36 protein-coding genes, 3 tRNA genes and 1 other RNA gene are annotated in these 43183 nt (G+C 61.7%); 23 read left to right on the top strand and 17 right to left on the bottom strand.

Going from position 1 to position 43183, the window contains the following annotated elements:
- Nucleotides 1–147 precede the first annotated feature (147 nt).
- From MHK05_RS03620 to tgt, 3 genes are all read left to right on the top strand, one after another.
- A tRNA-Ser gene (locus MHK05_RS03620) sits at nt 148–235 on the top strand.
- A 203-nt stretch (nt 236–438) separates the two neighbouring features.
- A complete protein-coding gene (locus MHK05_RS03615) occupies nt 439–3000 on the top strand; it encodes an MMPL family transporter (protein WP_034660249.1) in 2562 nt (853 codons plus the stop codon).
- A 2-nt stretch (nt 3001–3002) separates the two neighbouring features.
- Nucleotides 3003–4247: a tRNA guanosine(34) transglycosylase Tgt gene (gene tgt, locus MHK05_RS03610; protein ID WP_239204875.1), complete on the top strand. Its 1245-nt coding sequence runs from the start codon at nt 3003–3005 to the stop codon at nt 4245–4247.
- On the opposite strand, the gene MHK05_RS03605 is transcribed toward tgt, so the two are convergent.
- On the bottom strand, nt 4232–4906 hold the full coding sequence (locus MHK05_RS03605; protein WP_369707467.1) for a queuosine precursor transporter: 675 nt from the start codon (nt 4904–4906) through the stop codon (nt 4232–4234). The genes tgt and MHK05_RS03605 overlap by 16 nt on opposite strands.
- A gap of 33 nt (nt 4907–4939) precedes the next feature.
- Here MHK05_RS03605 and gluQRS point away from each other — a divergent pair, with 33 nt between their 5' ends.
- The 3 genes from gluQRS to MHK05_RS03590 are packed head-to-tail and all read left to right on the top strand — an operon-like array spanning nt 4940 to nt 7771.
- On the top strand, nt 4940–5833 hold the full coding sequence (gene gluQRS / locus MHK05_RS03600; RefSeq protein ID WP_239204873.1) for a tRNA glutamyl-Q(34) synthetase GluQRS: 894 nt from the start codon (nt 4940–4942) through the stop codon (nt 5831–5833).
- 11 nt (nt 5834–5844) lie between these two features.
- Nucleotides 5845–7425: a cation:proton antiporter gene (locus MHK05_RS03595; RefSeq protein WP_239204871.1), complete on the top strand. Its 1581-nt coding sequence runs from the start codon at nt 5845–5847 to the stop codon at nt 7423–7425.
- A 10-nt stretch (nt 7426–7435) separates the two neighbouring features.
- Nucleotides 7436–7771: a hypothetical protein gene (locus MHK05_RS03590; protein ID WP_023020382.1), complete on the top strand. Its 336-nt coding sequence runs from the start codon at nt 7436–7438 to the stop codon at nt 7769–7771.
- 90 nt (nt 7772–7861) lie between these two features.
- On the opposite strand, the gene MHK05_RS03585 is transcribed toward MHK05_RS03590, so the two are convergent.
- Nucleotides 7862–7950, bottom strand: a tRNA-Ser gene (locus MHK05_RS03585).
- Nucleotides 7951–8129: 179 nt separating this feature from the next.
- On the opposite strand from MHK05_RS03585, the gene ffs reads away from it, so the two are divergent.
- From ffs to recR, 6 genes are all read left to right on the top strand, one after another.
- Nucleotides 8130–8228, top strand: an RNA gene (ffs, locus tag MHK05_RS03580) — signal recognition particle sRNA small type.
- Between the two features lie 60 nt (nt 8229–8288).
- Entirely contained in the window at nt 8289–9560 is a 1272-nt protein-coding gene (locus MHK05_RS03575) for an aspartate aminotransferase type Ic (RefSeq protein ID WP_239204869.1), read from the top strand.
- The gene (locus MHK05_RS03570) at nt 9523–10104 is read left to right on the top strand and encodes a hypothetical protein (protein WP_239204867.1); all 582 of its coding nucleotides are present in this window, start codon (nt 9523–9525) and stop codon (nt 10102–10104) included. The genes MHK05_RS03575 and MHK05_RS03570 overlap by 38 nt, the downstream gene beginning before the upstream one ends.
- A gap of 18 nt (nt 10105–10122) precedes the next feature.
- Entirely contained in the window at nt 10123–12402 is a 2280-nt protein-coding gene (locus MHK05_RS03565) for a DNA polymerase III subunit gamma and tau (RefSeq protein ID WP_239204865.1), read from the top strand.
- A 62-nt stretch (nt 12403–12464) separates the two neighbouring features.
- Entirely contained in the window at nt 12465–12833 is a 369-nt protein-coding gene (locus MHK05_RS03560; protein WP_023020386.1) for a YbaB/EbfC family nucleoid-associated protein, read from the top strand.
- Nucleotides 12834–12904: 71 nt separating this feature from the next.
- On the top strand, nt 12905–13561 hold the full coding sequence (gene recR / locus MHK05_RS03555; RefSeq protein ID WP_023020387.1) for a recombination mediator RecR: 657 nt from the start codon (nt 12905–12907) through the stop codon (nt 13559–13561).
- Between the two features lie 48 nt (nt 13562–13609).
- On the opposite strand, the gene MHK05_RS03550 is transcribed toward recR, so the two are convergent.
- From MHK05_RS03550 to leuA, 7 genes are all read right to left on the bottom strand, one after another.
- Complete coding sequence (locus MHK05_RS03550) at nt 13610–14710, bottom strand: HNH endonuclease signature motif containing protein (RefSeq protein WP_239204863.1); 1101 nt, start codon at nt 14708–14710, stop codon at nt 13610–13612.
- 109 nt (nt 14711–14819) lie between these two features.
- The gene (locus MHK05_RS03545) at nt 14820–15593 is read right to left on the bottom strand and encodes a type 1 glutamine amidotransferase (protein WP_239204861.1); all 774 of its coding nucleotides are present in this window, start codon (nt 15591–15593) and stop codon (nt 14820–14822) included.
- Entirely contained in the window at nt 15586–16863 is a 1278-nt protein-coding gene (locus MHK05_RS03540; protein WP_239204859.1) for a Mur ligase family protein, read from the bottom strand. The genes MHK05_RS03545 and MHK05_RS03540 overlap by 8 nt, the downstream gene beginning before the upstream one ends.
- A gap of 27 nt (nt 16864–16890) precedes the next feature.
- Nucleotides 16891–18291, bottom strand: a complete 1401-nt coding sequence (locus MHK05_RS03535) for a DNA polymerase III subunit epsilon (RefSeq protein ID WP_239204857.1) — start codon at nt 18289–18291, stop codon at nt 16891–16893.
- 51 nt (nt 18292–18342) lie between these two features.
- On the bottom strand, nt 18343–20523 hold the full coding sequence (locus MHK05_RS03530) for a hypothetical protein (protein WP_239204855.1): 2181 nt from the start codon (nt 20521–20523) through the stop codon (nt 18343–18345).
- 108 nt (nt 20524–20631) lie between these two features.
- The gene (locus MHK05_RS03525) at nt 20632–21408 is read right to left on the bottom strand and encodes a hypothetical protein (RefSeq protein ID WP_239204853.1); all 777 of its coding nucleotides are present in this window, start codon (nt 21406–21408) and stop codon (nt 20632–20634) included.
- 44 nt (nt 21409–21452) lie between these two features.
- Nucleotides 21453–23270 (bottom strand): 2-isopropylmalate synthase, encoded by a 1818-nt coding sequence (gene leuA / locus MHK05_RS03520; protein WP_239204851.1) that lies wholly within the window; start codon nt 23268–23270, stop codon nt 21453–21455.
- 219 nt (nt 23271–23489) lie between these two features.
- Between leuA and MHK05_RS03515 the strand changes: the two genes are divergently transcribed.
- Nucleotides 23490–24617, top strand: a complete 1128-nt coding sequence (locus tag MHK05_RS03515) for a mannosyltransferase family protein (RefSeq protein WP_239204849.1) — start codon at nt 23490–23492, stop codon at nt 24615–24617.
- Here MHK05_RS03515 and MHK05_RS03510 read toward each other — a convergent pair.
- Nucleotides 24614–25492, bottom strand: coding sequence for a DMT family transporter (locus MHK05_RS03510; protein WP_239204847.1), 879 nt, complete (start codon nt 25490–25492; stop codon nt 24614–24616). The two genes, MHK05_RS03515 and MHK05_RS03510, sit on opposite strands and share 4 nt — an antisense overlap.
- A gap of 223 nt (nt 25493–25715) precedes the next feature.
- Here MHK05_RS03510 and MHK05_RS03505 point away from each other — a divergent pair, with 223 nt between their 5' ends.
- Nucleotides 25716–26981: an aspartate kinase gene (locus MHK05_RS03505; RefSeq protein ID WP_023020397.1), complete on the top strand. Its 1266-nt coding sequence runs from the start codon at nt 25716–25718 to the stop codon at nt 26979–26981.
- Nucleotides 26982–27013: 32 nt separating this feature from the next.
- The gene (locus MHK05_RS03500) at nt 27014–28045 is read left to right on the top strand and encodes an aspartate-semialdehyde dehydrogenase (RefSeq protein ID WP_086588696.1); all 1032 of its coding nucleotides are present in this window, start codon (nt 27014–27016) and stop codon (nt 28043–28045) included.
- Nucleotides 28046–28153: 108 nt separating this feature from the next.
- On the opposite strand, the gene MHK05_RS03495 is transcribed toward MHK05_RS03500, so the two are convergent.
- Both MHK05_RS03495 and MHK05_RS03490 read right to left on the bottom strand, forming a co-directional pair.
- A complete protein-coding gene (locus MHK05_RS03495; protein WP_239204845.1) occupies nt 28154–29560 on the bottom strand; it encodes a YkvI family membrane protein in 1407 nt (468 codons plus the stop codon).
- A 284-nt stretch (nt 29561–29844) separates the two neighbouring features.
- Nucleotides 29845–30387: an RNA polymerase sigma factor gene (locus MHK05_RS03490; protein WP_239204843.1), complete on the bottom strand. Its 543-nt coding sequence runs from the start codon at nt 30385–30387 to the stop codon at nt 29845–29847.
- A 105-nt stretch (nt 30388–30492) separates the two neighbouring features.
- On the opposite strand from MHK05_RS03490, the gene MHK05_RS03485 reads away from it, so the two are divergent.
- Complete coding sequence (locus MHK05_RS03485; RefSeq protein WP_200288362.1) at nt 30493–32043, top strand: catalase; 1551 nt, start codon at nt 30493–30495, stop codon at nt 32041–32043.
- A gap of 91 nt (nt 32044–32134) precedes the next feature.
- On the opposite strand, the gene MHK05_RS03480 is transcribed toward MHK05_RS03485, so the two are convergent.
- Nucleotides 32135–32722, bottom strand: a complete 588-nt coding sequence (locus tag MHK05_RS03480; protein ID WP_239204841.1) for a hypothetical protein — start codon at nt 32720–32722, stop codon at nt 32135–32137.
- A gap of 85 nt (nt 32723–32807) precedes the next feature.
- Here MHK05_RS03480 and MHK05_RS03475 point away from each other — a divergent pair, with 85 nt between their 5' ends.
- Together MHK05_RS03475 and MHK05_RS03470 are read left to right on the top strand one after the other, a co-directional pair.
- On the top strand, nt 32808–34256 hold the full coding sequence (locus MHK05_RS03475) for an ABC transporter permease (RefSeq protein WP_239204839.1): 1449 nt from the start codon (nt 32808–32810) through the stop codon (nt 34254–34256).
- Between the two features lie 457 nt (nt 34257–34713).
- Nucleotides 34714–36078, top strand: coding sequence for a CitMHS family transporter (locus MHK05_RS03470; RefSeq protein ID WP_239204837.1), 1365 nt, complete (start codon nt 34714–34716; stop codon nt 36076–36078).
- Between the two features lie 34 nt (nt 36079–36112).
- Here the strand turns inward: MHK05_RS03470 and MHK05_RS03465 are convergent.
- Nucleotides 36113–36189, bottom strand: a tRNA-Pro gene (locus MHK05_RS03465).
- Nucleotides 36190–36267: 78 nt separating this feature from the next.
- Complete coding sequence (locus MHK05_RS03460; protein ID WP_023020405.1) at nt 36268–37158, bottom strand: metallophosphoesterase; 891 nt, start codon at nt 37156–37158, stop codon at nt 36268–36270.
- 33 nt (nt 37159–37191) lie between these two features.
- On the opposite strand from MHK05_RS03460, the gene MHK05_RS03455 reads away from it, so the two are divergent.
- Nucleotides 37192–37656, top strand: coding sequence for a GatB/YqeY domain-containing protein (locus MHK05_RS03455; RefSeq protein WP_239204835.1), 465 nt, complete (start codon nt 37192–37194; stop codon nt 37654–37656).
- Nucleotides 37657–37686: 30 nt separating this feature from the next.
- Here the strand turns inward: MHK05_RS03455 and MHK05_RS03450 are convergent, their stop codons facing one another.
- Nucleotides 37687–40176 carry a transglycosylase domain-containing protein gene (locus tag MHK05_RS03450; protein ID WP_239204833.1) on the bottom strand — a complete coding sequence of 830 codons (2490 nt, stop codon included), beginning with the start codon at nt 40174–40176 and terminating at the stop codon, nt 37687–37689.
- Nucleotides 40177–40320: 144 nt separating this feature from the next.
- Between MHK05_RS03450 and MHK05_RS03445 the strand changes: the two genes are divergently transcribed.
- The 4 genes from MHK05_RS03445 to MHK05_RS03430 are packed head-to-tail and all read left to right on the top strand — an operon-like array spanning nt 40321 to nt 42141.
- Complete coding sequence (locus MHK05_RS03445) at nt 40321–40644, top strand: WhiB family transcriptional regulator (RefSeq protein ID WP_023020408.1); 324 nt, start codon at nt 40321–40323, stop codon at nt 40642–40644.
- Between the two features lie 45 nt (nt 40645–40689).
- Complete coding sequence (sp36, locus tag MHK05_RS03440) at nt 40690–40848, top strand: Sp36 family protein (protein WP_005323131.1); 159 nt, start codon at nt 40690–40692, stop codon at nt 40846–40848.
- On the top strand, nt 40849–41307 hold the full coding sequence (locus MHK05_RS03435) for a RidA family protein (RefSeq protein ID WP_023020409.1): 459 nt from the start codon (nt 40849–40851) through the stop codon (nt 41305–41307).
- 18 nt (nt 41308–41325) lie between these two features.
- Entirely contained in the window at nt 41326–42141 is an 816-nt protein-coding gene (locus tag MHK05_RS03430) for an MBL fold metallo-hydrolase (RefSeq protein WP_200288356.1), read from the top strand.
- 176 nt (nt 42142–42317) lie between these two features.
- Here MHK05_RS03430 and glxR read toward each other — a convergent pair whose 3' ends face one another.
- Nucleotides 42318–43001: a CRP-like cAMP-activated global transcriptional regulator GlxR gene (gene glxR, locus MHK05_RS03425; RefSeq protein WP_005323128.1), complete on the bottom strand. Its 684-nt coding sequence runs from the start codon at nt 42999–43001 to the stop codon at nt 42318–42320.
- Nucleotides 43002–43183: the final 182 nt, after the last annotated feature.

Below are 43183 nucleotides of genomic sequence, written 5' to 3'. Positions count from 1 at the left end.
GCCGACGGCATCAAGGACAAGGCCAACGAGGTTATCGGCGGCCTGAAGGACGACTAATCCTCATCCGTATTTCTGCATATCGCTGCGCTGGCACCCCGCTGGCGCAGCGATTTTGTCGCTCGGGCGCACTCCCGTAATCTGGAACGCGGTGGCGTGTCCGAGCGGCCGAAGGTGATCGCCTCGAAAGCGATTGTTGGGTAACCCCCAACCGCGGGTTCAAATCCCGCCGCCACCGCACCGAGATCCCGGTCTGTTTGCGCAGGCCGGGATTTTCTTTTTCCCGGCTAGGCCGCGGGGCGCGGGGGAGGGGCCCGGCTGGCCGCCAGCTGTGAAAACTGGGACGCAGGTGGCTTCGCGATAGGGGATTATAGGGTGCGGCCACTACACTAGGGCGAAGTTCACCCCGTCCCCCACGTGAATGCGAAGGTACATCTACCCGTGGCTACATTGCTTTATCGTCTTGGGCGCTGGTCTTTCCTCCATAAGTGGAAGGTCATCGTGGCATGGCTGCTGCTGCTCGCCGCCGTTGGCGGTGCCGCCGCTTTGCTGATGAAACCGATGACGAGCGAGTTCTCCATCAAGGGAACCCCATCTATCGACGCCACCTATAAGACCATGGACCTCTTCCCAGAGGGCGGCAACCCTGCCAATTCACCCTCGGTCAACGTGGTCTTCAAGGCCCCAGATGGCCAGAAGCTTTCTGATCCAGCAAACCGCGAGGCCATCGACGCCACCATCTCCTACCTCGAAGACAACCTGAAGATGGGCGATACCACGCGCTTTGGCAACCCGCTTGAGGTCTCGCCCCGTCTGCAAGATCAGGTCATCCACCAATTCACGGATATGGGGCTGCCGGAAGCATCTGCCCGCGCTGATGCGGATAACCTCGCCATGGTCAACGATGACGAGACCATTGCGTATACCACCTTCAATTTTGACGCCGAGTCGCCTTATAGCGTGGAGCAAGCAGATAAAGACACCGTCACGGAGGCGATGAATATCGCCCGCGACCGCGGCCTTACCGTCGAAGGCAATGGCGCAGGCTTTGGCGATGAGATCGCGGTCAACTCCACCTCCGAGATCATCGGGCTGGGCGTCGCTTTCCTCGTGCTCATTTTTACCTTCGGCTCGCTGGTGGCCTCGGGGATGCCATTGGTTTCCGCCGTCATTGGCGTGGGACTCGGCGCGCTGGGCATGTTTATTGCCACCCACTGGATTGAGCTCAATAATATGACCCCGGTTCTGGCCATCATGATCGGCCTGGCTGTGGGCATCGACTATGCGCTGTTTATTCTTTCGCGCTACCGCGCCGAGCGCCGCCGCATGGATGGGCCCGATGCCGCAGGCATGGCGGTGGGTACGGCCGGCTCCTCCGTGGTCTTTGCCGGCGCGACGGTCTTTACCGCGCTCTTCGCGCTCATCATTGCGCGCATTGGCTTCCTCACAGCCATGGGCTTGGCCGCCGCCGGCACCGTCGCGATCGCCGTCTTGGTCTCGCTCACGCTCATCCCTGCGATGCTGGGCTTGCTGGGCGATAAGGCCTTCCATGGCCGAATCCCCGGCGTGGCCGGCAACCCGACCCGCAAGGGCAAGCGCCGCCGCGGGCCCACCATGGGCAACCGGTGGGTGCGTTTAGTCCAGAAGGTGCCCGGCCTGGCTATGGCGCTGGTCGTGCTCTCCTTGGGGGCTATGACCGCGCCGGTACTCCAGATGGAGCTTGCCCTTCCGGCCGATACCACGTCGAACCCCGATACCACCCAGCGCAAGGCCGCCGACATCATGTCCGAGGGCTTTGGCCCCGGCGTCAACGGTCCTTTCCTCGCCGTGGTCGATGCCCACACGGTCAACGCGGAATCCGGCGCCTTGGCCCCGCTTGTCGACGCCCAGTCCCAACCCGAACCAGCCCCCGCTCCCGAGCAGGATGCGGCCGAGAATGCTGCCCCCGAAGAGGAGATGCCTGAGCAGCCGCAGGGGGACCAGCCCGCAGCCGAGCCGGAGATCGCCCCGGCCGCTGAGGTGGTAGACACCTCCGCAGATGCGGCCGACGCTGCCTCCCCAGAGGACAAGGCCGCGCTTGCGTCCTTCCTCTACACCGCGGATCAGCTCAAGGGCTTGGGCGGGGTGAAGCACGCGCAGATTGTCGGCCTGAGCCAGGACAAGCGCGCCGCACAGATCATGGTTACCCCTGAAACCGCGCCCACGGACGCTGCAACGGTGAACGTCGCGCACGCGCTGCGCTCGGCCACCGGCGAGATCGAGGACGCCACCGGTACCGACATCGGCCTGACCGGCCTGACGGCCGTGCAGCTCGATATCACCGAGCGCCTCGAGGAAGCCATGGTGCCGTACCTGGCCATCGTCGTGGGTCTGGCCATTGTGCTGCTGCTGTTGGTCTTCCGCTCCATCTTGGTGCCGCTGGTTGCGGGCTTGGGCTTCCTGCTGTCCGTCGGCGGCGCCTTCGGCCTGACCGTCCTGGTCTGGCAGGAAGGCCTGTGGAACCTGGTGCCCGCGCCGGGCCCGCTGATTTCCTTCATGCCCATCTTCCTCATCGGCGTGACCTTTGGCCTCGCGATGGACTACCAGGTCTTCCTGGTCACCCGCATGCGCGAGCACATTTCTCGCCACCCGGAGGGCACCGGCGGGCGTTATAGCGCCGTCGACGAGGCCACCATCACCGGCTTTACCCAAGGCGCCCGCGTGGTAACGGCCGCAGCCATCATTATGATTTCGGTCTTCGTGGCGTTTATTAACCAGCCGCTGCCATTTATCCAGATCTTCGGCTTTGCCTTGGCCGCCGGCGTGCTTTTCGACGCCTTCTTTATCCGCATGACCCTCGTCCCCGCCACCATGTTCCTTATGGGCCGCGCGACGTGGTGGATGCCAAAGTGGCTGGCCAAGATTCTGCCCACCCTGGACATCGAAGGCACCGCCCTGGAAGAAGAATGGGAAGCTAAACACGCCACCCCAGCCCCTATCCCTGCAGACAAGGAAGAAGAATAGAAATGGACTTGAGCTTCGACATCGGCAAGCGCCTGCCCGAAGGTCCCGGCAAGCACGGCCGCAGCGGTGTCATCCACACCCCACACGGCGATATTCAGACCCCGGCCTTCATCCCGGTGGCCACTAAAGCCACGGTAAAGACCCTGACTCCGGAGCAGATTCGCTCCACCGGCGCGCAAGCCATTTTGTCGAATGCGTACCACCTTTACCTGCAGCCAGGCCACGACATCGTGGACGAGGCCGGCGGAGTGGCCGAGTTTGAAAACTGGCACGGACCGACCTACACCGACTCCGGCGGCTTCCAGGTGATGTCGCTGGGCGTAGGTTTCAAGAAAGTCCTTGCGATGGATATCGCGGAACTTAGCGATAAGGACATCCGCGCGGCAAAGAAAGAGCGCATGGCGCAGGTGGACGAGGACGGCGTGGATTTCAAATCCGTTATCGACGGCTCCAAGCACCGCTTCACCCCCGAGAAGTCCATGCAGATCCAACACGGGCTGGGGGCAGACATCATGTTCGCCTTCGACGAGCTGACCACGCTCGTTGATACGCGTACCTACCAGGAAGAATCCGTCGCCCGCACGCACCGCTGGGCCAAGCGCTGCCTGGATGAGCACGACCGCCTCACCCGCGAGCGCACCCACCGGCCGAAGCAGTCCCTGTGGGGCGTCGTTCAGGGCGCGCAGTATGAGGACCTGCGCCGCCAGGCCACCCGTGGCCTGCTCGACCTCGACTACGCCGCCCGCGAGGAAGGCAAGCGCGGCTTTGGCGGTTTTGGCATCGGCGGTGCGCTAGAGAAGGAAAACCTGGGCACCATCGTTGGCTGGGTCTGCGATGAGCTACCCGAGGACAGGCCGCGCCACCTGCTCGGCATCTCCGAGCCGGACGATATTTTCACCGCCGTCGAGGCCGGTGCCGATACCTTCGACTGCGTGGCGCCGACCCGCTTGGCGCGTCGCGGCGGCGTTTACACCCTCGACGGCCGCATGAACCTCACCAATGCGCGCTTTAAGCGCGATTTCGCTGGGGTCGACGAGGAATTCGGCGGCTACGTATCTGAGAATTACTCCCGCGCCTACCTGCACCACTTGCTCAAGGCGAAGGAATTCCTCGCAGGCACGCTGTGCACCATCCACAACGTGGAGTTCATGATTCGCCTGGTGGATAATATCCGCGCCGCCATCGACGGCGGCTACTACGAGGCCTACCGCGATGAATTCCTCGGCCGCTACTACGCCGGCAAGTAGTCCTCGCGCTTTTTAACCCACGAGATAACCATGGCCGTCACCGGCAGCATGACGGCCTCCATCAGGGTCTTCCACACGAACCCCACGATGACGTAGTTGATGAAACCACCCACCGTATCCACGCCGATTACCGGCGCGGCGATGGCGCAAAACAGCAGCGTATCGCCGAATTCGCCCACCACGGTAGAGGCGATAAGGCGCGCGAAAAGCCCCTTTTCGCCCGAGCGCTTCTTCATCGCAGTCAGCGTCCAGGCATTGAGTAGCTGGCCCACGAGATAGCCGGCTAGCGAGGCGGCCAGAATCTGCGGCATCAGGCCAAGCGTGGCCGCGAAGGCCTCCTGGCCCTCATAGAAATCGGCCGCCGGCAGCCAAATGGCGATATAGAAGCACACGGCCGCCAAGATGGCCATCGCGAAGCCGATGTAGACCGCGCGGCGCGTGGATTTAAAGCCATAGCACTCGGAGAGCACGTCGCCGACGATATAGGCCAGCGGGAATAGAAAGAAGGCACCGTCGGTCACCAGCGGGCCGAGCTGGACGCCCTTGGTGGCGTTGATATTGGAAATCAGGAAGGTCACCACAAACACGGTGACCAGCCAAGGGTAGAGAGTAGAGCGGACGGGAATGAAGCGCACTTCAGCGCCGTTCGTTTTTTCCATGCCCGCCATTGTGCCAGCCCGTAGACTGTGGGCATGAATTCTGCGACCACCGGCGCCGGCCGCTACGCGCCGAGCCCCTCGGGGGATCTGCACTTCGGCAACCTCCGCACGGCGCTTCTGGCGTGGCTTTTTGCCCGCTCGACGGGGCGGCGCTTTGTGGTGCGCGTGGAGGACATCGATAAGCAGCGCTCCTCCCAGGAATCGGCCGAGCGCCAGCTGGCGGACCTGCGCGCGCTCGGACTGGACTGGGACGGCGAGGTCATCTACCAGCACGATCGCGACGCTGCCTATGAGCAAGCCTTGGCCCAGCTGCCCACCTACGAATGCTATTGCTCGCGTAAGGACATTCGCGAGGCCTCCCGGGCCCCGCACGCCATCCCCGGCCAGTACCCGGGCACCTGCCGCAACCTCACCGAAGACCAGCGCGCGGCCAAGCGCGCCGAGCTGGCGGCCCAGAATCGCCAGCCCGCCCTTCGCCTGCTTGCCGACGTCCCCACATTCACCATCCACGACGCCCTCCACGGAACCTATACCGGCGACGTCGATGACTTCATCCTGCGCCGCGGCGGCCAGGACACCGGTTGGGCGTATAACTTGGCCGTCGTCGTCGACGATGCCTTCCAGGGCATCGACCAGGTAGTCCGCGGCGATGACTTGCTCTCCTCGGCGCCGCGCCAGGCCTACCTCGCCTCATTGCTCGGTATCGAGCCGCCGGAATATATCCACGTCCCGCTCGTGCTCAATGAATCCGGTGAACGCCTAGCCAAGCGCGATAGTGCGGTGACCATGCGGGAAATGGGGGACGTGGGGGACGTCGTCAAGCAGCTGGCGGCCTCGCTGGGGTATGAAGCCGGCAGCGCCGCAGAGCTGCTCGCGCAATTCGCGCCCGACCGCTTAAGCCCTGATCCCTATATCTGGCGCGGGTAAAATCTGGGCCCATGGACGTTCTTCTGGTGCTCATTGGGCTCATGCTGCTGACCGTATTCGTCGTCGCCATCGGTGACAAGATTGGGCTGCCGTGGCCGGCGTTGCTGACGATCATTACTGCCTGCGCCGTCTTCGTGCCGGGGCTACCCAGGTTTGAGCCGCCCACCGAGCTCATCCTGCCGATTTTCCTGCCGCCGCTGCTGTGGGCGCTGGCCCGGCGCACCTCGTGGGGCGTTATCCGTGAACAATGGGTGACTATCTTGAGCCTATCCGTGCTTTTGGTGGTCGCCACCACGCTGGCCGTTGGCTTCACGGCCTATGCCTTCCTGCCCGGTATCAGCCTGGCTGCGGCCATCCTCATCGGTGCAGCCATCGCCCCGCCGGACCCCGTCGCCGTTGACGCCGTGGCCGAGCCCGCCGGCATCCCACGGCGCATCATCACCACCTTGCAGACCGAAGGCCTGTTTAACGATGCCGCCTCTATCGTCGCCTTCAATCTTGCCTTGACGGCCGTAACCCAAGGCGATGAGCTCTCCTTTGGCAGCGGCGTGCTGAACTTCTTCTACTCTGCATTCGTCGCGGGCGGCCTGGGGTGGATCGTCGGCCGGCTGGTGGCACTGTTTATCACCCACGTCCACGACGTCACCGCGCGCAACGCGCTGACCTGGGTGACGCCGTTTGCCGTCTACCTCATCGCGGAGGAACTCGGTGCCTCCGGCGTTATCGCCGTGGTCATCGCGGCCGTAGAACTTAATTCCCGGGCCGATATCCAGGCCGAGGACCGCCTATCCGGTCAGTCCTTCTGGGAGACCATCGAACTGCTCTTTACTGGCGTGGCCTTCGGACTCATTGGCCTGACGGTCAATACCGCCATCGGCGAAGTGGGCTCGGACCTGTGGCATTCGGTGCTCGTGGGCGTCATCTTGTCCCTCGTGGCCTTTGTTGTCCGTTTGGTGTGGATGTATGCCTATTACCGCATCAACGTCTCCCGCGGCCGCCCACGGGTTGCGCCGCTGCGCCTGCAAGAGGTACTGCTGATGACGTGGTCCGGCATGCGTGGACTTGTCACTTTGGCGCTGGTTTTGTCCATCCCGGCGGGCGTGTTTAGTTTCCACCATGAGCTCGCCGTCATCGCGTTGACGGTCTTGCTGGCCACGATGGTGGTGCCCGGCCTGCTCTTGCCGTGGTTGATGGAGCGACTCGACCTCACGGAAGCCTCCCAGATTGCCAGCGATAAGATGCGCGCTGCCGTGGTTGGCCGTGCGCGTGCGGCCAGCATCGAGGCACTGTCGAACTTCCGGCCGGATGGGCATATCGCGCCCGACGCCGAAAAGGTGGATCCGGAAATTTCCGCCAACGTTATCCAATGGCTGGAAGACCGGATTGGTGATGGCGAGGATGTTTCCGAAGACTCCCGCAAGCAACGCGCCTGGCAGTTCCGCCACGTAGCTCTGGAGGCCCGCCGGACCGCTCTGACGGCGGCACAGGAGGAGCTGCTGCGCATGCGCGGCTACCGCGCCTATAACCCGGCCATCGTGGACGAGGTGCTGGAAGAAATCGACCGCATGGTCCTAGGCACCAAGCGCCACTAGGCTGGGCGGCATGAATGCCTTCGACTATGCGCAGCTTGAGGACGCGCTGGATTACCTCTACGACTTCCTTGACCAGGACCTAGCGGACCGCGTGCGCACCGAGCGTGAATACGTTCCAGAAGGGATGGAAGGCTTGCTTGCCGACGACTCCCTCGACGACTACGTCTGGCTGTGGATCAAAGACTCAGGCCCGAACGGCTTCCGGCAGTACCTGCGCGACGGAGGCTATCCCGAGGCCGAGGTCGCCCAGGCCTTCCTCTGGGCGCGCACTGAGTGGGGCATGAACACCCCGCCGCATATTGCGTGGCTAAAAGAAGACGGCTACGAACCGCCGGTCATCGATTAGCGGCTAGCGCGGCGTCGGCTAGCGCGGCCGAGCGCAGGTATAACAAAAATCCCGGCTCCGTTGCTATGCAGCAGGAACCGGGATTTCCTGTGGCGGAGGATGTGGGATTTGAACCCACGAGGGGCGTGAACCCCGCACGCGTTCCAGGCGTGTGACATAGGCCGCTAGTCGAATCCTCCGAGAAGAAACATTAGCAGCCGTGGCAATTATTTTACCAATCGCCAGGTCAGTGCGTGTTTTCGGGGAATTTTAACCGTTGTGTGGTGGCTAGGTATCGAGAGCGGTACCCGCGAGCGGCGGAGGGCTGCGCGGCCGGAGTCCCATTTGGCTAAACCGGCGCTCGGGCGTTAAAGTATGGGGCAGGATTCCGCGTGGCGTCCATCCTCTGAACTCCCCCAGGGCAGGAATGCAGCAAGGGTCAGGAGGCTCTGACGGGTGCGCGGGGTCCCCTTTTTGTATGGCGTGCGTTACTATTGGGGGCTAAAAGTCGCCCTATACATGGAAGGTAGACATACGCATGTCGCTTCTTACTTTGGAATCGTCCGAACTAACTGAGCTCGCTGCTCAGGTCCGTAAGGACTACGAGGACCTTAAAGCTAAGGGCCTGAAACTGGATTTGACCCGCGGCAAGCCAGCGAAGGCGCAGCTAGACCTCTCCAACGATCTCCTCGCCCTGCCAGGCCAGGGCCATTACACCGACGCGGCCGGAAACGACCTGCGTAACTACGGCAACCAAAAGGGCATCAAGGAACTGCGCGACATCTGGGGCAAGCTGACCAACATGGACCCCGAGCTGCTCGTGGCCGCAGATTCTTCCTCCCTGAACATCATGTTTGACCTGATTTCTTGGGCGTTCCTCTTCGGCACCAATGATTCCGCGCAGCCGTGGAGCAAGGAAGAAAAACTCAAGTGGATCTGCCCAGTGCCGGGCTATGACCGCCACTTTGCCATCACGGAGCAATTTGGCTTCGAGCTGGTGACGGTGCCGATGGAAGAAGACGGGCCGGATGTAGAGGCCGTCGAAAAGCTGGTGGCGGACCCGACAGTCAAGGGCATGTGGGTGGTGCCGATGTTCGCCAACCCCACCGGCGCCGTGATTTCTGAGGACAAGGCCCGCCGCCTCGCCCGCATGCAGGCCGGCGCACCGGATTTCCGCATCGTGTGGGATAACGCCTACGCCGTGCATACCTTGACTGAAGAGTTCCCGGAAATTCTGCCGATTCTGGATATCGCCGCGGAAGAAGGCCACCCGAACCGCTTCTGGGCCATGTCGTCCACCTCGAAGATCACCTTCGCGGGCGCGGGAGTGGGTTTCTTCGGCACCTCGGAGGATAACCTCGAGTGGTACCTAGAGCATGCCGGCATTCGCGGCATCGGCCCGAATAAGATTAACCAGCTGGCGCACCACGAGTTCTTCGGCTCCGCAGAAGGGGTGCGCGCGGTGATGCGCCGCCACGCCGCGCTGATTAAGCCGAAGTTCGATGCGGTGCTGCGCATCCTGGAAAAGCGCCTGGGCGAGTACGAGGTGGCGCAGTGGACCAACCCGAAGGGTGGCTACTTCATCTCCCTCGACGTTGTCGACGGCACCGCCAACCGCGTCTGGGAGCTTGCGCGCGACGCCGGCATCCTGCTTACCCAGGCGGGCTCGGCCTTCCCTTATGGCCAGGACGACAATGACCGCAATATCCGCCTCGCCCCAACCCTGCCGCCGCAGGAAGAGGTCGAGACCGCGATGGACGGCGTCGCTACCTGTGTGCTGCTTGCCGCCGTGGAGAAGCTGGGGGCCTAAAATCAACGCCGACGAGTCTGCCCTGTGGCTGAGCGAGATTATCCCGGCGCCGCTGGAGTTCCGCTACGTCGATGAGCGCCGGCTAGGCCTCGCCACGCTTGCCGACGCCCAATCGCTCGCCCTCACCACCACCTTCAACAACACCGACACCGGCCTGCAGAGCCAGGACGACGGCACCGATGTGCGCTGCGAGCTGTTGACGGTGGCGCGTACCGGGCAGCCCGAGGTGGCTGCCGCCGTAAATGCCGCGGCCGATACTTTCGAGAAGGCCGACGGTCTGCTTCCGGCGCAGCCGGGCGTGATGCTGCCGTCCATCCTCGACGCGCCGGGAATTACCGTGCACCACGGACTCTTCATCGCGCCGTACCTGTGGGGCGGGCAGACCCCGCAATTTCGCGAAGAGGGCCGCCTGACCCTCATCCTGCAGCTGGTCATGCTGACGGATTCGGAATATGCGTTTGGGGTAGAAGAGGGCGTCGGCAAGCTGCAGGGGGCAGTGGCCGAGCAGGGCATTGACCTGCTGGACTGGTCGCGCGAGGGTTAGCCGGTAAACTGGCTAACCGTGGCTTTATACCGGAAATACCGTCCAGCAACGTTCGCGGAGGTCGTGGGCCAAGAGCAGGTCACTACGCCGCTATCCGCCGCCCTCGATGCAGGGCGCATCAACCACGCCTATCTCTTTTCCGGCCCGCGCGGCTGCGGCAAGACCTCCTCGGCGCGAATTATGGCCCGTTCGCTCAACTGCGAGCACGGGCCGACCTCGACGCCGTGTGGCAAGTGCGATTCCTGCGTCTCCCTGGCCCCCGGCGGCCCCGGAAACTTGGACGTGACGGAGCTTGACGCCGCCTCGCATAATGGCGTGGAAGACATGCGGGAGCTGCGCGATCGCGCCTACTACGCGCCGGCCGAATCGCGCTACCGCATCTTCATCATCGACGAGGCGCATATGATTTCGCCCTCCGGCGCTAGCGCGCTGCTCAAGGTAGTGGAGGAGCCGCCGGAGCACGTCATTTTCATCTTCGCGACCACGGAGCCGGAGAAAATTATCGGCACCATTCGCTCGCGTACCCACCACTATCCCTTCCGCTTGCTGACCCCGCCGGCCATGAAGGGCTTGCTGCAGCGCACCGTCGCGGCCGAGGGCGTGCATGTCGAGGACGCCGTATACCCCATGGTCATTGAGGCGGGCGGTGGTTCCCCGCGCGATACGTTGTCCTTGCTGGACCAGCTGCTGGCCGGTGCCGGGCCCGATGGCCTGACCTATGACCTCGCCCGGCCGCTTTTGGGTGTCACCGATGTTTCGCTGCTTGACGACGCCATCGACACCCTCGCCAACCAAGACAAACCCGGCCTCTTCGCGATGGTGGACCATGTCATCGAGGCCGGCCACGACCCGCGTCGCTTCGCTATCGATTTGCTCGACCGCCTGCGCGATCTGATGATCCTGCAGGCCGTGCCCGGCGCTATCGAGGCCGGCCTCGTCTCCGCGCCCACCGACCGCGCTTCTGTGCTTACCGCCCAGGCGCAGCGTTTTTCCGGCCCGCAGCTGACCTACTTGGCATCCACGGTCAACGACCGCATCAGCGATCTCACCGGTGCGACCTCGCCGCGCTTGCTGCTGGAAATCATGTGCGCGCACCTGCTTATCGGGTCCACCGGCCCCGCGGCCACCGGCGCCACCGTCCCCGCGGCCGCACCCGGAGCGCCCGTGCCTGCCGGCCCTGCGACCCCGGGCGGTGCCGCCGCGGCAACCTCAGCTGTCGCAGGTGCCCAAGACCCCCAGTCCGCTGCGGCCGCCATTATCGCGCGCCGTCGCGCCAAGTCCCAGGAGCAGCACTCCGCTGGCTCTGAGCCCGCCCCTCAGCCGCAAACGCAAACCCAGCCCCCGGCTAAGACCGCGCAATCGTCCACCGAGCAGCAAACCCCGCAGCAACAACAGCAGCCGCAGGTAGAGCCGCAGCCGCAGTCGGAGCCGCAAGAGTCCCAGGATCCGTGGCAGCGCGAACGGCGCATACCGCAGTCGGCGCCGGCCCAGCAGGAGCGGCAGGAGCAGCGCGAGCCATTGGAGAAACCCGTACCGGCCCGCGCGGAGGAATCCGCCCAGGAAGCAACGGCGCGATCTGGGGGCCAGCCCGCTGCGGAGACGGCGTCGGAAAGAGTGTCGGAAACGGCGCAACCGCAGGCAACGCAAGAGCCGGAAGGCGACTTTGCGGAAGCCGTGAGGGAGAAATGGGTGGCGTTGAGGGGGAGCGTCGGAAAGCGGAATAAGGTAGCGGAAATTATGCTTGCCGAAGCCCGCGTGCTTGGCTTCCGCGATGGCACGCTAACGCTGGGACACACCACCGGTGCCCTTGCCGAGCGAATCAATGCGCCCGCCAATAACGCCGTTATCGTGGAGGTACTCAAGGAGGAGTTCCAGCGCGATGTGGCCGTGACCTGCGTGGTAGGCACTGACCCGAAGACCGCCGGTTTCAATGCCCCACGGCCGGCGCAGCGCAAGGAGGCGTGGACACCGAATCAGCCCGCGCGCGAGCCTGCCGACGACCAGGAGGCGGAGAGTAAGCAGGAAAACACGCCGGGCTGGCGCTCGCGCATCGCACGGGCGACGCAGGCCGCCAAGCAGCGCGATGAATCGCAGTTCAGCAACGGCGTGCCGCTGCCGCCCGAACCCGAGCCGGAGCCCGATGAGGTACCGCCCGAGGAACCGCCGGCCTATACCCGCGATGACGAAGAACGCGACATGATGGAGGCCGCGCAGTCCACCGGTGAAATGGATCATCGCAGCGCTACCGAGGTAGCTATGGAATTGCTGGAGCGGGAACTAGGCGCGCGGCGTGCCTAGGCGGCGAGCACGGTACACTCGGGCGGTAGCGAAATTTAAAGTTGATTTAGAAAGGAAACACCATGGCTGACCAAGACCCAATGCAGCAGGCAAATGACATGAACGACCTCATCGCGCAGGCCGCGCAGGTGCAGGCGGATTTGCAGAAGGCGCAGGAAGAAATCCTCGCTACCAACGTCGAGGGCCAGGCAGGCAATGGCCTGGTCAAGGTGACCATGACTGGCGGCGCCGAGCTCGTGGACTTGCAGATTGATAAGTCCATCGTGGATCCAGAGGACGTCGATACGCTGCAGGACCTGGTTATGGGTGCGTTCAAGGAGGCCCACGCTGCGGCCGGACGCCTGGCACAGGAAAAGATTGGCCCGCTGTCCCAGGGCATGGGTGGCCAGGGCGGCCCGTCTTTTGAGGATGTCTTCGGCGGCAACCAGTAGCCCGCGCGATACGATATAAGGCCGTTGCCCCGGGGTGGGGCGGCGGCTTTTGCCGATTTTGGGAGTAATTGATGTTTGAAGGACCTCTGCAAGACCTCATCGACGAGTTTTCGCGCCTGCCGGGAATCGGCCCGAAGTCGGCGCAGCGCATCGCGTTTCACGTTTTGCACATGGAACCCGAGGACATCGAGCGGCTGCAAAACGCGCTGGGCGCGGTGCGCGACGGCGTGACCTTCTGCCGCATTTGCTGCAATATTTCGCGTGAGGATGTCTGCCGCATCTGCATTAACTCGCAGCGTGACGCCTCTACTATCTGCGTGGTCGAGGAGCCTAAGGATATCCAGGTTATTGAACGCACCGGCGAGTATGAGGGCCGCTATCACGTTTTGGGCGGCGCGTTGGACCCGCTGGCGAATGTGGGTCCGCGTGATTTGAATATCTCCACACTGCTGCAGCGCCTAGGCGGCGTGTTGCCGGACCGAGAGCTTGCAGACTCCACCCCCGAAACCCCGCTTTACGACGCCACCCCCACCATCCACGAAGTCATCCTCGCCACCGACCCCAATACGGAGGGCGAGGCGACCGCCGCATACCTGGTGCGCTTGCTGCGCGACTTCCCTGATTTGAAGATCACCAGGTTGGCCTCCGGCATGCCGCTCGGAGGCGATTTGGAGTTTGTGGACGAGCTCACCTTGTCTCGCGCGCTTTCCGGCCGCCTGACCATATAGCACGATGAGCGCCCCGGCCAGTACTGGGCGAATGCGGAGCTACAGCGGCTAGGGCACGGCGGCCGTAGGCCCGGTTCGCGCTCGGCCGGTGAATACCGGCGGGCCGTGCGCCTCCTTTGTCGTCGTGCTGCATCTGCTGCTGCGCCCGCTGCGCCTGTTGTCGGGTTCGTTGCTGTGCCCTATGTGTGTATGCCTGTCCTGGCTAGCGGGCGGGAGCCAGGCGATCCGGCCCCGAATGCGCGCCATCCGGCCGCGGCCCGGCAGCCCGTTGATGGAGTTGTGATACGGGCACAATAGCGTCATGTTCTCAGGATGGGTGTGGCCGCCGCGGGAGTATTCGATGAGGTGGTGGGCTTGGCATTCGGAGGCGGGGCGTCGGCAAGCGGGCCAGGCGCAGCGGGCGCCTTCGGCCTCGAGCATGCGGCGTTGCTTGGCGGAGGCCTGCCGGGTGCGGTAGAGGTTGACCGGGCCGCGCTCGGGATGGATGAGCGTGAAGAGTCCCGCGCCGGCTAGGGTACGGCGGACTAGTTCGGCGCCGGTGATAGTGGCGCCGTTGGTCATAGCGAGGCGGATATCCTCGCCGTTTCCAGCGAGGATTTTCAGATAATCCGGCAGCTCGATGATGACATTGGTGGTCACGGTAGCGGGCGCGGTGGCGCGGGAGCCGTTAAGCCAGGCTAGCGGGTCGGATTTAGCGGCGGCCCAGATATCGGCCATTTGTGCGGCGGGGCCGGTGAAACTCAGGGTGGTTTTCTCCCCGTGCATAATCCGGCGTCCGCCGTCTTCGCGCTCGGGCGGAGGGTTGAATTCGCGCAGCAGACGGGTAGCCGCGCGCGAGACGTGCGCGGTGGTGCCGGCGGTGGCGCAGAGCTGCTCGCGGAATTGCCAGCGCTTGGTGGGGTCGCTAATGCTGCGCGAGCGACGGGCGATGAGCGCGAGGGTCTCTAGGCAGTGGTGATTGCGGCGCGCGGCGGCCAGTGCGCGGGCTTGGTAGCGCGAATGGCTGGTGGGCGAGAGAAAGGCCGCGGCGGTCCGGCGCAGGGTGCGCGCTTGGTCCGCGGGCAGGGGCAGGCTGGAGGCGGCGTGGACCTCTTCGAGAAGATCCACGCCGCGCTTAGCGATGTCGCCCAGCTGCTCCAATAACGTCATGCCCCGCAGCCTATTGGCGTGGGATGCGCGGCTACAAGGGGCAGCGGCCGGGCCTGTGGATAACTCGGGATTTCAGGGCCGTCGGGCGCAGTTATCCACAGTTATGGGCCTATCTTTGGGAGCGCGGGGGCTCGGAGGCGTTGAAACGTTCGACACGCAGGCGGTCAACGGCCGGGATCTCAAGCGGTTCAAGATCCGCGAGGGCCACGCCCATCGCTTGGGCGAGGAGGAGATCGGCCAGCTGCGGGTTTCGGGCCAGTGCCGGTCCGTGCATATAGGTGGCGATGACGCTGCCTTGGACGGCGCCTTCGTAGGTGCGCTGGGTGGAGCCATCGGCAAGGTCGGCGGTGGCGGCCTGGTCTGCATTGCCATTGCCACGCGTGAGCGTGCCGAGGGGCTGCGCGGAGGGGCCAAGGATGGTGGCGCCCAGGTGGTTTTCAAAACCGGTCAGCGGCTCGGTGAGGTCCGCGGTAACTCCAGCGTGGGTGGGTTTGGAAGCCACCTCGCCGATGGCACGGTCCTGCATGCCGGCCGTGGTGGCATCGAGCAGGCCGACGCCGTCGATGATGCGGCCGGAGGCGCGGAAGGACTCGCCCAGGACCTGCAAGCCAGCACAAATGGCAAAGACCGGGCGGCCGGCGTTGGCGGCGCGGCTCAGGCCGCCATCGGAAATCAGGTGGTCCGCGGCTAGGATCTGCGCGGTATCTTCGCCGCCGCCGAGGGTGTAGATATCCAGTGTCTCAGGCACGGGCTCACCCAAGCGGATCGGGTGAATTTCCGCCTGTAGGCCGCGCATGCGGGCGCGCTGGCGCAGGACGAGGGCGTTGCCGTCGTCACCGTAGGTACCGAGGACGTCGGGAAGCACTAGGCCGATATTAAGCATTGGTGGCCTCCTTGGAAAGCGCCTTCTTCAAATCGCGGAAGGCGGTGTAGTTGGCGAGGACCTCGATGCGCCCCTCCGGGCAGGCGGCGAGCGCATCGAGCGGATCCGGGATGAGCTCGTGGGAGATATCGGCGTAGACCAGGCGCACCGCCAGGTCGGTGCCGCGCTCGCCGGCGGCCTTCACGCTGAGGCCATTGAAACCTTCGAACTTCACGTCCCACAGCCAGGACATGTCGATGCCATCGGCCACCTGGCCGTTGGTGGCGATGACCAAGCCATCGGCGCTGCGGTCCACCATGGACAGCGCTTCTTGCCAGCCGGCCGGGTTCTTGGCCAGCAGGAGCCGAATCTCGCGGCCGCGCCAGAGGATGGTGGAGTAGCGGCCGGCAACATCGTCGATGCTTTCGGCGGCCGCAATGGCTTTGTCGAGGTCCACGCCGAAGCCGGCGACGGCGGCAGCGATGGCTTGGGCCGCGTTGCCCCGGTTAGCACGGCCAGGCAGCGCCAGGTTCAGGGGGCGTTTAGCGGTGGGGGTGATAATGCCATGCTTATCGACGCCCCACGTTGGCTGCGGCCGGCGGAATTCGCGGCCGTCGGCAAGCGGCTTGACGGCGTACCAGTCATCCTCGGTGCGCACGACGTGCCCGCCGGTGCGCGGGCAGGTAACGGAATCGCCGAGCCAGCCGGCGCCGGCCGAAACCCAGATGACATTCTTGGCGTCATAGGCCACGGAGGTCATCAGAACGTCATCGCAGTTGGCGATGACGAGCATGTCCGGGTGGGCTTCCACAGCGCCGCGCAGAGCCCGCTCGATCTTATTAATCTCGCCCACGCGGTCGAGCTGGTCGCGGGTGAGGTTGAGCAGAACTAGCGCCTGCGGGTTCAGGTTATCGGCTACGTGGGGCACGTGGAGCTCGTCCACCTCGAGTACCAGGTGGGAGGCGTCCTTGCCGGCCATGAGTGCGGAGATGATGCCGGCATCCATGTTGTCACCGCCGTCGTTGGTGGCTACGGTGTGCTCGGCGCGGACTGCAGCGGCTAGCATGCGGGTGGTGGTGGACTTGCCGTTGGTGCCGGTCACTAGCACGGCCGGGCGCCCACCGCCCAGGTTGGTCATGATGGAAGGGTCAATGGCATTGGCGATTAGACCACCGATCATTCCGCCGGCGCCACGGCCGGTGGCGCGGGAAGCGGTGGTGGCCAGCTTCGCGGCGGTAGTGGCGGTGGTGGTGCGCAACTTCCTCAGCGCACCCGGGACTCTAAAACTCATGTCCCCTAGGGTAGTCGCGCGGGCGGCTTAGTCGTTCTTTTTCCCCGCCGAGCCGCCAGAATTTCGTCGGCCCCTGCCGCGACCACCGCGGCCGCCCCGGCGACGGCGGCGCTTTTGGTTCTTAGCGCCGCCTTTTTTGTTGTTGTGGGATGAGCGTTGGGGCCGGGGCGTGGGTTTGCCGGATTCGGGTTCCGGCACGGCGTCTTCGATGCGGGTGAGGGCGTCAAGAAACGCGGTATCGGACATCAGCGGAATGCCCTTGCGGTGGGCGTGCATGGGTTTTCCCACCAGGTCAGTGGTCACGTTGCACACGACCAGCGAGGATTCGCGGGTGAGCTTTTCGGAATAATTGAGCTCCTCACGCATGAGCGCGGCGATGATGGTGTCCGGGTCCTCGAGGATTTCCGGAGCGACTACGATTTCCATGCCGCGGCGCAGTTCCTTGCCCGGCTCGTATTTGCCGGGGTTGTGGTGTTGGACGGGGGCTTCGGCAGCGTCGACTCGCACGTGGGAGCGTTGCAGGCCGAAGCGGTCGGCGCGCACGTCCTCGGGCGCATAGCTGCGCACTGTGCCGCCTCGTTGCTTGCGGTAGAGCGCGATGAGTAGTTCGGTTTGTTCGCGCGAAGTCTCGGGTTCGGGCCGCTTGGCGCGCTCTACCGAGGCCTGTGGCGAAGCGTCCAAGCCGCTCTGCTTAGCGACGCCCCCTAAACGCACATCATTCGACCGCACCTGCTGTGCATAGGAGGTGGCCAAAGTATCGATGATGCGAACGGGGGTGGGGACGTGTCCGACCTTCTGGCGGCGCCGGCGGCCCTTGTTGCGGCCGCGGTTGCGCGCGCGATTTTGGCGGGCGGCGGCCATCATGGCGCGGCGGGCTTCGGCGACGAGAAAACCCCAGGTATAGGGGAGATCGTGGACGATGAGTGTGCGGCCGTCAATAAGCTTGTCCAGCGATTTGAGGATCTTGCCAAAAGCTGGCGCCTGCTCAATATCGGTGGTGCTCAGCCCGTGGAGGTGGCGCGGCCCGGCATCGATATCGGGCTTGAGGACGGCGTGGAATTGCTGGCCCTTCTCGCTGGTGTCGTTGAACGCAATGGCGTCGATAGTAACGATGCGCCCGGTGCTGGGATGGATGCCGGTGGTCTGGATGGTCAGCGCCACATAGGGAAAGTCCGCTGCGTCGTTGGGCGAGTCGGCCTGCTGCGGCTGTTGCTGGGCCGGTGGGTGCGGTTTCGGTTTCGGCTTGGGTTTCGGGGCGTCTGGCTCACCGGAGGCACGGACCGCACGGCGGGGCTTAGTGCGGCGCTGTTCCATGCCTGGTTTGGGCGCTGTGGACCTGGCCGCGTGGCGCGAAGCTACCGTCGCGGGCGACGGCGCTGGGGCCGACGCCGACGGGTGCTGCGGGGAGGGGCCAGGTGTGTTGTTCATTAAACTCAGTGTAGTATCCCGCATTTCGTGCAGGGGGACAGGGCGCGCCGCTTAATCTTCTACAACGACGACAATGACCTTCGGCGGGGTTGTTTGTTCCTCAGGTTCTTCAGGGTGCCCCGGTGTCTCTGGCTGCTGCGGTTCAGCCGGCTCTTTCGGCTCTTCCGGCTCTGTCGGTTCTTCTGGTTCGAGCGGTACGAGGGGCTCATCCGAGCCGTCCGGCGCGCTGCGGTCTCCCGTGGGCAGTTCCGGTTCGACCTCTGGTTCTGGCTCCGGGGTGGGCACGATTTCCGAGCCGGGGATCGTCGTCGTTGGGACAGTAGTTTCCGGCTCTGGCGTTGGCTCGAGTTCGGAACCTGGGATAGTGGTGATCGGCACGGTGCTATCCGGTGCCGGCTCAGCCTGGGGCTCCGAGGTCAATAACGAAGATGTCGTTGTAGGCGCAGTCGGCTCCGCAGGCGTTGGCTCTGAGGACTCTGGTGCGGGCAGTGGCGTCTGCTTATCCGTCGAGGTGGTGGCGCCGTCTTCAGTTGTGGTCGTTTCAGCCGAAGTCTTTTCCGAAGTAGGCGTATTTGAAGTAGGTAGGTCGGACGGCTCGGCAGGTGCGGTAGCCTCCGTCGACGTCGTGGCCTTCGATGGTGACGTCGAAGTTGCAGAATCCGTAGATGCCGTGGTCTGCGCGGGCTCCGTGGTCTGCGTTGTCTGGGAAGGCTCGGCCGATGACGAAGACGTGGAGGTTGCAGTCGGCTCCTTCGCCGCTAGCTGCGGCGCCGGCTCAGAGCTGGAAGATGGCGCCGCGGCCGGAGTCGAAGCCGGGGTCGATTCGACGTTATTAGCCGCAGCGGCAGCGGCAGCGGCTGCGGCGGAGGCGGCGCGGGAAATTGCCTGGGAATCATGGCCCTGGTGCTCGCCACGGTGCTTGTCGTGGTGGCCGGCGGCAGGGGTCGTGGCACGGTCAGTCTGAGGGGTGTGCGTCGGCCGCGCCTGCTTAGACGGTTGGGGCGCGGGGGCGTGGCGGTGCTGCGGTGGTGTCTCAGAGGGGGCGTCGGCAAGCGGGTGCTGGGTCGGGGAATCCGCGCGGGATGGCGCGGCGACACCGCTGGTGGGGCCAGCATCGTGGATGCGGGGCGTGGCGGGGTGCGCGGGGCGCTTGGGACCAATGCCATCGAAATGGGAAGAATCGTCGGTGGAATGATTGCTTTTCGAAGCAGGCGCGGTGGAATGCGAGTGGGTGTCCGAAAGAGCTTCGTCCTCACTAAGCATGTGGGTAGCCACGGTGGTGCCGCCACCAACTAGCACGGCGACACCGGCTGCGGCCAGCAGATTCGAGGTCACGGCCCCAGAAACGCCGGCGGCATTGGCGGCAGAGGTGATGGCAAAACCACTTGTGGAGGAGGTGCCAGCGGCAGAGACTCCGGCAGTGGGGCCGCTGGGAACGCTGGTTGCGGCCTGTGCGCGGGCTGCGGTGGCCGCGGACATGACGGCGGCGCCACCGGCGACAACGCCCAGAACTAGGCCGGCGTGGTGCCTATTGGCAGCGTTGTGCGCGTAGATGGTCAGCGCGGGGCGGTCATCGGCGTCGTAGTGGAAGTAGCCGTGGGCAATGGCGAGGCGGCCGGATTTGGTGCAGTCGAGCACGGCGGGGGCAATCTCGCGGGCGGCATCGCGCGGGAGGGAGCCTAAGAAGATGCTATTGACATAGACATCAACGGTATTTCGCCGCAGGAAACCACGGGTGCGCAAGGAGACGAGGTAGTGCTCGTCGGTGTGCGGAAAGCCAGTGACGTCTTTGGAAAACTCCGTCAATGTGGCGGCAGCCTCGCCCGGCAGCATGGTCCAGCGCTGCGCCGGCGGGTTATTGGCGGGGATGCACAGGTGCGGTGCCGGCAGGAGCAGGTTGAGCGTGGGCCACTCTTCGCCGGAGGCATCTGTCATGCTCACGTGGGCGGTGGCGCGTGGGCGTAGGCCGGCGCTGAGAACCCAGTCAAAGAGTGCGTAGGCCTGGGAATCGGCGGCGCTGAGACGGCCAAGGAGAGAATCGCTGATCCACACCGCGAAGCCGTCCTGGGCGGTGCGGGGGCCGAGCTCCGCAGAGAGGTAACCGCCTTCTGCGGCGGTGGACTCGAGCAGTTCGCTGAAAACTTCTGGCGAAACATCCTCGATGGGCAGATTATGGATCACGCCAAAACCGTGGTCAGGGACCACGTAGGTGGCGGAATCCAGCGAAGTCATTGGGGCCTTTCGATAGGGGGTAATAGTAACACTGTATTTTAGGCACTGCCGTGGGCCATTTCCAATTTCCCCGGCCGGTGAACAAGGGTGTTACCCTGCCCGAAAGTTTTACAGAATAAAAATGAGCACGGCGATGAGCGCTGCAATCACTAGTAGGGCCACGACGGCGGGACACCACCGGCGGCGGGGTGTGGGGTCATCGGTGCTTATGGCGCGGAAGCTCGTGGTTTCGAAGGTTTCGGTGGCGGCGGGGGAGGTAGGGGCGGCGTCGGCAAGCGAGGCTTCCTTCGAATCCGGCAGCGGCGCCCCCGCGTAGATGCTGAGCACGCGGCCGGTGTTGCGCGGCGCATGGTAGGCATGGGCTAGGGTTATGCCCTGCTTGGCGACGTCCACCCCTTCCAACCGCCCCACAAACTGCGGGCCCAAATAAGCATCGGTGCCGGAACCGGTGCTGCTGGGCGAGAGCGTAACCAATACGTGCATGCGGGCGTGGGCGGGAATGTCCAGATCCGCGGGAAGATCGGCGATGTCGATGGGTGGGGCATAGCCCAGCATTGTCCACGGGCCCGCTGGCGGATTATTCGCCGGCAGGCAAAGGCCCGGCCGGGGCAGCAGTAGCGAGAGAGAGCCATCGGGCTGCGGCGCGGCGGTGGCTGCAGGGGTCAGCCCGGCGCGAAATAGTAGATCTATTTCGGGATACTCCGCGCGGTCGGCGCTGGTGATGTGCCCGATGGTGGAGTCGGTACGCACCTCCAACCCGCCGTCTGGGCGGGGTGCCAAGGTGACGGTGAACTCTCGGTTTTCCTTCGTCTGCGCATCGTAGATGGGCAGGGCCTGCACGGCGCCCAAGCCACGGTGCGGTATGAGGTAGGTAGAAGAAGGCATACCCACCCTTCTACCACGCCGGGCCGCGGCGCCGGCGAGCAGGCCTAGGCCAGGGCGCGGTTGACGGCGGAGTTAATCGCGTTGATGGAAGCCCGCGTGGTGGACCCGGCGATGCCCGCTCCCCAGACCTTGTTCTGGTTGACGTCGGCGGCGATATAACAGGCGGCCTCGGCGTCGTCGCCGGCGGAACGGGACTGCTGGGAGTATTCCATGACCTCGAAGTCGATGCCCAGGGATTCCAGGGCGTTGGCATAAGCCGCAATGGGTCCGTTACCGCTGCCTGAGACGGTGGACTTTTCCCCGTGGAAAGCCACGGTGGCGGTCACCGATGCATCCCCATCTTCTGTTGGGGCATTGTCCATATGGAAAGACTCCAGGGTCAGCGGATCCTCGCGGTCCAGGAACTCGGTGGCAAAGATATCCCACATGTTTTTGGAATTGACCTCGCCGCCTTCGGAGTCGGTGATTTCCTGGACCACGCTGGAAAATTCCGCTTGCATGGCGCGAGGCATATTGATGCCGTGATCGGTCTTCATGATGTAGGCAACGCCGCCCTTGCCAGACTGGGAGTTGACGCGGATGACCGCCTGGTAGTCGCGGCCCACGTCCTTTGGATCGATGGGCAGGTAAGGAACCTCCCAGATGGCCTCGCGCATTTCTTCCCACGAGACCTCGGTATTATTCGCGCCGGGGCGGATGGTGGCTGCCAGCGCGTCCAAGCCCTTATTAATTGCGTCCTGGTGGGAACCGGAGAACGCAGTAAAGACCAATTCGCCGCCATAGGGGTGGCGCTCCGGCACGCGCAGCTGGTTGCAGTATTCAACGGTTTCGCGAATCTGCGGCAGATCGGAAAAATCAATCTGCGGGTCCACACCCTGGGTGAGCATATTCAGGCCCAAAGTGACGAGATCTACGTTGCCGGTGCGCTCGCCGTTGCCAAAAAGGCAGCCTTCGATGCGGTCCGCGCCCGCCATAAAGCCAAGTTCGGCGGCGGCGATTCCCTCGCCGCGGTCATTATGCGGGTGCAGTGAGAGCACGACGTCCTCGCGGCGGGCAAGATTGCGGTGCATCCATTCGATGGAATCGGCGTAGATATTGGGCGAAATCATCTCCACGGTGGATGGCAGGTTGATGATCATTGGATTCTCTGGGGACGGATCCATGATGTCTACCACCTCATCGCAGACCTCGCGGGCGAAGTCCAGCTCGGTACCGGTGAAGGATTCGGGGGAGTATTCCCAGCGCCACGTGGTATCTGGGTAGTCGGCGGCGATGGACTTAATGAGTGTGGCAGCATCGATGGCCAGCTTCTTAATGGCAGGTTTGTCTTTGCGGAAGACTACGCGGCGCTGCAGCTTCGAGGTGGAGTTATAAAAGTGCACGATGACGTTCTTGGCGCCCTCGCAAGCTTCAAAGGTGCGGCGGATCAGGTGATCGCGGGCCTGTACCAGGACCTGAATGGTGACGTCATCGGGAATTTTATTGCCCTCGATGATTTCGCGGACAAAGTTGAAATCGGTTTGGGAGGCAGAGGGGAAGCCCACCTCGATTTCTTTGTAGCCCATCTTGACCAGCAGGTCGAACATGCGGTGCTTGCGCTCTGGGCTCATGGGATCAATCAGCGCTTGATTGCCATCGCGCAGATCCACCGCACACCACTGGGGAGCGTGGGTGATTTTCTGGCTGGGCCATGTGCGGTCCGGCAGGTCGATGTCTTCTACCTCGACGGCGAAGGGTTGATAGCGTTCGTGGGGCATGGCGGAGCCGCGCTGCTTATTCCACGCGGGTTGTCCTTCGCGGCGTGGGCCGGTGGGGGTGGTGATGTCGCGCGGGGCGCTGATAAAAGAGTCGGTGGGGGACATGGGGTGCGGTTTCCTTTTCTGGTGTCTATGGGGAAAGACGGCCAGCTGGGCTTGGGTAGCCGGACTCCGCGACGGGGCGCTGGCCAGTGCTTAGGCCGAAATCCCGCCGCGGCAGATAAGGAGTAGGTCATTCCGCTGTGTCATATCGGTCACACTACAGGCTTTCTCACTGTGCGGCAAGAGATTTCATTCAATGAGACGCGGTGGTGGTGGGGTACCATGCCTTTCGTGTCTAATCCCCGCCATGCCAAGCCCCAAACATCATCCATATTGCGTTCCTTGTGGGCGCCTGCCGCACTCGTTGCACTCATTGGAGCCGCATTGCGCGTAGGCGTACTCGCAGCGGTGGCCGCCGCGCAGGACGATAAGCTGTGGGGGCTGCTCAATAAGTGGGACGCTAAGCACTACGTAGAAATCGCCCGCGGCGGGTACTTTGGTGCGGATATTTCTACGGATGGGCCGGTCCATGAGACGACCATGGCCTTCTTCCCGGGATTCCCCTTCCTCGTGCGTGGGTTAAGCAGCATCTTTGGTACCGACGAAGCGGGCACGGCCATTGCGCTCAATGTGCTCTTTAGCATCGCGCTGGCTGCCGGTGTGATGGCCTTGGCTGCGCGCATGGGCATGGGGAAGTGGGCCCAGGTGCTCAGTGCTGTGATGGTGACCTGTGCGCCGATGTCCATCGTGTTTTCCATGCCGTATACCGAGGCACTTTTTGGGGCCCTGGCCATATGGGCGGTGGTGGCGCTCGTAGATGAGCGATGGTGGGCTGCCGCGGCACTAATTTTTGTAGCCGGACTCGTGCGTCTTACCGCGGTGGATCTCGTTGCGGTCTTTGCATTCATGGTGCTGCTGCGGGCGCGAAAGAACTGGCGGGCCTGGGCCGCGGTGGTGTTTTCGGTCGTGCCGCTGGTGGGGTATTTGTGGTGGTCGAGCAGCCATCTCAAAGAAGTTGGCGGTTATTTTGGGATCCAGAAAGAACATTGGAACTCCAGCTTTGATGGCGGCAAAGCCACGGTTATCTGGCTTTGGGAGACGCTTAGCGGGGCTACTAACGGTGGATATCTGCTCAGCGCCGGCGTGATGATCGCTGCCCCGGTTTTCCTTGTGTTGGCATGGCGCCGCCTGCCGTTAGCGGCCTGGCTATTCTCTGCGGTGCTGATGGCGAACGTGCTGCTTTCTGATGGCATTATGCACTCGCGGCCCCGGCTGCTCCTGCCGGCGGTGATTGTGTTGTTGCCGTGGGTGAAAAAGGGGACGTCGGCAAGCGTGGCGGTTGGCGCCTGGGCCCTGTTCGGGGCGTGGTTTTCGGCCTATATGCTCGGCGTATTTGAGTGGGCCATTTAGCCGCGCTGGCTTACCGGGCTGCGGGAGAGCACGATGGTGGAGAGCACCATAACGGTAAGGGCGATGAGCATAATTGCCCAACCGACGGCCGTATCGATGAGGAATTTCTCTCCCAGCACCATGTAGCCCAAGCCGAAGGCCACGATGGGTTCAAAGATGGTCATGGCCGGCAGGGAATGGGCTAGGGGGCCGGCATTAAAGGAATATTGCTGGACCACGGTGCCGGTGAGCGCGAGACCGATGAGGCCGTAGAACTGCCAGCTTGCCAGTAGCGTGGCATGGCCTTCGTGGGTGAAAATGTCCACCACGGCCTTTGATAGCAGGGCGACGAAGCCGTAGATGACGCCGCAGGCCGTGCCCAACGCTAAGGGACGGTTATCCGGTAGCTTCGTGGCTACCGCAGCAAGTAGGGCGAGGGTGACCAACCCTACAAGGAGCGCCGGCCACCAATCGCTCCATTCCGGGCGGGGGTTTCCTGCGACCGGACGGCCGTAGACGACCATGATGCCCACCGCGATGGTCAATGCAATAGACCAAAAGACCTCGTGGAAAGGCATTTTGCGGCCGGAATACCACGCCGAAAGCGGCAGGGTAAACATTAAGGACAGCACCAAGATGGGCTGGACCACCAGCAAGGTGCCAAAGCCGAGGGCGATGACCTGCAGGCCATAGGCGCCAATGGCGGCCGCGGTGCCCACCCACCACAAGGGGTTGGACATGGCGGCGCGCATGACCGAATCATCGGCGTCGAGGGCAATGCGGTGGCGGATGACCGTGCCCCAAGCAACCGTCAGCGCGGATGCGAGCGCGAAAAAGATGGCGAGGAGGTTGCTTAACACCCGCTCAACGGTAGTAAAAAATCCTGCTATATGCATATTCTTCCCTGCATGGCGCGCGTTTTCTGCGCTAAGGAAGCGAGCGTGTGGTGCGCTTAACGTTGGGGGCGTGTGAATAAAAATTAAGCATTGTCTAGGAATTATGATGAGGGCAAAGACCCTGCGGGGTAGCATGGGTCTTTGACTAATGAACGACAGGTATTTCCGGGCGTGTACACACACGCCAGGGATGCCTTGAACGACGAAAGGCGGCATCCTTACCGTGGCCCTGATCGTGCAAAAGTATGGCGGCTCATCCCTCGAATCCGCAGACCGCATCCGCGCCGTTGCGGAGCGCATCGTGGCCACCAAGAAGCAGGGCAACGACGTTGTCGTGGTGTGTTCCGCCATGGGTGATACCACCGATGAGCTGCTCGACCTTGCCGCCCAGGTCAATCCCGTCCCGCCGCAGCGGGAGATGGATATGTTGCTCACCGCCGGCGAGCGAATCTCTAATGCTCTGGTGGCCATGGCAGTGGAATCGCTTGGTGCCCACGCCCAGTCCTTTACCGGTTCCCAAGCCGGAGTGCTCACCACCGAGCGCCACGGCAATGCCCGCATCGTGGACGTCACCCCGGGCCGCCTGACCGAGGCTTTGGACGAAGGCAAGATTTGTATCGTCGCCGGCTTCCAGGGCGTTAATAAGGAATCGCGCGATGTCACCACCTTGGGTCGCGGTGGCTCCGACACCACCGCGGTGGCACTTGCTGCCGCGCTGAAGGCGGATGTGTGTGAGATTTATTCTGATGTCGACGGCGTCTACACCGCAGACCCGCGCATCGTCCCAGACGCGCAGAAGCTAGACAAGCTCTCCTTTGAGGAGATGTTGGAGATGGCCGCGGTAGGTTCCAAGATTTTGGTCCTACGCAGCGTGGAGTACGCCCGCGCGTTCAATGTACCCTTGCGAGTTCGCTCGTCTTATTCAAATGACCCCGGCACCCTAGTTACCGGATCGATGGAGGATATCCCCGTGGAAGAAGCAGTACTAACTGGTGTAGCAACCGATAAGTCCGAGGCAAAGGTCACCGTCCTGGGCATCCCGGATCGCCCGGGGGAGGCTGCGAAGGTCTTTCGCGTCATTGCCGATGCAGAGATCAATATCGATATGGTCTTGCAAAATGTCTCCTCCCTGGAGGACGGCACCACCGATATCACCTTCACCTGCCCGCGTGCCGACGGCCCGCGTGCCATGGAGCTGCTGAGCAAGCTGAAATCTGAAGGAGGCTGGGCCAATGTGCTGTATGACGACCAAGTGGGGAAAGTCTCCCTCGTCGGCGCCGGCATGAAATCCCACCCGGGCGTTACCGCAGAGTTTACCGAGGCCCTGCGCGACGTCAACGTCAATATGGAGCTCATCTCCACTTCTGAAATCCGCATCTCCGTGCTCACCCGCGAGGCTGACCTGGAAAAGGCCGCCCGTGCACTGCACGAGAAATTCCAGCTTGGTGGCGAAGAAGAAGCCACGGTTTATGCTGGAACCGGACGTTAAACACCCACAGCAACTACAGAGGATTTATAGTCATGACCACTGTTGCAGTAGTAGGCGCTACCGGCCAGGTCGGCCGCGTTATGCGCTCCATCTTGGAAGAACGCAATTTCCCGGCCGATAAGGTGCGCTTTTTCGCCTCTTCCCGCTCCGCCGGCACCGAGCTCGAATTCCGCGGCGAGCAGATTACCGTTGAGGACCTCGCCGAGGTTACCGAGCAATCCGTCGCCGACGTTGATATCGCCTTGTTCTCTGCCGGTGGTTCTACCTCCAAGCAATGGGCTCCAGTGTTCGCCGCGGCCGGTGCGACCGTGGTGGATAACTCTTCGGCCTACCGCAAGGATCCAGAGGTTCCCCTCATCGTCTCCGAGGTCAACCCGCAGGAAGCCAAGAACACCCCCAAAGGCATCATCGCGAACCCGAACTGCACCACCATGGCCGCTATGCCGGTGCTGAAGGTCTTGCACGATGCCGCGGGCCTGAACAAGTTGCATGTGTCCTCTTACCAGGCGGTCTCCGGCTCCGGCCTGGCCGGCGTGCAGGCGCTGGCCGCGCAGGTCTATTCCGTTGGCGAGCACAATGTGGGTTTGGTCCACGATGGCTCTGCACTCAATGACGAGGACTTTGGCCCTTATGTGGCGCCCATTGCCTATAACGCGCTGCCGATGGCCGGCAACCTCGTGGATGATGGCTCCCTAGAGACCGATGAGGAGCAAAAGCTGCGCAACGAATCCCGCAAGATCCTAGACATTCCGGAGCTGAAGGTTGCAGGTACCTGCGTGCGCATCCCGGTCTTTACCGGCCACACCCTGACCATCCACGCCGAGTTCGACAAGGCAATCACCCCCGAGCAGGCCACCGAGCTTTTGAGCGGTGCCCCGGGCGTTAAGCTTGCCGACGTCCCCACCCCGCTCGCTGCCACCGGCATCGACGAATCCTTGGTAGGCCGCATCCGTCAGGACCAGACGGTGGACGATAACAAGGGCCTCGTGCTCGTTGTCGCCGGCGATAATCTGCGCAAGGGGGCCGCGCTCAACACCATCCAGATCGCGGAGCTACTCGTTTAAGCAGGTGCCGCTTCGTCGCAGGCTACACAAAAAGCTCGGCGCCCTCCTTCCTCGTTACGGGATAAGGAGGGCGCCGAGCTTTTATCTTGATTGACGTGGGCGAGAAGGCTAGTCCTCAGAGACTGGCTTGGCGGTGCCCGTAGCCTTGCCGCTATCAGCGGCAGCATCCTTCTTGCCAAAGTCAAGGTCGCTATCGGAGGACGGAACCTCCGGCTTGGTGTGCTGCACGTAGGTCACGGATGGCTCCGGATCTTCGCGGTCGTAATCGAGATCCTCATCGTTTTCGAGCTCTTCGTGGATCTCTTCGGCGATATTGGTGACGAACTCGGTGGTTTCCATATTGGACGCCGCAGCCAGCTTGCGCAGCTCGCGCTCATTCTTCTTGGTAAAGCGCTTGCGCGGATCCAGGCGGCGGGAAACCAGCTCGTGTGCGCGCATGCGGCGGTCGGACTCATCGGCCAGCTTGCTGCCGTTCTTGATGCGGTTGAAGACCATCACCGCGATCATCAGCAGGCCCAAGTAACCCAAGATCGGGTAGACATTGCTGACCAGCGTCTGGAAGCCCACGAAGGACAGGACGAAGCCGACGATGCAGCAAACAGCGTAGACAGGGTAGAAGCGCTTAGGATTATTACGGGTCAAGCGCTTGCCCAGCGCGTAGAACATGCCGATAGCGGTATTAAAGACCATGCCGTAAATAACAAAGGTCATGAGCACACCCAGTACCGGGTGGATGCCCGTGATTAATGCCAGCACTGGCATATCTTGACCGTTGACGTCCTTAGCTTCGAAGAACAGGGCGAAGACCAGCAGGGCCAATAGGATGAGGTAGAGCAAGCCACCGATAAGGCCACCAATGCCCACTGCACGGTTATCTAGGAAGTTACCGCCAATGACGATGGACATGGACACAGCCGTCATCACGTTCAGGCCGGTGTAGTTCAGCGCGGATAGCCACCAGTTGGGCAGCGAGGTATCTACATTATTAACCGCCCAGTCATTCATAGCGGAGAAGTCTACGTCCGCGTTCACAATGGTATAGCCGGTGGCAAGCACCACGAAGATGATGATGAACGGGGTGATGGTACCGATGACTGCGGTCACGCGGTCAACATCCATCAGGCCGACGAGCAGTACCAGAATCAGCATCGCGGTGGCGCCTACCCATACAGGTATGGACGGGAACTGCTGATTGATATTAGAACCACCGCCGGCGAACATGACGAAGCCGATGGCGAACAGGGTCACCAGGGTGGACCAGTCCAAAATCTTGGCGGTAAACGGCGATGCGACCTTGTCGTAGACAGCGGTATGTTCCTCGGCCTGGAAATACGAGCCGAGCTGCAGGATGGACACGCCGGTGATCATCATCAAGCCAGCGGCTAGGGCGATGCCCCACAAGCCCCACTTGCCAAAGGCCACGAAGAACTGCATAGCTTCTTGGCCAGAAGCGAAACCCGCGCCCACGACGACGCCGATAAACGCCATGGAAATTCCGATTGCGCGTTTTAACATGAAAGGGAGAAACTCTCTTACTCACACGCGCCGGGCCCGGCATTGGGATCGCGCGGGCCCGGATCGACGGTCGATTTATCACGTGTGTACAGATCTAATAAACCACACATTGGACAAATACTTCGGGCAAGAATCGCCCTAATTGTGGCCTCCTTCACCCAGCGTCTGGTGCTCAATCTGCAGCTAAATGCCAAAAACTGGGGCTCTTGGGGTGCAAGGTAACCAGAACGTAACAATTTGCAGGTGAAATTATCTCGCCGCCTCAAGGGGCCGGTATGGGGGTATTAACCTGTCCCTGCGATCAGATCCTTGCGGGCGCGCGCGACGCGGGAGCGGATAGTACCTACCCGCACGCCAGCAATCTTGGCCGCCTCCTCGTACGTGTAGCCCAGCACCTGGGTGAGAATGAGGGCTTCGCGGCGGTCGGCCGGGAGGGCGTCGATAAGCGCGCGGGCATCTATCCATTCACTCCATGCCGTGGACTCTTCTGGTGCCGCACCCATGGCGTCTTCGTATTCGGTGGCAGATTTGCGCGGCCGGGCCATATCGTGGCGAATATTATCCACCCTCACCCGCCGGGCTAAAGACAGCAACCACGTGCGTGCCGAGGACCGGGCCGCAAAGCGTGGCAGGGCGCTGATCACGCGCAGATAGGTCTCTTGGGTGAGATCGTCGGCGCCTTCCGGCCCGCCTAAATGCGCTAGCAAACGCCACACATCATCCTGGGTAGCCCTAATAAACTCCGTCAGCGCCGCACGGTCACCGCGACCGGCCCGAAGGGCAAGGTCGGTGACGCGGGCGTCATCTGCTGCGGAGTGGTGAGTCACCTGAATGAATCTACCAGTAGCCCCTACACTCCTTTTAGACCCCTGACAACCGGTGATTCTTTTGCCACACTGGTGGTACATATCCACTGATTGCCAGGAGGCAAAATGACTGATTTCACCGCTGATGACATCCTGAACAAGGGCCAGCGCCCCGCTGGCAAGGGCAATACCACCCGCCCGTCTGGCCAACCAGTTCCTTCCGAGAACACCTCGGTGACTGCTGGCCAGCAGGGACCAGTGGTGCTCAATGACATCCACCTCATTGAAAAGCTTGCCCACTTCAACCGCGAGCGCGTGCCGGAGCGCACCCCGCACGCTAAGGGCCACGGCGCCTTCGGTGAGCTGCACATTACGGAAGATGTATCCGCCTATACCAAGGCCAAGGTCTTCCAGAAGGGCACCGTCACCCCGATGATGGGCCGCTTTTCCACCGTCGCCGGTGAGCAGGGATCCCCGGATACCTGGCGCGATGTACACGGCTTTGCGCTGCGTTTTTATACCGAGGAAGGCAACCTGGACATCGTGGGCAATAACACCCCAGTCTTCTTCGTTCGCGATGGCCAGAAGTTCCCTGACTTCATCCACTCCCAGAAGCGTCTGGGCACCAATGGTTTGCGCGATGCGGATATGCAGTGGGATTTCTGGACCCGCAACCCGGAGTCTGCCCACCAGGTCACCTACCTCATGGGTGACCGCGGCACGCCGAAGTCGACCCGCCACCAAAATGGTTACGGCTCCCACACCTTCCAGTGGGTCAACGAAGAAGGCGAGGCTTTCTGGGTGAAGTACCACTTTAAGACCCGCCAGGGCGTAGAGAACTTCACCGACGAGGAGGCCACCACGACCGCCGGCCAGAACCCGGATTGCCACCGCGAGGACCTCTACAACGCCATCGAGGAGGGCAATTACCCAGTCTGGGACGTCAAGGTACAGATCATGCCGCTGGATGAGGCGGAGAACTATCGCTTTAATCCTTTCGACCTAACCAAGGTCTGGTCCAAGAAGGATTACCCGCTGCACGATGTGGGCTACTTCGTGCTCAACCGCAACCCACGCAATTTCTTTGCGCAGATTGAGCAGGTGGCGCTCGATCCATCCAATATCGTGCCGGGTGTTGGCCTCTCCCCAGATAAGATGCTGCAGGCACGCGTTTTCGCCTACGCTGACCAGCAGCGCTACCGCATTGGCCCGAACTACCAGCAGTTGCCGGTCAACCAGCCACAGAATGTGGATGAGGTCAATACTTATCAGCACGAGGGCAGCATGCAGTTCCTTTTCAATGCCCCGGAGGATCCGGTGTACTCGCCGAACCGCTATGAAAAGGGTACTGGCGTGCTTGACGACGCCGCTGTGAATGACCGCTCCCAGCTCGAGACCACCACCGCGGCGGAGCTTTATATCAATCCGGAGTCCTACGGCGGCGATCTGGTGCGTGCACCGTACGTTCGCCACTCCGAAGATGATGATTTCGTGCAGGCGCGCGACTTGTACGAAAACGTCTATGATGACGCCGCCAAGGAGCGCTTGGTTACCAATATCACCAATGCTATGGCAGGTGTATCTGAGGAAACCGAGGAGCGCGTTTACGACTACTGGACTAAGGTGCACCCAGCCCTTGGCCAGCGCGTGCGTGAGGTCTACGCCGAGAAGAAGTAATCCTTCCGCGGCAGTCCCTCCGCACTAAAAACTCCGCCCCCGTATCGCGCAGTTATAAAGCGCGGTACGGGGGCGAAGTTATGCTGTGCGGCTAGTCGCAGCGGCGCATATTTTCGGTAAGGAAAGCGGGCGCCCCCTCGGCGGCCCACTTGTCTACGTCGTAGCACGGGGCGGTCATGCCGGAGGTGGCTTCGCCAATGGGCTCAATGGCTACCCACTGGCCATTGTCGTAGCGCGCCCAAGCCGTCCAGTCCGTGCTGTCCTTGCCGAAGCGCGCCCATTGGCCATCGCAGTCACTGACTCGGATATTTGTCATGCTGGGGGCCGTGGGTTGTAGCGCTTCTGGGGAGCAATCGCCCTGGCCTGTATCGGCGGGCGCGGCGGCCTGGTCTTCGCTCTCTTTATCGCCTGCTTCTGCGGGGGATGAGGAGGGAGCTGCTTCTACGGAAGTAGGTTCAGCCTCGGCGGTGGTCTCTGCGGCTGCCGACGTGGTGGCCTCACTCGTGGCTTCTTCGGAGGAGGTCTCCTCGGCGGAGGAGCTAAGAGCAGTGGCATCGGAAAACTCGGGTTCTGCGGACGTATCGGCGTCGTTGGAGCAGGCAACAAGGCCAAAGCACAGCGGCACGAAGGCCGCGGTGGCAAGGTAACGGGAAGGAGCTAGGGAATAAATGTGGGGCATGCCATATATTCTAGAGTAATCGGCAATGTGGGGTGCTCGGCGCGCCTGCAGCAGGGGAGTGACCTGCAAGGATAGGTTCATTACCATGACCTCACGCCTTGCTTCCCCAGACGCTGCGTCTCCCTCCCGGTGGCGCAGCGTCCTCTTGATCTTCTTGCTTGCCCTGCCGTTGGTTATCGGAGCTACGGTGGCGGGCCTCGCGCAGTGGGAACCTGCCCATGCTTGGTCTAGCGCCGCGCAGCCGTTTGGCGCGCCACGGGAAAATTCTTCCTCTCCAGAGGTGAAAGAAGCCGCCGAAGCAGCCAGCCGCGCCCAGGCACAGGCAAGCATGCTTAAATCGGGCGCCAAGCAGCTTGACGACGGCACGGGGGAGCTCAACAAGGGGGCGGATGAGCTTGGAGGGGGCGTCGACAAGCTGGCGACGGGCTCCCAAGAACTGGTATCCGGCCTCAATCAGCTGCAGTCTGGAACCAATACGCTCGGTGGCGGCGCCACGGAGCTGGCCAATGGCGTAGGTGGCGCTGTGGACCAGGTGGTCGGCCTCGGGGCCGTCCAGGGGCAGATCCTGCAGGCCATCGATGGCACGATGCACGATCTAGAAGGCAATAAATCCAAAGAAGCGAAGGATATTCGCGCGCAGCTGGGTGATCTCCGCGCGCGGGTGAATAGTTTCCGCCTGGATAATTCGGTAACTGGCCAGCTCAAGAAGCTCAAGGACGGCTCGCGCGATCTGTCCAATCAGTTGGCAGTCAATGGCTACGCCTATCACGATGGCGTGAATCAGGCGGTATCGGGCGCGCAAGAGCTCAATGAGGGTATAGCGGAGCTTAGCAAGCGCGTCGGTGAGGCGCAGGAAGGCGTGGACAAGCTTGACGACGGCGCCGGCAAGCTCTCCGGCATGGCGGCCCAAAATCAGACGAACGTGGGCGATATTCAGCGTGCCCTGCCGCCGGTGCATACTGCATCCCAAGGCCCGACGCATTTGCTGAGTCCTATTGTGGCGCTGCTGATCTCCGCCTTGGTCTTGCTCGCAGGTGCAGCAGCTGGCGTGGCCTGGCACGTAGGGTTCCGCCCTTGGCTAATGGTGGCTGGCGGAACGCTGGCTGCGGTGGCCATCGGGGAAATCCTCCTCTTCGTGCTTGCCACTGGTATTACTCCCGTGGCGGCGGCTTGGGCTGGGGTGGCGCTTCTCCTGGGCGCGCTGTCTATGACGGCCATTACGCGTGGCCTGCTAGGCCTGTGCGGTATTACTGCCGGCAGTATTCTTGCGGCACTCTTTGGCATCGGCCAGACCGCACTGGTGGGCTGGTTGTGGAAATCCGCCGCAATTGCCGGGGTTTCTAAGGTATGGCAAGTTATTTCTAATCTTTTGCCGCTGAATTGGACTACCGCGGCTGTCACGGTGGCGGGCAACGAAGGCGAACAAGCCGTCCTCTGGGCTGGGATTGCGGTATTGTTGGCTGTCACTCTCGTTGGGTTAAGTGCAAAATGGTGGGCCTTGTCCACAGTAAAAACTAAAGATTCGGTCAATTAGGTCTGAAAATGCAGACCTAAGAATAAAAAATATTGGTGGAAACTGGGAATCTTGGTGTCCGCTACCGTTTGCATTGTGTGAATGCTACAGTTGGTCTTGCTCACAAAGCCTACTTAGGGGGTAGGCAAACGGTTTCTCCAATCCGTTGTGAGTGATAGGGAATAGGGACGACGCGGCGCTGTAGGGGCACCGCGTCGTTTCCCATATATGGGGTATTTATCTGCATTTTCTGCGCAAGAATCCGTGCACAACGGCCGCCGTTTTATCGGGGTGGGGTAGTTTTCACGCTTTGCATACCTTTTTGACGACACTTATCTATAGACAATTCAATTCAAAGTGGTGTGAATTTTTTTGAGGTAGTGGTAGTGCTGCCGGTGGCCAGGGTTTAATCTGAGTCACACCCCGTCTATCTGTGTCACGTGCGGCACGGCGGGACGTCAACTTGTAAAGGAGCACTATGCAGACCCCGCTCGGCCTTACGACCGTAGGCCTTTTGGTCATTTTCGTGACGGTGGGAATTTTAATTCGCGGACGGGTAAACCCCATCATTCCCATGACATTGGTGCCTGTAGTTGGTGCCCTAGTATGTGGATTTGGTCTAGGCGAAATATCTGACTTTTTCAGTGAAGGCTTAAGTTCCGTCATCAACGTTGTGGTGATGTTTATCTTTGCCATCATCTTCTTTGGCATATTGCAAGATGTTGGCCTATTTACTCCGGTTATCCGCGCGCTCATCAAGGCTACCCGCGGAAAAATCATGGCCGTAACGTTGGGCACTGCGGCGATCGGCGTAGTAGCGCACCTCGATGGATCTGGTTCTACCACCTTCCTTATCACCATCCCCGCGCTACTCCCGCTCTATCGTGCGCTGAATATGTCGCGCTACGTGCTTATCACCATTGTGGCGATGGCCGCCTCCATAATGAATATGGTTCCTTGGGGCGGCCCGCTTGGCCGGGCCGGCGCCGTAGTCGATCAAGAGCCCAATGCCATCTGGGTGCAACTTTTGCCCATTCAGGGCGTAGCGATTGTGCTGGTCTTCGTTTTGGCTGCGCTTTTGGGGTGGCGGGAAAAGCGCCGCATAGCGGGTTTGCGCGAAAGCGGCGAAATAGCAGGCGGCACGGCAGTAGACGTGAATGAATTGGCCGATGAATTCGCTGCTGCACAGGTACGTGAACAACATAAATTGGGCTACCACTTCCGCACGGGACGCTGGGTTACCGTGGTCAACGTTGTCGTAGCCCTTGCGGTCTTAGTGGCTCTGCTATCGGGCGTAGTTCCGCCCGCCCCAGCCTTCCTCGTGGCCACTACTATCACGCTAGCCATTAATTTCAGCGGTTCCATGGAACAAGGCGAGGCCCTACGGCGCCATGCGCCTGATGCATTGGCCATGGCGGGCGTCATTCTTGCCGCGGCCATGTTCTTGGGCGTTCTCAATGAAACGAAGATGCTTGAAGAAATCGCCCTGACGCTAGTTAACGTCTTGCCGGAGGGTGTCGCGCCGCATCTCCACGTTATTGTGGGCTTCTTTGGTGTACCGCTTGACTTGTTGACCTCGACGGATACCTATTACTTCTCAGTTCTTCCTATTGTTCAGGGAACCGTGGAAAGCTTTGGGGTCAGCGGTATGGGTGCGGCTTGCGCGCTCATCATTGGTAACGTGGTGGGCACCTTCGTCTCGCCGTTCTCACCCGCATTATGGTTGGCGTTGGGGCTAGCGGAAGGCCAGATGGGTAAATATCTCAAGCTGGCTTTCCCCATTGCGTGGCTATTTTCCGCCATCTTGGTGGCCGCGGCGCTGTTTATGGGAATGTTGGCCTAGTAAAGGAAAGGCCCGCAGCACAGCTGCGGGCTCATGGTCGGGATAACAGGATTTGAACCTGCGACCTCTTCGTCCCGAACGAAGCGCGCTACCAACCTGCGCCATATCCCGGCGTTCCGCCTTGAAAAGCGGTACCTCGATACTTTAACGCAAGCTAAGCGCAATCAACAAAACGGCAGGTGGTTGCGTTTAGTCCACCTCAGTGATTTTTAGCAGCGTGGCGGAGGGCCGGCAGAAGATGCGTACGGGGGCAAATTTGGAGGTGCCCAAGCCATTGGAGACATGCATTTTCATCGGGCCGAAATCGTGGAGCCCCTGCACGCGGTCGCGGTCGATGCCGCAATTGGTTACCAGTGCACGGGATCCCGGCAGGCAAATTTGGCCGCCGTGGGTGTGACCAGAGAGCGAGAGTTGGTAGCCGTCGGCCGCGAACTTCTCCAGCACGCGGGGTTCGGGAGCGTGGAGGAGGGCCAGGGACAAATCAGCATCCTCGTTGGGAGGACCCGCGATTTCGGAGTAATCATCCAGATCGTGGTGTGGATCGTCCACGCCGGCGGCGGCAAGACGGACGTTGCCCACCTTAAACTCATGCCGAGCCTGGTTGGCATCGCGCCATCCGTGCTCCATAAAGGCGGCGCGCATACCGCGCCAGGGCAGATCCACATAGGAAGGCTCCCGCTTTTTGCCCAGCAGATACTTGAAGGGATTGACCGGACGCGGGGCCCAGTAGTCATTGGTGCCAAAGACAAAGAGGCCGGGGCGGGCCAGCAGCGGACCGAGAGCGCGCAGCGTATCGGGTACGGCCTGCTGATCGGAGAGATTATCGCCGGTGTTGACTACGAGGTCCGGCTCCAGGGCGTCGAGGGCGGAGACCCAGGCAATCTTGGTCTCTTGGCCCGGGATCATGTGCAGATCAGAAAGGTGGAGCAACCGAAATTCCGGCTTGCCACGCAGAGTGCCCTTGGGCAGGAGAGGGAGCGTATATTCCTTGAGCTCGAATTTGGTCAGTTCGCTATAGCCCCATGCTGCGGCGCCCAGGCCCGCAGCGGTGAGGCCGCCAAGAATACGTAAAAGTTTCACGGCTACCACCCTACCTGGCGTACATTGATAGGCATGAGCGAGCTAAAACAAACCATCCGTGCAGATCTGAAAACCGCAATGAAGGCGAAGGAGAAGCAGCGCACCAGCGCCATCCGTGCCTTGCTGGCCGCCATCCAGGCCGAGGAGACTAACGGCTCCCGGCACGAGCTGGAGGACGCCGATATCCTTAAGGTAATTGCGCGCGAAATCAAAAAGCGCCGCGAGTCCGCCGAGGTCTATGAGGAAAATGGGCGTCCGGAGTTGGCTGAAGCCGAGCTTGCTGATGTCCCCTTCCTCGAGGCCTACCAGCCCCGCCAGCTAGACGAGTCCGAGCTGCAGGCCTTGGTGAAGGAATCCATCGCCGAGGTCGAAGCCGAAAACGGCGAAGCACCCACCATGAAGCAGATGGGCGCCGTAATGAAGGTGGCCAATGCCAAGGCCGCCGGCCAAGCGGACGGCAAGCGCCTGTCCGCTGAGGTCAAAGCCCAGCTGAGCTAGAGCGGGCGAGACCACACTGGGCGGCGGAGCCTAGCGGCCAAGCAGGCTGCGGATATCGTTGGCAAAGTTATCGATGTCCTCTTGGCGGATGCCAAAGTCTTCCGGCGAGAATCCGCCCCCTCCACCGTCACCGCCTGTGCCGCCAGTCGAGCGGCCCGGGCTAGTAGCACCGTCGGTATTAGCGCCGCCGGTGCTGTTTTGTGTGCCGGTGGAGTTAGCATCGGCCACGCCGGAGGAGGGAGATTGGGAGGCCCCGGCGCCGTCGGAAAGCTGCAGCGTAATTTCTGCCCCCTTCTTCTTGCCATCCTTGCCGGTAATGGCGCGAACTACGCGGCCATAAGGCACATCGCCGCCGATGACGCGGGAAGTCTTGACCACATAGCCCTTAGCTTCCAAGGCCTGACGCGCCTCGGCCTCGGACTTGCCGCGCAGGCCATCTAGGGTCTTATCGGCCGTGGTGCCGTTATCGTACTTCTTATTGTAGTTCGGCAGACCAGCCTTGGTTGCTATCGGCAGCTGGGAGGCCATGCTGAAGAAGGTCTGCGCCGGCTCCAAGCCGCCGTAGAGGTTGCCCCAACCCGCACACTGGCGCACCGGGCCAGTACACAGCGGGACGGTGGAGGTGCCGTCGTTATAAATATAAGGAGCGGCGGAAATGCCCTCATTGAATCCCAAGAAAGCAGAGGATTGGTTGGACTCGGTGGTGCCGGTCTTTGCCGCGATAGGGCTGGAATAGCCGGCCGCCTGGGCGGCATCTTTGGCCGTGCCCTGCTTGGCATCTTCGGACAAAGCATTGCTCATGGCGCGGGCCACGTCCTTATCCACCGCCTGCTCACACGGGGTTTCTTTAAGGTAGACCTCGTTGCCTTCCTTATCGGTGATCTGGGCGATGGGGTTGGGTTCACACCATTTGCCATCCGAGGCCAGCGTGGCACCCACATTGGCTAGCTCCAGCGGGTTGACCTGGTCTGGGCCCAGGGTAAAGGAACCCGAATTGGCTTCCTTGGTGTGCTGGGCAATCGAGGTGTCCTTATCAAAGCTGCCCTTGTCATCGTAGGAGCGCAGGCCCAAGCGCACGGCCATATCAACGATGGGGGCTACGCCTACCTGCTCGGTGAGCTTGATAAATGGCGTATTGGGCGAGTGGGCCAGTGCTTCCTGCAGCGTCATGGTGGCCTTATAGGCGCCAGCGTTTTCCACGCAGTAGCGGTCCGCCGGGCAGCCGGCGGCGCCGCCGTGACCAAGGCCTTCCGCCTCGTAGCGGGTGGGCACATCCACGGTGTTTTTAATGCCATAGCCTGCCTCAAGCGCGGCCGCGGCGGTAAAGACCTTAAACACGGAGCCGGCGCCGTTGCCTACCAGGGAATAGGGCTGCGGCAGGATGGTTTCATTCTTGTCCAAGTCCAAGCCATAGTCACGGGAGGAGACCATGGCCAGCACCTTGCGATCCGATTTACCGGGTTTGATGACGTCCATGACTTCCGCCACGCCCGGGGCGTCCGGGTTGGTGTGGCTTTGCACGGCCTGAAGGGCCTTATTTTGCACCGTTGGATCCAGCGTGGTTTTGATGGTGTAGCCACCGCGCGCCAGCTGTTCTTCGCTAATGCCCTTCTTATCCAGGTACTTCAGGACATAATCACAGTAGAAACCGCGGTCACCCGCGCCGATGCAGCCATTGGCTAGCGTTTGGGGCTTCTTGCCGACGCCCAGCTTTTCCCCCTTATACTTATCCGCTTCCTGCTGCTTGATATAGCCGTTATCCGCCATGGATTGCAGGACGAGATTGCGCCTTTCGGTTACTTCGCCGGCGTTGGTATAGGGGTTGAGACGCTCAGAGGATTGGACCATGCCCGCCAGCATTGCTGCTTGTGGCACCGTGAGCTCAGAGGCGTGGGTGCCATAATAGGTGCGGGCTGCGGCCTCGACGCCATAGGCATGGTTACCAAAAGACACCAGGTTGAGATAGTTGGTGAGGATGTCATCTTTATCTAACTCCTCATCCATCTTGGTAGCCATGCGCATCTCGCGCAGCTTGCGGGTTATGGATTGCTCGGTGGCCGCGGCACGCTCTTCATCGGTGGTAGCAGAAACCAACAGCAAGTAGTTCTTTACGTACTGCTGATCGATGGTAGAAGCACCCTGGGAGACACCACCCGAGGTCAGGTTGGTCCACAGTGCGCGGAAATTGCCCTGGAAGTCTACGCCTTCGTGATCATAAAAGCGCTCGTCCTCAATGGAGACGATGGCGTTTTTCATGGCTTTAGAAATCTTCTTGCCCTCCACTGGGTGGCGGCGCTGGCTGAAGACATAGGCCATGTCCTTGCCCTTGGCATCTCTAATGGTGGTGACGCCAGGGATATTTCCGGCCGTCAGATCTTGCAGGTCAGATTGCATGGTTTCGTTAGTACGGGCAATCGCTACCCCGGAAATGCCCGCGAAGGGGGCAAGGGCCAGGGCGATCAGCGCGCCTACCAAGACCGTAGACAGGGCTATCTTGGCCAAAGATTTGATGACAGTCACGCCCCATACACTACGTGGTCGCCCTCGGTGGGTGGAAGATCACTCGCACCCCCTAAAGTGTGACGTGTTAGACAATCTTCTACCTGGGTGAATAGACTTAGGCGCGTTACATAGTATTCCGTCTGGGAAGGAGCACACTCACCCATGACCGTTCGTGTGAAGACTGCTGGAATGTCTAATACAGCCCGAAATCCCGAGCGTGGTGAGTGGGTTACCCAGGCTAAATGCCGTAAGGGTGACCCGGATGCCCTCTTTGTGCGCGGTGCAGAACAGCGCAAGGCGGCGGTCATCTGCCGCCACTGCCCGGTGTTGACCGAATGCCGTGCCGATGCTTTGGATAACCGCGTCGAGTTTGGTGTTTGGGGCGGGCTGACCGAGCGTCAGCGCCGTGCATTGCTGCGCAAGAACCCTCACATCACGGATTGGGCGCACTACTTGGCTGAGGGCGGCGAACTCGTCGGGATTTAAGAATTTTGACGGCGTGGGGCGTATTTAATAGTTAGAATGGGACCCATGACTAAATGGGAATACGCAACCGCACCTGTTCTTACCCACGCTACGAAGCAGATCCTCGATTCTTGGGGTGAAGACGGCTGGGAACTGGTTACCGTCACCCCTGGCCCGAACCCAGAAAACGTCGTGGCCTACTTCAAGCGCGAGGTGGCAGAGTAAATGGGCTTTCATGCTCGCTTGCGGGAGCTGGGGTACGAGCTACCGGGCGTCGCCAAGCCGCTAGCTTCCTATGTGCCGGCCGTGCGCGTAGGAAATCAGGTCTGGACCTCCGGTCAGCTTCCCCTCGTGGAGGGAACCTTGCCGCTGACCGGCAAGGTTGGTGCCGAAATCACTACGGAACAAGCCCAAGAACAGGCCCGTATCGCGGCGCTCAATGCGCTCGCCGCCATCGATGCTGAGGTGGGCCTAGATAATATCTCCCGCGTGCTAAAGATTGTGGGGTTCGTGGCTTCTGATCCGGGCTATGCAGATCAGCCAGCAGTTATCAATGGCGCCTCGGATTTCATTGGTGAAGTCTTTGGGGATGCCGGAACGCATGCTCGCTCCGCCGTTGGTGTGGCTGCGTTGCCTAAAAACGCGCCGGTAGAGATCGAACTAATCGTAGAAATTGCTGCTTGATCGGATAGGCTAGTAACTATGGAGCACCCTGCATATAGTCAATTGCGTCTCGTCAGCCAATCCGTTGGCGTAGTCCTTTGTGATAACCCCAGCTACACCGCCCTTGAGGGGACGAATACGTGGATTATTCGCGCCGCTGAAGACTCCCGGGCGATCGTCGTAGACCCGGGTCCAGAGGATGAAGGCCATCTCAACGTTGTGCACCGCAACGCAGGTGAGGTGGCATTGATTTTGATTACTCACCGCCACGATGATCACGCATCTGGCGCGCAGCGCCTGCGGCAGATGACCGGCGCCCCCATCCGCGCATTCGATCCGAGTTACTGCAACGGTGCCGAGGCGCTGCAGGATGGTGAGCATATCTCCCTCGACGGCATCACCCCTCGCCTCGAGGTTGTTCACACCCCTGGCCATACCGCGGACTCCACCTGCTTTTTTGTGTGGAGCGGTGAAGTAGGAAACTCCCGTCTCGAAGGCATTATTTCCGGTGACACCATCGCAGGCCGTCACACCGTTTTGCTTTCGGAGACGGACGGAAACTTGGCCGACTATCTGCACACCTTGGATACCCTAGAGGAGCGCGGTAAGGATATCGCGTTGTTCCCAGGGCACGGCCCAGATTTGGATGACACGTCCCAGGTAGCTCGCAAGTATATCGACCGCCGCCACTACCGCCTTGATCAGATTAAGGAGATCCGCTCCCGCTTGGGTGAGGATGTAGATCTGAATACCCTGGTCAACGAGATGTACGATGATGTGGATCCGGTACTGCGCCACGCTGCGGAGCAGTCCACTCGCACCGCGCTGAAGTATTTGGACGGCAAGACTAAATAAGCCGTATCTCCTATGTGCCCCTTTTTCCTCCTAGTAGGAAAAGGGGCTTAATTGTTTTAGCCCCTGCGCTGGTGCACCAGGGAAGTGGGGCTGGCCTTCACGTAATGCTGGGCAAAGGGGGGCGAAAACCAGCGAAACCCCCGCTTTAAGCGGGGGTGTGGCGAGCTCGCGCTTACTTAGCGAGCGCGGCGGGCGAGGTGCTCGGTATCGACAATGAGCACGGACTTGCCCTCGAGGCGGATCCAACCGCGGTGGGCAAAGGTGGCGAGCGCCTTGTTGACGGTCTCACGAGAGGCGCCGACCAGTTGGGCAATCTCTTCCTGGGTGAGATCGTGGTTTACGCGCAGGGCGCTGCCTTCCTGGACGCCGAAGCGATTGGCCAGCTGCAGCAAAGTCTTTGCCACGCGGCCGGGAACATCCGTGAAGATGAGGTCGGCCAAGTTGGCGTTGGTGCGACGCAGGCGGCGTGCCAAGACGCGTAGCAGCTGCTGTGCGATTTCGGGGTGGTCACCAACCCACTTCTTGAGCAGCTCGGAGTTCATGGTGGCCGCCTGAACTTCGGTCACGCATACTGCGGAAGAGGTGCGCGGGCCCGGGTCGAAGATGGACAGCTCGCCGAACATATCGGATGGGCCCATGACGGTCAGGAGGTTTTCGCGGCCGTCCGGGGCGTGGCGAGCGAGCTTAATCTTGCCCGAGGTGATGATGTACAAGCGGTCACCAGGTTCGCCCTCGTCGAAGATGGTGGTTCCGCGCGGATAGCGCACGGTCTCCATCTGCTCGATGAGGTGCTGCACTGCAACGGGATCAACGCCTTGGAAGATTCCGGCGCGGGAGAGGATGTCCTGTACACCTTCCACGTTTTACTCCTTGGATGTCGACTACGAAAGTCCATAGATGCGCCTGCGCCACATCTGGGTGCGGTCTTTCATGCACTCGACAATGCGGAACAAGCGGGGTCACTGTGTAACGCGTTTCATCTTACAGTGTAATTGGTCACTTTTGGTACTTCAGTGAATTTTTGTCACACTATAGAAACTCT

The sequence above is a fragment of the Corynebacterium nasorum genome, assembly GCF_022347325.1.
Lineage (GTDB): Bacteria > Actinomycetota > Actinomycetes > Mycobacteriales > Mycobacteriaceae > Corynebacterium > Corynebacterium kefirresidentii.
Note: the sequence above shows the minus strand (reverse complement) of the source record. Positions and strands in the feature narration are given on the sequence as shown.

What these genes read in the sequence shown, in the direction of transcription:
- tgt (WP_239204875.1), top strand. Translation starts at nt 3,003, where the DNA reads ATGGACTTGAGCTTCGACATCGGCAAGCGCCTGCCCGAAGGTCCCGGC.
- MHK05_RS03605 (WP_369707467.1), bottom strand. Translation starts at nt 4,906, where the DNA reads ATGGAAAAAACGAACGGCGCTGAAGTGCGCTTCATTCCCGTCCGCTCT.
- gluQRS (WP_239204873.1), top strand. Translation starts at nt 4,940, where the DNA reads ATGAATTCTGCGACCACCGGCGCCGGCCGCTACGCGCCGAGCCCCTCG.
- MHK05_RS03595 (WP_239204871.1), top strand. Translation starts at nt 5,845, where the DNA reads ATGGACGTTCTTCTGGTGCTCATTGGGCTCATGCTGCTGACCGTATTC.
- MHK05_RS03590 (WP_023020382.1), top strand. Translation starts at nt 7,436, where the DNA reads ATGAATGCCTTCGACTATGCGCAGCTTGAGGACGCGCTGGATTACCTC.
- MHK05_RS03575 (WP_239204869.1), top strand. Translation starts at nt 8,289, where the DNA reads ATGTCGCTTCTTACTTTGGAATCGTCCGAACTAACTGAGCTCGCTGCT.
- MHK05_RS03560 (WP_023020386.1), top strand. Translation starts at nt 12,465, where the DNA reads ATGGCTGACCAAGACCCAATGCAGCAGGCAAATGACATGAACGACCTC.
- recR (WP_023020387.1), top strand. Translation starts at nt 12,905, where the DNA reads ATGTTTGAAGGACCTCTGCAAGACCTCATCGACGAGTTTTCGCGCCTG.
- MHK05_RS03550 (WP_239204863.1), bottom strand. Translation starts at nt 14,710, where the DNA reads ATGACGTTATTGGAGCAGCTGGGCGACATCGCTAAGCGCGGCGTGGAT.
- MHK05_RS03545 (WP_239204861.1), bottom strand. Translation starts at nt 15,593, where the DNA reads ATGCTTAATATCGGCCTAGTGCTTCCCGACGTCCTCGGTACCTACGGT.
- MHK05_RS03540 (WP_239204859.1), bottom strand. Translation starts at nt 16,863, where the DNA reads ATGAGTTTTAGAGTCCCGGGTGCGCTGAGGAAGTTGCGCACCACCACC.
- MHK05_RS03535 (WP_239204857.1), bottom strand. Translation starts at nt 18,291, where the DNA reads ATGAACAACACACCTGGCCCCTCCCCGCAGCACCCGTCGGCGTCGGCC.
- MHK05_RS03530 (WP_239204855.1), bottom strand. Translation starts at nt 20,523, where the DNA reads ATGACTTCGCTGGATTCCGCCACCTACGTGGTCCCTGACCACGGTTTT.
- MHK05_RS03525 (WP_239204853.1), bottom strand. Translation starts at nt 21,408, where the DNA reads ATGCCTTCTTCTACCTACCTCATACCGCACCGTGGCTTGGGCGCCGTG.
- leuA (WP_239204851.1), bottom strand. Translation starts at nt 23,270, where the DNA reads ATGTCCCCCACCGACTCTTTTATCAGCGCCCCGCGCGACATCACCACC.
- MHK05_RS03515 (WP_239204849.1), top strand. Translation starts at nt 23,490, where the DNA reads ATGCCTTTCGTGTCTAATCCCCGCCATGCCAAGCCCCAAACATCATCC.
- MHK05_RS03510 (WP_239204847.1), bottom strand. Translation starts at nt 25,492, where the DNA reads ATGCATATAGCAGGATTTTTTACTACCGTTGAGCGGGTGTTAAGCAAC.
- MHK05_RS03500 (WP_086588696.1), top strand. Translation starts at nt 27,014, where the DNA reads ATGACCACTGTTGCAGTAGTAGGCGCTACCGGCCAGGTCGGCCGCGTT.
- MHK05_RS03495 (WP_239204845.1), bottom strand. Translation starts at nt 29,560, where the DNA reads ATGTTAAAACGCGCAATCGGAATTTCCATGGCGTTTATCGGCGTCGTC.
- MHK05_RS03485 (WP_200288362.1), top strand. Translation starts at nt 30,493, where the DNA reads ATGACTGATTTCACCGCTGATGACATCCTGAACAAGGGCCAGCGCCCC.
- MHK05_RS03480 (WP_239204841.1), bottom strand. Translation starts at nt 32,722, where the DNA reads ATGCCCCACATTTATTCCCTAGCTCCTTCCCGTTACCTTGCCACCGCG.
- MHK05_RS03475 (WP_239204839.1), top strand. Translation starts at nt 32,808, where the DNA reads ATGACCTCACGCCTTGCTTCCCCAGACGCTGCGTCTCCCTCCCGGTGG.
- MHK05_RS03470 (WP_239204837.1), top strand. Translation starts at nt 34,714, where the DNA reads ATGCAGACCCCGCTCGGCCTTACGACCGTAGGCCTTTTGGTCATTTTC.
- MHK05_RS03455 (WP_239204835.1), top strand. Translation starts at nt 37,192, where the DNA reads ATGAGCGAGCTAAAACAAACCATCCGTGCAGATCTGAAAACCGCAATG.
- MHK05_RS03445 (WP_023020408.1), top strand. Translation starts at nt 40,321, where the DNA reads ATGACCGTTCGTGTGAAGACTGCTGGAATGTCTAATACAGCCCGAAAT.
- sp36 (WP_005323131.1), top strand. Translation starts at nt 40,690, where the DNA reads ATGACTAAATGGGAATACGCAACCGCACCTGTTCTTACCCACGCTACG.
- MHK05_RS03435 (WP_023020409.1), top strand. Translation starts at nt 40,849, where the DNA reads ATGGGCTTTCATGCTCGCTTGCGGGAGCTGGGGTACGAGCTACCGGGC.
- MHK05_RS03430 (WP_200288356.1), top strand. Translation starts at nt 41,326, where the DNA reads ATGGAGCACCCTGCATATAGTCAATTGCGTCTCGTCAGCCAATCCGTT.